We start from the raw sequence: 54768 nt of genomic DNA, 5'->3' as shown, positions 1-54768 counted from the left end.
GGATTTTTTATTAAGCGTTGCTCGCTACTTTATCAAGAAGTCTTGCGGAATCCCGCTTTGCTTTTCTTGTTGAGTGAGCGTAAATGTTCATTGTGGTACTGACATCGGAATGTCCTAACAGTTCCTGTACATCTTTGGGAGCTGCCCCGTTTGAGAGCAGGTTGCTGGTGTAGGTGTGCCGTAACTGGTGAAAGTGAAAATCTTCAAATCTTTCCAGCTTCTTTGACACTGACCTACATACAATGCCGAGTGTACTCGGCAGTTCCAGACTGCCATCCGGTCTGAGGCAGACAAAGGATATTTCTTTATAATCTGCTGGGACTTCCTGCGTTCCGTCAAGGTGATAGTATTCATAATACACCCTGTTTTTTACATGAACTTCTTTGTAGTAGTTGCGGTGGTAAAGTTCTCCGTACTGCATCCGGCTTTTCAGTTGTTCCCGTCTGGCTGTTTTCAATATTTCAGTCAGCGTATCTCCAAAATCAACAATCCTTACTTTTTTTCGCTTGGTTGTTCCAATCACATTTTTATGCTTTGCACCGTCGTAACGGATACTGCGTTTTATGGTCAGACATTGTTCTTCAAGGTTGATGTCCTGCCATGTAAGACCACAGGTTTCCCCGATACGAAGTCCTGCATAGTATGCAATCTGGATTGGAAGGATCGCAGGTGGATTTTTCTTTTCCAGGTACTTGATAAGCCGTTCATAATCTTCATGTGAGATCGGCTGTGTGCCTTCTTCGACTTCATCATCGGAAAAGAGATCAACTTCCTCTGCCTGCCTTTTCAGCTTAATATACTGCATCGGATTGAAACTGATTAACTGTTTTGGAAGGCCTCCTATGATTTATATTTTACCATAGAAGACCTTGCTGTTATTAGCTATTTACAGAAAAAGTTCTACTCAAATAACAAATTATTCTATTTTTCTCATTTAGCAAATCTGTTTTAATAGCGTTGACAAATGTGTAAAATGGAACGCTACATTGAATGCTGTGCAAAAGTCACCTCGAAAATCGTTCCCCCAGTCTTGCCTGATTTGATACAAATACTGCCATCATGTACTCTAACGATTTCACGGACAAAAGCAAGACCTAGCCCTACGCCACCCAGCTCCCGGCTTCTGGATTTATCCACACGGAAGAATGGCTCGAACACTCTCTCCCTAAGCTCCTTTGGTATTCCGCTTCCCGTATCTTCTACAGACAGATAAACATGCTTGTTTCTCTGATATGCGGTTACTGTAACCTGTCCGAGCGGATGATTATATTTGATGGCATTCTCAACCAGATTGTATACAAGCCTGTAAATAAGGATATCACTGCCTATCATAGTGGCATCCTCACATTTTCCAATCAGCTTTATATTCTTTTCCACGGCAAGAGGCTCAAGGTCTGCCAAAACCTCTTCAACAATAGCATCCAATATAATTTTATCATCCCTCCCCACCGTCTGAAGCTCACTCATGTCAAGAAGAGTCTTTACCATCCTGTTTAATTTATCAGTTTGTTCCGTAACCATTTTTATGGTCTGCAAAGTGTCTGCATCATTTCCCGGGTGAGAGGCAGAATTATATAAATCAAGCTGTACCTGCATTAACGCTAATGGAGTACGCAGCTCATGTGCTGCATTTGCAGTAAACTGTCTCTGTATCTCAAATGCTTCCGACAGACGCTCAAGCATCTTATTATAAGAAATACCCAGCTGGTTCAGTTCCTTAACATTGTTTTCCTCTATTCTTGAATCAGACAGATTCTGAGCCTGTACCTCTTCAATTTTATCTGAAAACTCCCTGATTGGTCTGAGTGCATGCCCGCTTATAAAATAAGTGACGACACCTCCCAAAAGCGCCAGCAAAACCGTGATTATCAGACTGTTTCTTTTATAGTCGGCCTTATTATTGTACACCTGAACCGAAAATTTATCCGCAAACTCATCCCACTTATCGTCCGGTATGCTGATATATATTTCATCTGATTTGTTTCCTTTTTCATCCCCCTGTGACTCTACCGCATCCTGCAGAGAATCGATGTAATGCACACCATTTTTATAGACAAACATAGTCAGGCAGCCACATATAATAGCAATACACAATGTAGTAATGCACGTAAGTCTCCACTGTAGCGACATTCTTTTCATCTATCAGACTTCTCCCGTATTTTATAGCCTTCACCTACCTTGTTCTGAATGGGATCATATCCCAGCTTCGCCTTAAGCTTTTTTCTAAGTGAAGACATATGTACCCTGATTGCTCCGCTAAAGCTGTCTGCCGCGGCATCCCACACATGCTCTATCAGCTCCTCCTGACTCACCGGTCTGCCTATATTGATAAGTAAATATTCCAAAATACCATTCTCTTTTCTTGTCAGTGGAACCGGCTCTTCCTTTGCATATGCCTCGCGTTTAATCGTATCAAACTTTATTTCTCCGCATTTAAGACATATATCATTCTGTACAAATTTCCTTCTTGTCAGGCTTCTGATACGTGCCTCAAGCTCCTGCAGATGGAATGGTTTTTCCATGTAATCATTTGCTCCTGCATCCAGTCCCTCTACCTTATCAGCAATTTGACCTCTTGCAGATAATATCAAAACCTTAGTTTCATCATTGTATTTTCTAAGCTCCTTAAGAAGCTCCATGCCATCCATCCCCGGCAGATTCAAATCCAAAACTATCAGATCATAATTCTCCGACAGTATACATTCAAGAGCCTCTTTCCCATCATAACAGGTATCCACCTCATAACCGGCAGCATACAGACTCTTTGCAACCATATCACATATTTGTTTCTCATCCTCAACAATTAATAATCTCAAAATGTTCTCCTGCTTCTTAACAATAATTTTACAACCTATATTGTATAATACCAAAGTCAGCTGGTCAACAATACAACAAAAAGGAGCAACATTATGTTGAAATACCAAAAAACATGTCAAATCATTCTGCTTATCCTTGGTGTATCCATGATAAGCTATGGTGCAGTCAGAGGTGAGGCGGCTACAGTGCTTGGTAAAGCAATAAAACTATGTCTGGAGTGTGTCGGAATTGGATAAGGAAAAGAAATTACTATCAAGAAAACTGGCAAAAATACGTGGCTGGATACAGGCCGCAGCAACGCTGCTGACCAATATTCATATTCCAAATTTATTTAAGGGTAAAATATATCAGGGCAATGCAAAAACAGTATGCGTACCCGGATTAAACTGCTACTCCTGCCCTGCCGCGACAGGAGCCTGTCCAATAGGGGCATTTCAGGCAGTTGTCGGATCATCAAAATTTAAGTTTTCATACTACATAACCGGATTTTTTATTTTACTCGGTGTAACTCTCGGCAGATTTATATGTGGTTTTTTGTGCCCATTTGGATGGTTTCAGGATTTACTTCATAAAATCCCCGGAAAGAAATTATCCACAGCCAAACTAAAGCCTCTTAGGTACCTAAAATATGTCATTCTTATTGTTTTCGTTATACTTCTTCCGATGCTTGTAACGAACTCTATAGGAATGGGAGACCCGTTCTTCTGCAAATATATCTGTCCTCAGGGTGTTTTAGAGGGTGCTATACCGTTATCTATTGGAAATGCTGCTATCCGTTCTGCGCTGGGAAAGCTTTTTTCTTTCAAGTGTATGATTTTAATTGCAGTGATTGTACTAAGTATCTTATTTTACAGGCCCTTCTGTAAATGGATTTGTCCGCTTGGAGCAATCTACTCATTATTTAATAAGGTCAGCCTGCTCAAAATCACCGTTGATAGCAGCAAATGTGTCGGATGCGGTCAATGCTCAAAGGCATGTAAGATGGATGTGGATGTGTGTAAGACACCGGATCACCTCGAGTGCATACGCTGCGGTGCCTGCATAAAGGCCTGTCCGAAGGACGCCATCTGCTACCGGTTTATGGGAAAATCATGTCAAAAAAATGACAACAGATAGCTATTAAACATTTTACGTAACTATTCAGTACCTTCATAGTTACGAGCAAAAATCCATTCCAGATCAGCTTCGCTGATGGGATTTTTGCTTTCTAGCCTATGTGTTCTTACGGTCAGCGCAGCATGTGCGCAGACCTACTGAAAAGTTACCATTTTACTATTATTTTAAAGGAGAAATTACTCATGAAAAACAAATTATCATTTATTTCTATTTTTACACTCTGCATAGCATTATCACTTACAGCATGTGGCATAAAGCAAGCTTCCACAACAGATTCTAAGAACACTCAGACTGAAGCCGGCTCAGAAGCATCTGGCAAATCAGATTCCAGGCTTGATGATTTATATCAGCAGGAAAATCAACTTTTTGCAGATCACGCTGATGTGTGGAACAAGGCATTTGGCATGATGAACAAAAGTGACGCCGATCCAAACGGAAATTATGCTGATTATCTTGTCGGTACCGTAGAATCAAACAAGAATTCATTCACAGACGATGAGCTTAAAACACTTAATGAGGATATTGAAACCATACGAAAAATCGAGGAACAGATAGCAGAGCTTGAAAACAAAAATACATCATCAGACGATAACAAGAAGGACAGCTCTAAAGCCTCATCTGTATTCAGTGATTTTTCCGGTGAGGATTTTGATGGCAATAAGGTTGATGACAGCCTGTTTTCCGGTAATGCAGTAACAGTCGTCAATTTCTGGTTTACCGGCTGCAAACCATGTGTCGCTGAATTATCCAAGCTTAACGAATTAAATGATGCTATCAAATCAATGGGCGGAGAAGTTGTTGGCATCAACACTGAGACCTTCGATGGCAATAAAACAGCTATCAAAGAGGCTGCCTCTGTTCTTGAAAGCCAGGGTGTCAAATATCGTAATCTGTCAATTGACTCCTCTAGTGCTGCCGGTAAATATGCCTCAGAAATCATGGCCTTTCCAACAACTATACTTGTTGACAGAAATGGCAATATTGTAGGCGAACCAATGCTCGGCGGAATTGATAACAAGGACAACTATGATGCCCTTATGAAGCAGCTTCAGTCTGTAATTGATGCAGACAGCACAAATAAATAGAGGTCTACATATAAAAATTTATTTTGGCAAATCATCTTCCGCTTTAAAATTCACATTACTGTCATCGATCGAGATTGTGATCGTGTAGTTATAGATTATACCATCTTCTGTTTCCAGCTTAAATGTTACCGCACCACCTCCGAGATACTGAAAATCAGGTTCGTCAGACATTCTTGCATATGTGCCATACTGTTGAAAGTATCCGTCTGCATCAAAGAACGCAACATTGCTTGTTTGCTCCTTATCGTTCCGGAAGAGTACTGCACCAACACGGTCACTAGCATGATCTGGAATTAAAACACAGTCTATGTATTCCCAATCTGTTTCTTGCACAAGAGAGAACATCGACACAATATCTTGTTCAGACCAGATTTTTCCTCCATTCAGATTACTGATATCTGTATTCTGAACCGGATTGCTGGCAGAATCTGATGTTTCTGGCATGGCGTCTTTGCTGCTGCAGGCGGACATTCCTAATACACAAACCGTCATGAAAATAAAAAGCAATGCTCTCTTCATATGAACACCTCCTCAAATTCCGAATTGTCGTTCCCAGTATACCATGCCTTCTCCCCGCAGAAAAGCATGGCGAAAAACAAAAAATGTCCCCGGAGAGCTTGTGCGTATGTTTTTTCAGCGTTTCCGATCTGAATTTCTCAGAACAGAATATCCTCCGGCTTGAACTTATCTTTTTCGGTAATGGGGCGGATCACCTTGCAGGGCACCCCTGCAGCGATGACACCGGCGGGAATGTCATGGGTGACGACGCTTCCCGCCCCGATAACCGAGCCTGCCCCGATGGTAACGCCGCCGCAGACGGTGGAATTTGCACCGATCCAGACGTTTTCCTCCAGCGTAATAGGTGCTGAGGTGCCAATGCCGTGGCTGCGCTGCTCCGGGTCGATGGCATGACCGGAGCAGGCAAGGCATACGCCGGGGGCAATAAAGGCACCTGCTCCGATGTTTACCGGAGAGGTATCCAGAATGACACAGTTATAGTTGATGACCGCCAAGCCGTGAGTATGGATGTTGAAACCATAGTCACAGTGGAAGTCCGGCTGAATGCCGGTCATGGGAGAGCAGGTGCCCAGCAGGGTCTGCAGGATGCTGCGCCGCTTTTCCTGTTCGTTGGGAGCGGTGCGGTTGTACTCCCAGCACAGTTGCCTTGCACGGTTCTGTTCCTCCGTGGGGGTGTTTTCATAGCCGCTGACGTAGGAGGCAGGGCGTTTCATAATATCCAGAGCGTTCATCGTGTTTGTCCTTTCCATACAGTGTTTTCTCAAGGATTATACCACATTCTCTGTCGGTGTGTAATAGGCTGCTTTTCCCGCCCTCATTTGTTTGTCCGCTTGTAGGACTACCTACTGTTCGCTTTGGTTTTTTCAGTGCTCTGTGCAGCCGGATTGGGGCAAAAAAATACCCCGTTGGTTTCCCAACGAGGCATCAAAGACGATCATCTCAGCAAATCAGACAAGCTGTATTCTCCTTTGGGGATATTTGCTGTTCTGCGATACTCTTTTATGGCTTTCACCAAGAGCTGTGGGTTACTGAAATACTGCTTCACAAAATCATACGACTTCACATCATGCATCCGAAGATTTGTTTTACAAAATTCGCTTGGTTTTTTTCCAGATCGCTTAAATTGATCATATGCTCATCGAATCCTTTCCGTAAGTATCGCTCCTCGAATCGTTTAGCACTTCTGCAACGGATAACACGTTCTTCCAACATTTCTTCTCTGTTGAAAATCAGAAGATCATTATTTTGCTAGGGTTGCTCCATCTTCTTCCCATTCTCACATATTTTTCTTGAGCAGGAAATCTGCCACGGCAAGATCCAAAAGTGCCATGCCAGTAGAATCAAACACCGTGATGTCGGTATCGCTTTTACGACCCGCAGCCTTTCCAAGAATGAGATCACCAAGCTCTCCACAGATTCGATCTTCAGACAATGTGCCCTGCTTCAAGGGAATCTCAATTTCTCCGGCGTTCCTGCAGTGTTCGAGGTCGTCCACAAAAACAATGGCATCCTCAAAAATTTGGGAATCAATTTCTTCTTTGCCCGCCATATCAGCACCAATGCAGGAAAAATGTGTGCCGGGTTTGACCCATTCTTTTTGAATCAGCGGGGTGTGGGAAGGCGTGATTGTGATGATAATGTCGCTGTCGGATACGGCTTCTTTCAAATCAGAAACTCCTTCGAAGGTTACCGGGGCTGCCTCAATTGCAAAGTCGGTTTGCAGCATTGCGCGAATCTTCGACGCAAATGCAGCAGCATGTCCTGCGTTATGCGGATTGGCGATCCGGATCGTTTCCAGCGTGGGAAACACCTTCAGCAACGCAGCAATCTGGAAAGGTGCCTGATTGCCGGTGCCGACGATCAAAGCGTTCTGGGAATTCTTTCTTGCCAGATATTTTGCACCAATAGCTCCTGCCGCACCAGTGCGCATTCCGGTCACAGAGGAACCGTCCACAAGGCCAAGCGGCATACCGGTTTCCGAGCTGAACACGGCAATCAGACCCACAAGATCCGGCAGGCCTTTTTGCACATTTGCTTCCATGAACGCAACCGTCTTGTGGCCGAAAATATGCTGTTCCGGCAGATAACCGGATTTAATATCCATATCTGCATGGCCAGGGTCGAATTCATAGAAAATGGTAGGCCATACAACGGTTTTATCTTGACTTTTCAGCTTATAAACATTCTCTGTGCATTGGATCGCATCTTCCATCGAAAGATTTTTTCGAACTTCTTCTGCGGAAATATAGGGAATATTCATCGGGGTTCTCCTTTCTTTTACCGGGTTTTCATTGCAATATACTCGCTGATGGCCTTGAGGCCATCGATCAGATCCTGCTTTCCGTAGGCATAACCGATGCGCATACTGTGCGGCACTTCAAAGCAGTCACCGGGAGTCACAAACGCGCCGGTCTTCTTGTACATTTCTTCGCAGAATTCGTAGGAAGAAATGTCCAGATCATAATAAACCAATGCCGTAGTGCCGGCTTTCGGCTTTACATAGCTGACGTGCGGTTCGCTGCCGACCCAATCGTCCAGAATCTGCAAATTCTCCCGGACGATCTTTCGGCTGCGTTCCAGCAGCTTATCGCGGTGCTTCAGCGCAGCTGCTGCCAGCATTTCATCGAATACACCGCAGCTCACAAGATTATAATCCCGATGAGAAAGGCAGCTCTTTACAACGCTCATATCGTGCGTTGCAATCCAGCCAAGCCGAAGACCAGCCAGAGAAAAAACCTTTGACATACTGCTCACCGAAATGCCCTTTTCATACAGATCCACAATGGAAGAACACCAGCCATCTTCCTGTGAAAGGTGACGATAGACTTCATCGCACAAAATCCAGGCATCTGCGGAACGCGCAATCTCCACAATCTCCCGGAGCATCTGCTCAGACATCAGCGCACCCGTAGGATTGTTAGGGTTATTGATGCAGATCATTTTTGTTTTAGGTGTCACCAAACGGCGCAGTTTTTCTAAGTCCGGCAAATAATTGTTTTCCTTACTCAGATGAAGGATCTGAACATCTGCTCCATAGGATTCCGGGATGGAATAAAGCTGCTGATATGTCGGCATGATGCTCACTACACGATCACCGGGAGAGATCAGCGAATAGAATACATGATGGTTTGCTCCGGATGCCCCATGGGTCGGCACAATATTTTCAATGTTCAGCGTTTTGTAAAGGCCGCAGACACCTTTACGGAATTCTGGCAAACCCTCAATATCGCCATAGCTCAGACGGCGTGCGCACAAGCGATTCAAAAATTCCGTCTTATCTTCCCCTGTCAGCTCGAATAGCTCGTTCATACTGATGGAGTCCACACATGTTTCAGCGATGTTATACTTTGCACCGACCTCCCAGGCGTTCATCCATTCTTCTACGGCAAACGGCTTGATTTTCATTGCTTTTTCCTCCTTGTAATGGTACATGATAAAAAAGAAAAGGGCACACAGAGCTTTTCCTTATAACATGGTGAACCATGCCGTACCTACGGAAAAACTCTGTGTGCCCTTTGGCCTCCACCCGGTGGTGGAGAGGGTTTCAATATTCAAACACCTTTATAATACTATGCAAGCTGCACATCGTCAAGACGATTTCCCGAACTTTGGTACTAAAAAGTTCCAAGCCAACGCTCTTAGAAAACAGCTTAGAGCAGCTTAATATTCGTTACAAGCTGATCAAGCCCTACACACCAAGGCACAAGACTTCAATGGCTTAAATATTTCGTTTCAGTACATCCGATGCAGAAACAGCAGAAACCTGATATACACCTTCCTCCAGATGCTTACGCAAAAACACATAATATGCCGCTTTATCTCAAATACTCCGTAAAGAATGCGTTGAGCTTTTCAAACGGAATGATGTCCATCTGATCGTAAAGGTCAGTGTGGTTTGCACCGGGTATGATGAGCAATTCCTTGTTATCGCCGGTCAGCTTGCTGTATGCTGTTTCGCTGAAATAGCGGGAGTGCGCCTTTTCCCCGTGTACCAGCAGCACGGCAGAGCGGATTTCGCTGCTGTATTGCAAGATCGGCATATTCAGGAACGACAGCGAGGAAGTCACATTCCAACCGCCGTTGGAGTTTAGGCTGCGGGAGTGATAGCCACGTGGCGTTTTGTAGTAGGCATAATAGTCCTTTACAAACTGCGGTGCGTCCTCCGGCAGCGGATCGACCACACCGCCTGCCAGCGCATAGCTTCCGCTTTTATAATCCTCGATGCGCTGTGCATTCATGGCTTTTTTCTTCTCAAAGCGTGCCTGCTCAGAATCCTCCGCATCAAAATATCCGTTGGCCGTTACACGGGTCATGTCGTACATGGTCATAGCCGCGGTAGCTTTGATGCGGGTGTCAATGGCTGCGGCATTGAGCGCCATGCCGCCCCAGCCGCAGATACCGATGATACCGATGCGCTCCGGGTCAACATTTTCCTGCACGGAAAGGAAGTCTACCGCTGCGCAGAAATCCTCGGTGTTGATGTCCGGCGAAGCGACATAGCGGGGTGTACCGCTGCTCTCGCCGGTGTAGGACGGATCGAAGGCAATCGTCAAGAAGCCAAGCTCTGCCATTTTCTGCGCATACAGACCGGAGGACTGCTCCTTTACCGCACCGAACGGACCGCTGACGGCAATGGCGGGCAGCTTGCCCTCTGCGCCTCTCGGCGTGTACATATCCGCCGCCAGGGTGATGCCGTAGCGGTTATGAAAGGTTACTTTCTTGTGATCCACCTTGTCGCTTTTCGGGAACACCTTGTCCCATTCCTGTGTCAGATTCAGTTTTTCCATATTCAGACCTCCTTGCCTGTTGCCTTAAAATATGCTGTGTTGTCCACGGCTTCCAACCATTCATTGGAGGTTTCATCCCCCGGAACCTCTACCGCCAGATGAGAGAACCAGCTATCCGGCGCAGCACCGTGCCAGTGCTTGACTCCCACAGGGATATTTACTACATCGCCAGGGTGCAGCTCCTGTGCCGGTTTGCCCCATTCCTGATAGTAACCATGCCCGGCTACGCAGACGAGAATCTGTCCGCCGCCGCTTTTGGCGTGATGAATGTGCCAATTGTTACGGCAGCCGGGTTCAAAGGTCACATTGTAAATACCGACCTGCTGCGTAGAAAGAGGTGCGAGATAGCTTTGTCCAATAAAATATTTCGCAAAGTCATCATTGGATGCGCCGATGGGAAAGACCATTTCATTCTGATGCTTGGCTTTTGCGTCGGCAGCATCGTCCTCCGCCCATACCTCCTTTGCCATACGGAAGGCAGCCCATGCCTTGGGCCAGCCTGCATAAAATGCCGCATGAGTCAGGATCTCCGCAATTTCCGTTTTCGTCACGCCGTTATTCTTTGCAGTTGTCAGATGGTACTGAAAGGACGAATCCGTCAGCCCCTGCGCCAGCAGCGCCACCACTGTTACAATGCTGCGGTCCCGCAGGGAAAGCTTGTCTTCCCGGTTCCACACCTGCCCGAACAGCACATCATCATTCAATTCCGCAAATTTGGGAGCGAATTCCCCCAGAGCCTCTCTGCCTGCCGTTTGTTTAACTGCCATGGCTCACACCTCCTTGCCCATCTGATAAGCTTGCTCCAGTGCAGGATGTCCGGCGATCTCACCCGCGCCGTTCACACCGCCTGCAAACACTGTGCCCACCAGCGCACAGCGTGGGAAGCAGTCTACCCAGCCCTGCACGGCTTTCTCTGTGCCCGCAAAAGTCTCCTGTGCGTCCTCTGCCGCTGTTGCCAGCAAGTAGGTTTTCGTAAAGGCGTAGTCCGTATCGAACAATGGGTTGGCACGGTCCAGCATAGTCTTGAGCTGACCGCTGACGCAGTAATAGTAGACGGGCGTTGCGAACACCAGCACATTTGCATCGTGCATTTTGGCGGCAATTTCCACGGCATCGTCCTGGATGACGCAGTGCCCCAACTTCAGACAAGCAAGACAGCCCTTGCAGAAGCCAACCTGCTTTTCTCGCAGATACACAGTTTCTACCTGATGGCCCGCCTCCCGTGCGCCCTTGGCAAACGCTGCCGCCAGCGTTTCGGAGTTGCCGCCCTTACGGGGACTTGAGGAAATGATTAGTACCTTTTTATTCATCGTAGAACACTCCTTGCGTTTTGATATTCTCTGTGGTATTCTCATGGTATCACCTAAACCTAACTTTAGGTCAAGATATTTTTGAAGATTTTTGGAGGGAGATTTATGTATTCAATTGGACAGGTGGCAGAGATGTTCGGATTGCCTATCTCCACGCTGCGCTATTATGATAGGCAGGGGCTGTTTCCGAACATGGAACGAGTATCCGGCATCCGCAAATTCGGTGACACGGAGATTGAAGCACTCCGGGTCATTGAATGTCTGAAAAAGGCCGGCATGGAGATCAAGGACATCCGGCAATTCATGGATTGGTGTGTAGAAGGGCCGTCCACCTACTCGCAACGAAAGGCGATGTTTGAGGCGCAACGGGTGCACATGGAAGCAGAGCTTGAGCAGATGAACCGGACGCTGGATATGCTGAAATTCAAGTGCTGGTATTATGAGCAGGCAATCCAAGACGGCAGCGAGGACAGACTAAAGGCACTGATTCCCGACCACTTGCCGGAGGGAATCCAAAAAGCATATGAAAACGCGCATAGCTAACCCTTCCCGTGCTATGTATCGTCTGATTCAGAGCAAAAAATACCCCGTTGGTTTCCCAACGAGGCATCGAAGACGATTCTATTCTGTTTTCTGTAAACTGGTAGTCAGAAAAACTTAGTCAGTGACCAAGTTAGTGAGCAAGATAAATCGCCGGACATCCCACACGCAGTTTTGAATCCTTGTATGGCTTTTGCAGTGTCTGCATCATAGCCCAGCACCGCGGTCAGCTGCTTTTGAAAGGAACCGGCAAACAGCGCCCACATTCCAAAGGGCATTCCAGCGTATTTCATTGCAGATACCTCCCGGCTTCCGCTTCCAGTGCCTGCCACACCGGGTAGGCTGCGCTGTTCGCATCGAAAAATTTCTTGAGATCCCGGTTCAGCGCACTCATTTCATCGATGGCGTTCATTGCGTGGTCGGAGGCGCAGAGCTTGCCCAGCGAGGTGGCACACATCAGCTTGAAAAAGCGCAGGCAGGTCTTGCGGTATTTCTCCCCTTCAAAGTCTGCATCCTCCTTGGGCAGAATGGTGTGCCCGGCATCTCGGATGGCGCGGTATCCCTCGATGTTGGCATCCAGCACACGGTTCAGGTACGCGGTATCTCCCCTGAGCTTTTTCAGGTCGCCGTCCGTCTTATAGCAGGCGAAGGCCGCCGGCATCACGAACGCAGCATGGCAGAGCAGATAATCCTCCATGTTCGGCTCGTAAACGACCTTATATTTTGTGCCGTGGAAGATGCGCCCGATCGACTGTTTATTGGAGGTTGCACCCGTCAGCTGCCCGATGGTGATCTTCTTCAGGTCGATGGAGACCACCCGGTCAGCCTCCCGATGCCCGGCAGAAAGCGCAAAGGCAAACAGGATGTTCTTTTCCGGCAGCGCCGCCGCCAGCGCCCTCGCCTGCACATTGTTCCCCACAAAAACGATGTTCTTCGTCCGGTTCGCCCACAGCGTGTCCAGAACGGAATCCAGCTGTGTATAGCGCAGGACCACAAAGATCACATCGTACATTGCATCCGGTGCAAGTTCAGTCACCACCGGAATGCGGCTGACCGAAGTGCAAAGCGAAAACTTATCCTTGATCCGCAGGCCGTTCCGCCTGATCTCCGCAGCCCAGTTTCCCCGCGCAAGCAGAGTGACATCCTTTCCGGCGCGCAGCAGATTTCTTGCCAGATTGCACCCCAGAACGCCTGCACCATATACCAGAATTTTCATAGCTTGCCTCCAAATCCGATCTTCACGATCTGCATTTTCATCCCGTTGTCCCCGACCCTTGCAAGAAACCGAAAAAAGCCGCTGACAGAAGGATCTTTCAAATCGTTGTACCCCAGCATATAGCCCCGGCTGGACACTTGCAAACGGCTATCCCATGGGGAAAGCTCGCTTTTCGCATCCGAAATCGCGAAATATGCTCCCACATCCTTGATTTTCGCCGTCCTGAGCCACGTTTTGGCGATCATCTTCACCGCCGTACGGTTGGCAGCATCAAAGACCAGCACTCCGCCGGGGAAAACGTCCGCCATCCCCTGCACCAGTTCCCGAACCTGCTCCGTCAGGAAGTAATAGAACATCCCGGAGGCAAAGAACACCGCCCCGCCGGAGGCATCGATCTTGTCAAACCATGCGGGGTCTTTCAGGTCGCAGGGGATGTTTTGCTCCCGCTCCCCGGCGGGCAGAAGCTGCTGCCGCAAGGCAATCACATCCGGGAAATCCAGATTGTAGATCTTGCATCTGCCATTGTCGCAGGCTCTACCGGTGTTATCCAGCCCGCAGCCCAGATTGACCACTGCCGCGCAGGGGTGGTTTTTCAGGTACGCCTGCACTTCAAAGGCAAGGTCATTCTGCCGCATGGCGACCTCCAGCGCACCGAAACGCTGCATCAGGCTGCGGGAATTTTTCTCTGCCTCTGAAAAGTCGTAGTCGATCTGGTCGATCAGACGCACCGCCGTTTCGTCCCGGTAAAGGTTCGGATACAACTCCGTACACAGCTTCCGTGAATATAGCGGGAGGATCAACGTCTCCTGCACGGTGTTTTTCTCGATTTTGTATTTCATATCGGGTTCTCTCACTTTCTGATAAATGGCAGTTTCGGCATACCGTTATGCTCGGCGATAGATGTCAGCATTTCAGCGAAGCCCCTCGGATCGCGTATCTGATATTGCATATGATTGTATCCCTCAAACACGGGATAATGGCCGCAGGGGTAGGCTTCCATCACTGCCTGACGGTATTTGAAATGATCTTCTATGCTGCCAAACTCAAAATAGATCTGCTTTTGCAGTTCTTCGGGAAGTGACGGAAAGGGTTTATCCTCCAGGCTGTCCGAAAGCTGCCGCCGCAAATTTGTGTAGGTCAGATTTTCCCCTGCGGCTATAAAATACGGCTTTATGGAATCATCATCACACCACAGGATCTTTTTCAGTGTGCCGCCCTTTGACCAATACAGGCTCTTGATGGCCAGATACAAAAACGGTGCCATCACGCGGCGCGTTCCTTTCCCGATTTGCGCAAACTGCCCGCCGTCGAAGAAAACGTATCCAATGGGCAGCTTCGTACTTGTCAAAAACGCCATGGCAAGATCGGCACCGATCGAAGAAGCCACAACCAGTTCAAGGTGTTCCACTCCCTGCGATTTCAGATATGCTTCCACTTGACGAACCTCGTCCGCCTTGCTGACATATTTCTGCCCTTTGCAGTACACGGTGGAGGTAGGCAGAATGCAGAAATACCGATCTTGTAAATATTTCGCAACCGGTTCGCTGCTCTCCCCCGTCACGCCCATTGCATGAAAAAACAAAACAGCAGGATGATTCCTGTCGCCGTATGTTTGAAACAGCATTACCTGTTCCTCCTGTATCCGTTTTCGTCCCGGTATTCGGGATGTTCCTTTAAGTATGGGTCCTGATCGCCGCAGATGGTGTAGTCGCACTTACAGCCATTCGCGCAGGTGGTCGTCCGCACCAGCCTTGCGTGAAGCAACTCCATCGCTGCAAAATCCACATTGCACAGGGCGGGCATGATCTCTGTAAGGCCGTTTCTGATAGCAAATTCCGCTGCGGGACAGGCGGTAAATTCATAATAGATCGGCTTGTTCTTTTCGTAAGGAGCCACCGTCATTTCATAATCGTGCCACTTGTCACAGCCCGCTTTTGCCCGTAGAAACGCCATGTGCATCAGTTTTTTCCAGAACGGCTTATTACAGTTCACGAATTTCAGTTTGCGGAAGGACGGCAGGATCAGATTTTCCTCAATTTTCTCGATCTCACGGAAGGATGTAACCGGTTTGCAGACTACATAGTAGCTCATGATAGCGATGCAGTCATAGGTGCCGCCTGCGCCGTTGTGAAAGTTCCGTTTCCCGCCCAGATTTTTGCGCCAGTCCGAAAGGAAATCTACATACTGCCGCTGCACCTTTTCCCATATCATCTCCCGCTCCGCTTCCGGGTAATGCAGGGCGATTTTCGACTGTATCTCCTTCTTGCAGGTTTTGGAGTATAGCACATGGCAGCTATGGTCAATTTGTAATTCGCTGTCCTTCATCTTCCCACGCCTTTCAGAAAACCGCTCTTTGCATTTTCTTCGGTGTCGTCCGATTCGTCGTAGGCATCATAGGGCGACGATGGGTCGTGTACTCGTTTTTTGAATGGTGAACAGCGCTTGTCTTTGTGGGCAAACGCAAAGGCGAAATTGTCCGTCCATCCCGTGTGACCGGTGATGAAATATGGATGTAGCCCACGTGCGCGCAGTTTCCGCTCCAGCTCCGCCAGTGACTGCACAGCCAGCTTATTGTCCTCCGCCAACGAGGAAATGAAGCTGTAGCCGCCGTCCGCGCCGAACCAGATAGTATCGCCGGTAAAGAGATATCTCCCGTCCACAAGGTATACCATGTGTCCCCATGTATGACCGGGAACGAGAAAGCACTCGATTCTGATCCCGTCGATGTCGATTACCTCATCGTCGTGCAGCAGCACTTTTTCATTGTTGATCGTCACCTGCGGCAGCTTGTAAAGGTGGTAAATGACCCTGCGGCGCACCTCGCCGGTCAGATAGCAGTTCTCGATCTCGCCAATATACAGCGCAGCATCCCGAAACAGTCCCGGACTGTCCGCCTCCACCGCACCTACATGGTCGGTGTCCTGATGAGTGATGAGGATGTGCCGGATGGAATGCGGGTCGATACCGAGCCAGCTCATTTTCTCCGCCAGACGGTCATAGTTGTATCCGGCATCAATCATAATGGTGGTATCGCCCTTGCGGTAGAAGAAGATATTTGCCACCCACTCTCGCACACAAGCGACATTTTCATCGATCCAGCCGGTGTTCAAAGGCTTAAAGATCTCCTTGCCCCGGTACATCCGGCTCATTGCTTTTCTTTGAAATTCCGTTGCTTTTTTCGACATGATCGCACCTCATTTCTGTGCTGTGACGCACAGCCATCCCTTTTTATTTTTGTGACTCTGAACCCTGCCAAAGCCTGTTTGCTCCAGATACACTTTCAGATCAGCATCCGTATAGATGGTCATACCGTTAATGATTCGCGTCCATTTGTCGTCTTTTGCTGTTTCGCCGTTTGCTTCGTTACAAATGAAAAAGATTCCGCCGGGCTTCAGCACTCGATAAACCTCTCTGAAATTCTGCGCAAGTTCCGGCCAGAAGTAGACCGTTTCAAATGCGGTCACTACATCAAACTGCTCCGCTTCAAACGGCAACTCTGCTACACTTGCCTGCTGCACAGTACACTGCCCTGCTGCAATAGCACCTGCATTGACCTTTCGTGCTTTTTCTACACTGACTGCCGAATAGTCGATGCCCTGCACCTTGCCCTTGGGACACAGCTTCAGCAGCTTTTTGATGTTCGCTCCACCGCCGCAGCCGCAGTCCAGCACCATGGCATCCGGGGCAGGCTGCAAAAAATGCAATCCCCACACTGCCATTGCGCTGTGCCCAAAGTTCATCATAGCAACCATGATCTTCCCGCTAAAACCTACGGGCTTGCGGGTGTTTTCAAAGAAGGTCATATCACACCTCCGATTTCACACATTCCGTATAGGTCAGCGGAAAAGAGGCCTTTAGAACAACACTTTTTCGCACTGTCCAATCATTCTGTTGCAGAAATTTTAGGTATTCTTCACTCGTCCACTTGCTGTGGAGAGGAAAGCCTGCCAGATTCATGAAAAAGGCTTTGACCTTGCCGGAAAACGAGTTCCCCGCGTGGGTGAAGGTCGGCGCGATGAGCACGCCATCGTCCTTCAGCACCCGATGAATCTCGGCAAGGGCTTTCTCCGGCTGCGGCACGATGTGCAGCGCGTTGGACACGATCACCACGTCGAAGGACTTGTCTGCATAGGGCAGGCGGAATATATCCTGCACCGAAAAGTGCAGCTTTGTAGATTGATTATCCCGCTTTGCCTCGGCGATCATCTCCACGGAGGCATCCGTCGCCTCGATGTGTGCCGCTGTTTTTACGATGTGCTTGGCGATCAGTCCCGTTCCGGTAGCCACCTCCAGCACTGTTTTGTCTTTCACGACCGGACAGATCAGCTCATACATTTTCTCGTATACTGCCCTGTCTTTTCGCATAAAGCAGTCATACAGACCTGCATTTTTGTCCCAGAAATTCTTGTGTTCTCGCATTGCTGTCTCTCCTTTTTGTGGTTAGATTTATCTAAGCAGCACGCGCGCTTTGACAAGTTAGGTTTGGCTAACTCATGTATTTAGGAAAAGCCGCATTTCTGCGGCCTTTCGGCTTATACAAATAGCTTGCTGCAAGCATCACACATCTGTATTTTCAGCCACTGAGGATAACGCCTCTCGATCTACTTCCTTATGGAAACAGCCAAAATCTATTTTCACACCATTGCGGTGACTTTTGCCTTCTTATCCATATTATATCGTGCTCACTTCTTTTTTGCAATGGGATAGTATCTCTATTTTGTCATTTCCAAACGCAGAGCACGATTAGATTTTCTTCGCAATCGTAGACAGCTCCGAAATAATGCTCAAAAGATCATTTTTGACTTCCTCTTTGCTTGGCTCGCTGCCCATCAGAGGATAATCCGTGCTGACATGGAGGATGCAGGATAGTTCGAGATTGAATTGTGTCGGCGATAAGGGCACCTGACAGTCCTGGGCTTTTGCGAAGCAACCGCATCCTTTGCCCGGATGATTTTAATCTGCATTTCCGCAGATGGTTCCGATACTCTGATATTCCTACTCATGGCCACACCTCCAATGGATCACGATATTCATAATCCTTTTTCCGGTTCAGATAGCCCAGTTGTTCCAATCGGATAGCAGCTGCTGATCTCGAAACATCAAAGACACCACAGAAAGTGTCTATTTTTACCTGATCCTTGTCATAAAAACGCCATCCGTAACATGTCAGAGGCTCCGAGTACCTGCTGAGAAGCAGCGGCACCTATGTCGTAGAAGCTCATGAAAAAGGCGGCGCAAAAGCAGCGAAAGATATTGAAGAACTGGTCAGCGAAGTGACCGGTATGTTCGCTGGCGGCGAATTAAGCGAAGATGTCATCGAAGGAGCTTATAAAGCTCTGACCGATGCCTACTGGATTGCCAAAGAGAACAATAAAAAATACGCCCCGAAAACGAGGCGTAAAAAATCCGATCAGTGATATTTATCGTACACACTTTTCGCCATACTGTAAACTGGAGGTGGTATGATGAATGCGGAACAGCTTTCACGGGTCGGTGAGAAACTGGTAAAACGCTGCGGTTCCAGAGACCCTTTTGAAATTGCAAGGCAGCTTGGTATCAATGTCATGCTTTGCGAAAATTTCGGTTCCCTGAAGGGAATGTACCGGGTGATTAAACGAAATCGCTTTATTTTTCTGAATAACAGTCTGGATGAAAATATGCTGCGCATCGTATGCGCACATGAATTAGGGCATGACCAGCTTCACCGGAATATGGCGAAACCACCCCGATTCATGAGTTCATGCTCTACGATATGAAATCCAAACCGGAATATGAAGCCAACATCGTAGCAGCGGAGATCTTGATGGACAGCGATGAAGTCCTTCGCTACATCTATGAATATGGATACACAGCCGAGCAGATTGCCAGTGCGATGTCCACCGACATCAATCTGGTTGCGCTGAAGGTAGCACACCTGGCCACACTTGGCTATAATCTGCACGCACTGGAACATAAAAGTAACTTTTGGAAATAACGTATCTTCGAGGAGCCTTGACCGGCTCCTCTTTTTTGTTGCAAATTGTGCAGATGCCGTCTGCACAATTATCAGCCTAACATCTGCATGTGATAGAGCTTCACTTTTTCCTCAAACGGCAGTCCAAGATCAGTGCCGACTTCTTACCACATCACACCATACGGTGCGCCGCCATCTGTATATCCTGCGATAAAAGCAAAACGACCATCGCAATCTTCATACAGTTCTACCAGCCGTTCCCTCTCTTTCGCTTCCCGCTCCATTCTCCGCTGCCGGAGTCGCTGTTCTTCAGCCTGTTTAATCTGGTCGAGCTGCTCCTGTGTATAGTTGACCCCCAGCTCCTGCAAATCTTTAGCAGCCGTCACAGCATCCACATGAAAGCGTTCCTGGTAATGCTTGTTCATCTTTTTCGGTGAGCCGGTATAGGTGAGCAGCCACTGCTTACCTTTTCGGAGGCGTGTTTCCTTTCGCTCAACCTTCGTCAGTTTCTTTTTCTTTGCCATTTGCGGAATCTCCCGGATTTTTTGCTGATGATTTTGGGTTGCGCTTTTTCGGTGCTGTCAGCTCATAGCTCAAAGAAAGCAGGTCTTTGATGGCATCATCCAGCTCCGGTTTGCCGAGCTGAATACTGAGCCATTTTTCCTTGTTCATGTGATAGGCCGGAAAATAGCCGTCCTGCCCGCGAAGAGATCCAATCAGCAGCGGATCACTTTTCACATTGAGAACATCAATGATGCCTGCCTCTGGCAGTCCCAACTTATCAGCCGATACCTCCAGAACTACACCATACCATTTATTATTGTCGTTGTGCCGCAGCACAGCATTCCAGTCATGCCAGGGGTATTCCGGCTCTGTGCCGTACTGCTGGCGTATCCATGTAAATAATTCTTGTCGTATCACTCCATCGCTTCCCCGCTGTTTTATGTGTGACCTTGTGCAACAACCTGTTGCACAAAGCTTTGCCTCAGATACCTCTCCGCACTGCATTGATATCAGAAATCATCAAGCGCAGCATCTATCTCTTCCAGCCGATCAATCCAGCCTAGGTCGGATTTCTTCTTGGTTGCTGATCTTTTCTTATCACCACCAACCACTTCAAACCGTTTCTCTTCTGTCCCGAACAGACCTTTCACCTGAATTCTAAAATCCGGCTTGTTGTTGGTCAGTCCTTGCATGAGCTGCACATTCTTGTATCTATGCAGAAGGATTTGACAGATAGCCTGAATGTCTTGCTCCTTAATACACGGTGCCGCCATGAACTTTTTCGTTATGTAAGGCTTTATATCTGCCAGCACCTGTAACATAGAGGCTTGCGCTGCCGGTTTCGCAGCCATGCAGCGTACTGCATTCTGCAAGCAGCTCCGGTCCAGCGGCACGATGAATGCAGCCGTCCACACCGCCGCCGCCCAAAAGAGAAGTATTGGCAGCATTGACGATTGCGTCAACGCTCATTTTTGTAATATCGTTCCTGATAATCTGTAAGGGCATTGCTTATTTCTCCCCCTTCTGCCACCTCGTTAGATATGCTTCTTTTTCAGTTCACGAATCAACATCTCAACCTGTACTCCTGTAAGGAATGGTGTTTTGATTGTCGATGCCCAATAAAAATTCCGCTTCAAAATTGTTTTAATCTCATTCGGAGAAAGAGCAGGCAATGCTTTAACATCTCCATTGAAATTTTCCGGCACAATCATTCTGACACTATGATATTTTTCATCAGCCACTTCCGTTGGCATGTCTGTGATAATCTGTCCGACCGCAATAATTCCTCTTCCTTTGGAATAAAAAAGAGCATAATCCCCTTTGCGGAAGCTGTCGATATACCGTTTTGCATCTCCATATGCCGCTATTTTGTTTCCAAGAATCATCTCGGATTCATTTGTGTCTGAATACGAGATATTCGTATCAAACATGATTCCCTTACACGCAGAGAACTTCAATCGATTATTTTCTATTTCTGTCAGAAACTTCACCCAGTATAAAACATTCTCCGGAATGATATGAGACTTATCCGGATTGATCGCAAATTCATAGATAACCGTTGGATCTGCTGCTTTCACATTTGAATATTTCTGTGCATTCTGAACGTTTCCTTCTGTTGTAAGCAAATACACTTCACCATTCAGGCTGGAATAGTCATCTGTATTGAGATCAACATCACCCTTCTTTACCTGAATGTAAATATGCTTTCGGTTCAGGTCATTTGGGTCAACCAATACACACTCATACTTTGGCGTAGCAATTTTATTTGTCGATGGAATGCAAACGTAGCCTTTCGTATCATACAGCCACAGCGCAAGTAAATCCTCAACATCTTCCGGCTGAAGCAGGCTGTAAAAATGCTTCTCACATAACGAGAGGGCTGGATCGGGATAATTGAATAGATCCAGTGCTGAATCGTGGACACGGTTATACAACATCTGACTGTATTCTTCCACTCCATTTTTCTTAATTCTCTGGATGGTTGAACCCATAATAAATGATGTTGCCACAGCACCAGGAACGGATTCTTCATCTGCCTTATCTGTAGCTGGATACCAGTCTATATTGGTCAACTGATTCGCTGCATCCATCTGTACTGCATCTTCGCGAAACACCCAGGTACTGTTCGCCTTAACTCTCGCAATATAGTATTTCCCTTCATTTTTTGAGCGCATCCATAGGAGGTCTCCTTCTTTCACATCCTCTACCATGCGGCATACACTGTCGAATGATTTATACTGAGTTCTTGCCAGATTACAGTAATCCAAAAACGTATGTATCCCAGAACGTTCTGCCTGGGTTAATTCACGAAGACTCCATCCCATTGCTGCGACATGATTTTTCAAGCAATAGTCGGCAACATTTGTGCCTCCTGTATTCACCTGTAATCTCCATACTGCCATCTTGTCTTCCTCTTTCTTTTTGCATTTAGAACTTTCTCATCATTCGCTTCGATATTATTATATATCTTCCACACATAGAGTGACAGATGCAATGTACATTATTTTGCACATTTCCGATTTGGTCTTGCGGTATTCTGCATAGGAGCTTTTCTTTCGTTCCAGGAGCATCGCAAACTCTGCGTTCAGCTCGCTGATGCGTGGAAGCTTTTTGTCAGAGCCGTTCTCTTTCTTATAAGCATCGAACGCCTTTTTCACTGCGCTGTTGAAAAATGCCATAAATGTGTACCGCGGCAAAGGAAGGCTACCATTGCACAATTGCCTTTGTGATTCAGATGAATGGAATTCATCGGGTGTTTCCAAATGAGGCGACTGTCGGCAAGGAGGATCTGGAAGAGATGGGAACTGCCATGACTCTGGATCTCCTGGAGGACGGTACCGGAACCATGGATTATGACGGGACGGTCTATGATCTGACCTGGGATGACAGCAGTATTACCATGGAGGATGTGGCAGATTTCTATACGCTGGAGGATGGTGTGCTGATGCTGGCAAATGCCGATACAGAGATGGTATTTGAACGGCCAGGAAGCGTAGCAGCTGTGACTGCACCGGATGAAGAAGAGGGTGAGCAAACAGCCTCCAGCACAGCAGCATCGATAGAGGACAGCTGGACAGTCGTTCCGCTGGCGTCTGCTCAGGAGCTGGTGCCTTATAGCTGTACAGAATTCAGTATGAATATTCCGGAAGGCTGGAGCGTGAAATCTTCTGCCATGTACACCGGTATGTTTCATGCAATTCATGTTTTTGATCCGGAGAATCCGGTAAATCAGATTTTCTTTATGCTAAAAATGGAACCATTATTTTCAGATGAAAATTCCCGGGCGATGATGGCGCTTTCCAGTGATTTGTTTGGAAAATGTCCCATTCTTACGAATGTATCGACACAGGGAGTCTTTGAAATATTCCCACAGTTTGCAGACGCAATGAATGCAACTGCTGACTATGCGGATATTCAGACACCGTACATTGCAGATTTTTCTGTGACAGAGAGCTTTGAAAGTACTCAGGGAATGAGCAGCGTTGCTATTTCCCCCTCCATTCTTCGGGCGGATTTTACACAGAATGGCACAACGGGAGAAGGAATGTTCACGGCGGATGTGGTTCCCTTTGCCATGGGCACGGGAATGGGATATTATTCTGTCTATAATCTGACAGTCCTCAGTGCAGAAAAGGGAACATTTCAGGACTGGCAGCCTACTTTGAATAAAGTTCTCAGCAGTCTTAATTATACGCCGGAGTTCCAGAGCTTTGCCATGTCCCAGAGCAATCAGGCGGCCTCTACCTCCCAGTCTCTCAGCCAGTCAGCCAGTGAGATGTCCGACAGCATCATGTCTTCCTGGGAAAACCGGAACCGGAGCCAGGATATCATGAGCCAGAAGCAGAGTGACGCTACCCTGGGTTACGAGCGCATCGTGGACACTGAAACTGGAAATATTTACAAAATTGACAACGGTTTCACCGACTGGTATGACGGCTCCCGTTACAAGTCCATCACTGATGATCAGTATACGGATTCGGTGGAAGCAGTGATTCACTGGAAGTAGGGTCATTGATTTTTTAAGGCATTTGCGGTATCATGGCATGGTATAGTTTGGGATAAATAAAAGGGGTAGAGAGGGATTAAGAAATGGAAAAAAGAAACGCAAAAGCCTTATTGCCTATCGCGGTGTTTGTGATTTTATATCTGGGACTGGGGATTCTGTTTGAATATGGCCTGAATATCGAGATGGGATTTTACAAAATTCCTGTTGTGATTATATTTTTGCTTGCACTGCTTGTTGCATGTCTGCAAAACCGGAAATTAAGCCTGAATGATAAACTGAAAATAATGGGAGTTGGAATCAGCGATCCGAACATTATTACCATGATCATCATATTTATGCTGGCTGGAATTTTTGTGGGTGTTGTTGGAAGAACATCAGCAAACAGTGTGGCATATTTTATTCTGTCACTGATACCGCCTCAGTTCGCGGTTGTGGTGCTTTTTGTAGTAAGTTGTTTTGTATCACTTGCAATGGGGACTTCCGTAGGAACCATTACTTTAATTACCCCGATTGGAATAGCCGTGTCGCGAGCATCGGGGTTTGACCTGCCGCTTTGTATTGCGACAGTCATGGGTGGTGCAATGTTTGGGGATAATCTGTCCTTTATCTCTGATACGACAATTGCCGCATGTAATGGACAGGGTTGTAAGATGACAGATAAATTTAAGGAAAATTTCTTCATTGCACTTCCGGCAGCAATTGTCAGTCTGGTGATTATTTACAGTCTGTCTGTGAAAAATTACAGTGGCGGAGTTGTGCAGGAAGAATATCATCTGATACAGACCATTCCTTATATACTGGTACTGGCGGGAGGCATTCTTGGCTTAAATGTGTTCCTGGTACTGATTACAGGAATCATAAGTGGCTCCATCATCATGATTGCGACAGGGATGATCGTGCCGACGGATTTGCTTGGAAATATGGGAGACGGGGCAGCAGGCATGTTTGAAACCAGCATGGTTGCCATTCTGGTAGCGTCTATCTGTGCACTGATCAAAGAATATGGTGGATTTGCTGCTCTGCTATATTGGATAAAAAAAGTGTTTAAAGGGAGAAAAGGCGGACTCCTTGGCATGGGTCTGTTGGTAGGTCTGATGGATATTGCAACGGCGAATAATACAGTCGCAATTGTTATGGCAAATCCAATTGCAAAAGAAATGTCAGGAAACTACGGAATCAGCAATAAGAAAGCAGCATCTATTCTGGATACATTTTCCTGTATCTTTCAGGGAATTCTTCCTTATGGAGCACAGATGCTGGTTGCCATCTCAGCGGCTTCCGGCCTGGGTGAGACAGTCAGTGCATTTGATATTCTGCCAAGGTTGTTTTACCCGTATATGTTGTTCATCAGTTCCCTTGTCTTTATTTCTTTTGAAAAAAATGCATAACTGGAAAAACAGATAGAAAAAGAAGGCGAAAGCAATGTTCGGAGAATGTCATGCCCATGTAATCATGGACGGAATCAATTATAAAGCAGCAGTGGCACTTCATAAAGATGGTGTCTGCGAGGCAGCAGTCCGCGCCCATCTTAAGGAATGGAAAGACGCTGGAATAACCTTTGTGCGGGATTGAAATGGAGTTAGCAAAGGTCTCCTCCGATGCCGCAAGGTTCAAAAAAGACAGCTGGAAATGAATCGAGCTGTCAAAATAATTGAGGAAATCCACCAACCCTCAAAGATTGCCGTCTTATCTTCGTTTTGGGAAAGCTGATAGTTGATGTCCTGAAACTGGATGGTCTTTGTGTAGTGGCTGTCCGATACGCGGCAGGCTCAGATGGAGGGTTGCTGGTATAGCTATAAGTAATAGAATTTGACGCTACATAGGAATTATGGCTTTCTGTATTACTCGCCCATGTAGATACTCCTTCTGCTTTCGTCTGTAACTTTGATTTTTTGATTTTTATTTGTCCCACTGCCTCCATTGTTACAGTATATTGAGGCTCATCATTGCTATTAATCCCATCATAGTAGTAATTAAAAGTTGCAACGACAGGATCATCAATTCGAGCCTATTTAGCATTGACTTCTTTTACAGAACTATCTGCAGAAATACTTACCGTCCATGTATCCAGCAATATCCGATCATTGTTCGCCATACGAATATCAGCTGTATTTTTGTCATAAACACGAATTGTAGCCGTTTCAGAAGTATCAGCGTCACTTGCGTAACTCGATACACAATTTGCGCCTACCAGCAGACACACGGACATCAATAAACTCACTACTCTTCTTAATTTCATAACATCTTCCTCCTTTTCCTTGGCACACCCTTTTTATTTTTAAGTAACGTGAATATCCGAACAATTCGTGATAACACAAAAATAAGTATAATTATTTGTATAATTAATCCACCAATCAATTCTTTTGCAGACCATTTGTATGCGATAAAAACAGCGGTACTTCCGTTGGCTCCACCTATTATAGTGGGAAGAATAAACTGAGGATAAATGATAACTATTGCTGAATATATGATAAGTGCAGAAATACCAAAAGCAATTATGGAATAAATAGTTAATTTTAAAATGTTTCCTTTTTTAAACTGTACATATTCATGTTCATAATTTGCTTCCAATTCTTCAACCAATTCTTGAGGAGTACCAATAGATGTTAGAACGGAATTTAGCTCCTCTCCATCATCTATCCTGCCGTAAATCTCTGACAATAATTCCGTTGTTATGCGTTTTTTCATTTTATGAGGTAGGTGCAACCCCTTATTAATTTCCTTAATGTAGTGTTTTAATTCATTCTTCATACTCATTATCCTCTAACAAAAAATCTTGTACTTTTGTAGAAAGTAAATTCCAAAACACTATTAGTTCTTTGAGTTCATCTTTTCCTTTCTGCGTTATAGAATAATATTTTTTGACCCTCATTTTATCATGTGGAATTTCCCATTCACTTATTACTAAACCATCTTCTTCTAGCTTATATAGAATCGGATACAATGTTCCTTCTTTAACTTTAAAAAAGCCTTTACTTTTTTGGGACATTTCCACTAATAGTTCGTATCCATACTTTTTTTCTTGTTGTAATAATTTAAGTATGAGAATTTTTAATATCCCTTTTTTTATTTGCTTAACATCGCTTTCTGTCAATTTCTATCTCCATAATATTTAGTATATCTAAATATATACCATAATAAGGCATTTCTGTCAAGGTATATCACATCAAAAGTCATAAATAACTATTCAGATAAATTTTCTACACTTTTTAAAGAAATTTTTATGTTGAAGCATAAAAACTGCTTCCCTTAGATGAATGTGACAATGCCACAGAACCATTTAAATACAGTACTGTGGCATCACAAGAATAAATTTAAACCTTGAATTTTTTTGAATTCTCTAATACTTACTAAATTTATTGTTACATTAAGTTCTTTTTGATGACACCCCAGATACCAAGACCAGCGCCCAGAGCGATAACGAGAGTCTGAAGAACGGTAATTGCCTGTTCAAAAAATGCCATATAGTTTGTTAGCCGGAATCTGATTAAAAAATAGGTTTGTCATGTTTCATAGGCATACAAAAGCCGGAACAATCTGCCGCCCGGTTTCCGGGGGCATGATTCCGGCTGTCCTCCTTTTTCATTATTTTTCTTGCGATTGTCCGCTTTGTACGCCAATGGCCTCAACTGAGGCAGTTGCGGCAAATAGATACGATCACTCCTTTCTCAGCGGAACCGTATTACACGCCCTCCGTGTCTACTTCATATACATCGCAGACCTCATCAGGCTTGAGTTTTAGTCTGGCAGACAAAAATGCTTCAATATCAAAGGTATTTCGCTTGTCTGCATCAGCTATGTATTTGAAATTAAGGTGTCTGGTAATGTCATACTTGTCTGAAAGAAACGGACGCACACCGCGCAACTGCAAGATGCACTTGCCGCCATCCATAACTGCCAGCTCGTCCTGGCTCATCAGCTCTTTTCCCAATTTCTGATAGTTGAGCGAGTGGGAGGTCTCCCGTCCCCGGCTCTCTCCGGTGTTGTAAGTGTCTATGGTCTCCTTTCCCAGAACAGCCGCCAGCTCTTTCAGCGTTGTTGGCTCTTTGCCACCCAGGAAGATGGAAGTATCCATATTGCCGATGATGGTATCGGCATTATCTTTGTAAATTGCCTTGAGCTGGCTCTGTGCCTGCAACACCAGACAGGCAGAGATTTCACGGCTTCGGATGGTGGCCACCAGCTTTTCCAGCTTCGGAATCTGCCCGATGTTAGCACACTCATCAATCAAACAGCGCACATGAACCGGAAGCCTGCCGCCATACACATCATCGGCCTTTTCACAAAGCAGGTTGAATAACTGGGTGTAGCACATGGAAATGAGAAAGTTAAAACTGTCATCCGTATCACTCATAATGAGGAACAGGGCCGTTTTTCTGTCTCCCAGCGTATCCAGTTCCAACTCATCGTAGGATGTAACCTCGAGCAGCTCCGCAATATCAAATACGGCCAGACGCGCACCGCAGGAAATCAAAATCGACTTAGTGGTCTTGCCAGAGACGAAAAGTCAAGGACTTTTTCATCAAATTCAAAAAGAAGTCACATTTTGCGGACTTCCTCACGGAGCAGACGCTTGATTTTGTCCTCCATCGTTTCTTTTGCGGTCTGGCTGAAATGCACACGGACGATATAGGTGGTCTTGCCGATCTGCTTTCTGACAGTCGGGCAAGTGGCGGTGTTGGTTGCGGTATTGTTCATTCAAAATCCTCCTGTAAATGAAAAATACCCGGTGACTGTTCATCATCGGGCGGTGTCGGTATGAGGGAACAAGGCAAGGCGGCAACATTAAGGTATCTATAAAAACCTTGCCGTCTTTGCCATGCTTGCCGTGTTCCTGTTGTCAGTCTCGGAGATAGCAGACCCATACTGTGCCGTCTTTCTCGGTCACAAGTCTGTCCCCGATACGGCTCTTTGCCGTTCTCATGGTGCGTGAGGAAATCCCACGCTCATTGACTGCCTTTTCCAGTTCTGCGCTCGGCATACGCTTTCCGTCCGCAAGCAGTTCCAGAATGAGCATTTGCGCCTGTGCGGTCTTGCTCTCGGTCTTGGCGGTGTCCGTCCCGGCAAGAAGCTCGTCAGCGGTAATGTCATAAGCCCCTATCCACTCAAAGCCTTTCTCGTCTCCCAGAGAAAAGGCAAGGGACTGTCCGGGCGGTGCAAGGGAGCTTTTCTCATGGATAAGCACCCTCGTTGTGGGGCTGTCCTTCAGCTTGCCGATAAAAAGCAGACTGCGGACTGCCGCCGTAATGTCGATAGACCCTAATCCCCGATAGGTGCTTTGCGTTCCTGCGGCTTTGTTCAGGTGTCCGATCAGCACGATAGCGCATCCGGTAGCCTGTGCAATGTCTCCCAGACTACGGAAGATGGGACGGACTTCATTTGCCCGGTTCATGTCCACATCTGCGCCCAGAAACGCCTGCATCGGGTCAATGATAACCAGCCTTGCGTTGTTCTCTCGGATTGCTCTTGCGATGCGCTCATCAGCAAGGGTCAGCGGCGTGTCTCTATCGTCAATAACAAGCACTCGTTCAAGGTCTGCGTCAGCTTCCATCAGCCGGGGCTTAACGGTATCGCCCAGACCGTCCTCGGCGGTCTGATAGATGATATTGAAAGGCTCAAGTGTCTCCATACCGGGTAAGGGCTTTCGGTTGGTGCAAGCCGCCGCAAGACGCATGGCAAAGTAGGTCTTGCCCTCGCCGGGGTTGCCCTGTATGATCGTCAGCTTTCCAAAGGGGATATAGGGAAACCATAGCCATTCCACGCTCGTCAGCTCCACATCTGCCATGCGGAGCATGGGGACAGGCTGGGCGGTAGGCAACTCTCGCAGCGTGATTGTTTCGGCTATGAATTTGTGACTCGGAATGTCCTTTTGCTGACGGAGAACATCGTTCCAGTCTTTCCTTGCCGGGACAAGGCGAATGACGGCGATCTCGCTGGGAATGGACTGTGCCAGTCGGGTACAGGCTTCGCTTCCTGCGGTGTCGCTGTCAAGGCAGAGGAACACTTTTTGGGTGTCCTTGCGCTCAGAAAGAAAACGGTCAAGGGCTTTGCCAGAAACGCCGCCCAGGGCAAGATAGCTTCTTGTCTGCCAGTCCTGCGGATAAAGGCAGATGAATGATAACAGGTCAATCGGTGCTTCAAAGACAAAGAGCTGATTGCCGTTTCCCTCATAGCGGAACGGATAGGACTTGTCAGCCCCGGCAATGTCCTGTCTGAATGGGTCTGCCGTTCCTCGCACATGGGCGTATCTCGGCGTACCACTTCGGTCTCTGCCGACAAACACAACATTGTGCCGCTTTGCGTCCTCGTAAATATCCCCGGAAAGAAGAAAAGTCTCAACAAGCGTTTTGTTGAGACCTCGGCTTTCGCAAAGATATTGAATTGCTCTGTCGGCTGTTCTGTTGTGCAAGGGCAAGTGGAACGCTGTGGGCGGTGCTGTGGTGGCTTCGGTCTGTCCTCGCCGTTTTCGCCTGTCAACATCTGGACAGCTTCGGGAAAGGACTTGCCGTAAAACTCCATGACGAAATCAATGGGATAGCCGCCCTTGCTCTGGCTGTGGCGAAACCACTTGTTTCCCCGGACGGTCAGACTGTCATGTTCTTTCCAGCGGTATTCTCGTCCGCTTTTTATCAGTGTCTCTCCCTGTGTGCGGAGAAAATCTTCCAGACTGACGGCATTTGCCCGGTCAATCTGTGCTTGGGTGTAATTCATCGGGATAGTTCCTCCTTTTTCTGTCGTGTTTGGGGTCGATTTTGGAGCTTTTGTTCCTCTGTACGCTCGTTAAATCGGGCGGCAGTATCTACGCATGACTTGACCTTCCAAAGGCGGTGTAAATCGTCTCTGACAGCCTTAAACTCGCCATAGGTGGTTTCGTGCGCCTGTTCCAGCTCGTCATACTCGTCGGACAGCTTTTTCATATCCACCTTGCCGTCCGGGAACTCCCCGGTCAGCTTTCGTCTGGCGGCGTAGAACTGTATCAGTTCCGCTTCATGCTCTGCCTTGTACTTGGCTCTGGGCTTCTCAAACTTGATTTTCTGCAAGCCGTCATAGACAGGCTTCAAGTTCTGGAAAGCAGCAGAGCTGTCATAGAGCTGCTTGATTTCTTTCATTCGTGCGGTCTGCCCGTCCAGCGTTTTCTTCAAGCTCTCTGTGGTGGAGCTGTGTTCATTGACACGGCTTTCCAAATCTTCAAGGTTGTAAATGCCGTTTGCCCGGAGATAATTGAAAGTCTCGTTCATCTCCTTTAGGTTGCTGATTTTGCCTTTCTGGGAATAAGCCCCGGCTTTGCGCTGGGTGTAGTAGGCGTTCAGCAGAGAAACAAGGTTGGGTGCCTGCGGCTTGGCAAGCTCCGCTTTTGCTTCGGCAATCCAATCAAACAGGAGAGCGATTTTCTTCTTGATGTCCCGGATAACGGCATTGGTTGCTCTGATCCAGCGGTTGAACTCGCCTTTCTCGGTGCGTATGCCTTTCTTCTCCATTGCCCGGACGGTTGCGCCCTCATGGACGGTGGGAAGAAGCTCCACGCCCTGACGCTCATAGCTTCGGTGGTCGATACGAACATCAAGCCCTTTCTCCGCAAACTTGGCGTTGCATAGTTCCGCCCATGTCTGCCGCCAATGTTCCAGCGTTTCGGGACTGCCCCAGTCGGTAGTGGGAACGGCGTTGAACACAAACTTTCCGTCTGCGTCTCGGATACGGTTGCCGTCCTCGTCCAGCTCATACACCCGGCGTTGCTTTAGTCCCCATTTGCCGTTCTGCTCGATGGGGCGGATGGGGCAAAGCACATGAAAATGCGGGTTTGGTATGCCGCCGTCCTCTCTGTCTGGCTGGTGTACGGCGAAGTCAACCACCATGCCACGGCTCACAAAGTTCTCCAACAAAAATTGCCTTGCAAGAGCGATGTTTTCCTCAAGGGAAAATTCATTCTGCAAGGCAATGTCAAAGCTGTATGCAAGCTGGGCGTTCTTTCCACGCTCGGCTTTTTCCACAGCGTTCCATAGGGTCTGGCGGTCTGCGTATTCTGGCGGTGCATGGGACGGCAGGAGAATATCGGAGCAGATCACGCCGCCCTTGCGGGTGTAGTCGCTGTATTCGCCGTAATACTCGCTATACAATCGTTCCCCTGCACGGTAGGCGGCAGAAGCAATAGCGGACTGTCCTGCGCTTCGCTTAGTCTGCGTGACGCTCAGATGAAATAGTGCCATCGGCTTTCAACTCCTTTTCTCTGTTTGCTTGGCTGATGTGGGTAATCGTCATGTGACGGACGGCTCGCTGGACTTCGGACAGAGAAAAGATGTGTTCCATCAGCTCTGTCATTTCGGTGCGTGTGAGATCTTTGACCTCCGGGGCAAGGCTCTCAACCGTGCCGCCCAGATTGCAAAGACGATGGGTGCGCTTGGTGCGTTCGCCTTTCTCCAGATATTTCTTTCTGTTCTCCAAACGCTCCAGCTTGTGCTGTTCCTGTAAAAGCTGCGTCTCGGCTCGCTCCTTTTCGGCTCGAAGCTGTTCAAGGGTTTTCGGTTTTGCCATTGTGCTTGACCTCCTTTTTTGATTTTGGGGATAAAAAAAGACCGCCGACTTTTCGCATAGTGCGACCAGTCAACGGTCTGATTTTCGGTATTCGGTTTTTGTGTTCAGTTAGACAAACTGGAAGTTGTCAAAGAGAATTGTTCCAGTATTCCACAGTATTGCCATTCACATCATAGAATGTAATGGTTCCCGCATTTATAGGCAAAACAATCGCAAAAGGTTTATTGCTGTCAATGTCAAGCGCTTGAATTGTGTTGCCGTCATCTATTTCAAGCTGTGTTACCTGTTGCTGATTCATAGAAATAAATGCTCGCTCATTATATCCTTCTACAGTGTACTCGGCAATTCCTCTTTGAACCCCCGAAAGTTTTCCACCCCCACGGAAAAAGTATCCAAAGGAAAGACCAGGGCGGTTGACATAGACGGAAAAAGAATGGTCACTCAAATCCTGAGGGTAAGAAATATATGCAGCCATCGTGCTGGAAACGCTTCCATCGACCGTCCAATCATCCTTAATCTTCTGCGACGAACGAATATCTGTCTCCAGCTTAGATGAAGTCACGCCGATCTCATTGTTCGTATAAAGAAAACAAACAAATAAAATACAAACAAGAACAACCCCTATCACAATTTTAAGAAATATTTTTTTCATGCTATCAAAACTCCTTGTCAACTACCGATTTTCTTAATTCGACAAACCGGTATTTAACTGTCTTTGCTAAAAAACCCTATAACAGCCATAATAAATCCTACAGGTATTAAAAGAAAAGACGCCCACACAATACCAATGTATATCAGCTCTAAACCTGCAAGAATCATTATTGCAATACCTAAGAGCATTAAACTGTTACCAAACATAATTTTTTTCATAATGCTTTTCCTCCACAACTTCAAATTGTCGCTCGTCTACCTATCCAACTTAAACGGCACAACATTTCCAACAACGCGTCCAACAAAATATACAATCACGCTCCTTTGCAAATCCCGATTTGCTTGTTCCATAAAATTCATTTTATTCGCCTTCAAACTTGCTGGCGGCGAACAGCATTTTATGCTGTTTGCGGACGGCAAGTCCACAAGGGATAGCCGCTTTAGCGGCGCAAGGGGGTGTAGCCACCTTGACGGAACGAAGTGACGCAACATTCTCGGTCAAGCAGTTTTCTTCTGCTGACGGAGAATGAAGCTCCGCAGGACGCACGATACTCCCGATAGGAGAGTATAGAAGTGCGCCCTTAGAGTTCTAAGGGTATTTTTAGATAATTGGGAATGTTTCTTTGTCAAACTGCGTAACATTGAACACGATACGCCACTCGACATCATCACCAACCGGTTCAAAGTGCAGAGCAGAACAAGCAGCATGAAGTTTTTCTTGTGAATTTGTTCCATATATAACTGCTGTCGGACCATCTGCACCACCAATAACACCAACAACAAAACAGGAACTACTGCCAACTGGACGGAACGAATGATCGTCTGGTGTAACTTCTATCGGTCTATCGCCTTCATCACAGTCAAAAACCGAAATGTTCTCCATCGGTTCAGGGGTAAGTGTATAACTCATGGCAATATAATGTGTCGGATAAATCCAGCGATCAGAACCAAAACTATTTTGAGGAACTGTCTGCTGTTCTATTTCCTGCACGGTCAGTGTATGGGTTATTCCGCTAACAGGATGGGAAAACATAAATGAATCTCCGGGTGCGTGAACTTTGAAATGTGAGCCTGGAACTTGTCCTGGTTGCTGCTCCATTGTAAGAAAAAGTTTATTGATTTCAGGGTGATGCTTGGTCCCCCAAGGAAATACGTCTCTGCATATGACCCAGCCATAAGTACTATCCAGCCCATAATGGTCGATTGCCCATTTTGCTTCCAACTCATTGATAACGCCATCTGGCAGACAAGGATTAAAGCTCACAGCGCAGCCATGGGTTGTCTGTAATATTTTCTCGTTTAACTTCAAGCAAGGTTTGAAGTTAAAACAAAGTGGGTTTTCCCATTCCATCTGCATCTGTTGCTCACGGGTAAAATTTTCACATGAGTCATTTTCCCAGTCCAGATTCCATTTTTTCATGAAGTCACGGATGCTTTCTGAATCAACTCGCATACAAAAATCAACGACAAGTCCTTTGCTACATGAATAAGCTGCCGGAATTACCCAATGATATCCAGCCCAATCGAATTGTTTATCCAGCTTGATCTCTTTTCCGGCACGGTCTTTACCTCGATGTCCCCAGAAATCTCCATCAAAGTAGACCTTCCATTCAGGGGCAACCAATTCTGCCTCTGAAGTCATATCATTATCGTAATAATCTTCTGTGTATTTAATCTGACTGTAATCAAAGGAAGATTGCAGGTTTTTGATATATGTCCACGGTTGTTCCATAGGCAACAAATTCATCTTCTCTGAAATTTCCGATAAAGTTTGCTGTTGTTCCTGGGTTGTAGGGTTTTCATTGAGAAAGGCTTCAAACTGTGCTTCGTTCCACATCCACGCTTGTTCCACTGCCGCCACATCACCACAAGCCAGTATAAGCCGCAGAAAGTCGGTAAAATTTTCAGCTACTGGATGAACATAATCAGGAGAAGTATTCATGGGGCTGACAGAGAAAACCATCTCTCCAAATCCACGAATGAAACAGAAGTGGATACCATCTATCCCTGCCCATCCAAAAACCGATGCCCCTTTTGGGGTACAAAAATAATTTGTATTATCCTCACGGAGTTCAACTCCCACAGGACTTAAATCGACACCCCGCTGTAAAAATTTTTTCAAAATTCTATTCATTAAGCATCCCCCCATAAAATTAGTGCTATCACGCTCTTTATTGTAGTAAATTTTATCACAAGAGTGTGAATAAATCTACTGGCGAATGCTGAAACCGCCCGAACAGTTTCTTTCTGCTCAGGCGGCTTTCTTCATCTATTTTTCTTTCTTCTGCTGCACTTGTTCATGGGCTTCCTGCTGAACATCAGCCCAGCGGAAAAGCCATACTTGAAGTGACTTTCACTTTCTTCACATTGGGCGATTGCTGTCTGCGCCCGGAGTTCCTGCACCAGCTCATAGTCCTCTTTGCTGAGCCGCTGGGACAACTGCTCCATGAGCTTTTCACAGGCTATGACTGCCTTTCGGTATTCCGGTGATGTAGGTACAACTGTCTCGCAGGGATAAAACTCCCCATTATACATGGCTTTCAAAATCATAGCTTTACCTCTCTCAACAGTAGATTAGTTCCGTCTTGATGATTTCCTCTGCCCGGCAGCGGATGGAGTTCATTGACTGCACCCATAACATCTGATTTTCCGCTTTCATGGCTTCGGTCACGCCCTCGGCTTTCATCATCTGCCGGATAATCAAGTCCAGCCTGTCTGCCGCCTGCTCGTTCAGATCGGCAACGACGGTGTGGAGCCTGCCGGACAAAATTAGCTCGTTGTAAAGCATGGGACGGTGCAATTTCAGATAGGACTGGTGCAAGCGTCCCCAATGCCCAATAGGTCGGCGTTCCTCCGGCAGCTTCAAGTCCGGCACATAGTAGTCGCCCACCAACACATAGTCCATACCGTTCTCATGGATTCTCGGTTTCAACTCTTTCATAAAATCACGCTCCCTTTCTCGGTCCCAGCTGCGGCAAACTGCTCACCGGGATAAATACCCCTCTGGCAATATCCTCGGTGCGGATTGCCTGTTTTCTGGCTTCAATCTCCGCTTTTTTCTTGGCTTTCGTGCGCTCCTCATACTCTTTCTGTTTACCATTGGCTTTCCGCTTCAAGTAGTTCTGGTGGAGCCTGTCCTTGCGTTCCTCACGCTTGCGGATTTCCTCTAATTCCTCCGGGGTAAGCTCCACTTCGCCAAACGCAGGGGGAACGAAACGACCCACGAAATTGAAGTAAATCTCGACCTCCTGTGTGGTCTGAATACTGCCCTTGCGGTCACGCTCATGCACAAGGATTTTCTCAATAAACTCATTGAGCATGGCAATCGTCAGCTTGTCGAAGTTCTCATACTTGTCAATCAGAGCGATAAAACGGTCAGCGTCCTTTTCGTGCTTCTCGTAGCTCTTGATAGCCTTTTCCAGATCGGAGATTTCAACGGTAAGCTCGGACTGTTCCTTTTCGTATTGAGCGTCCAGAGTGGTGTATCTGCTGTCGGACAGCTTTCCTAAAATGTTGTCCTCATAGATTTTGCAGAGCAGGACTTCCAGCTCGGAAACTCTCTGACTTCAGGCACCATGTCGCTCATAGGCTGTCTCCTTCCTCAAATGTGTAGTCTGCCGGGTTATACTTCGGCTTTTCTCTCTTTGCCCAGCTCCGGATTGTGGCAAGGTGATTTTTGTAGCTCCTGCCGGTGGAAGCCATATACTCAGAGAGCCGTTCCACCCGCATCTGATAATCTCCTGGGAACTCCTGCCGGAGCTTGCCGTATTCCGTGTCAGAGAGAAGGACATTTTCGTATGAGCCATACCGGTGCTGGATTTCCTTCTTCTCTCTTTTATTGATTGTTTCAGTACTTGTTCTATTAGTACTTAATTGCGCGGGATTTTCCGTAACCGGTGTGTCCGTATCCGGATTTACCGTATACGGCTTTTCCGTACACGGTGATTCCGAACACGGCTTTTTCCTTGGCATCTCATAGATCACATACTCCGCTCTGCCCATCCGACCGTTACTCTCACGCTGCTGGTTCCTTTCCAGATATCCAAGACGTTCCAGTTCTTTCAGAGCTGTAAGCACCCCATCTACGCCATCCGGTGTAATCGAAGATAATCCCCGTACCGAATAGTTCCATGTGTCCGGTAAACTAAGCAGCATAGAGAGAAGTCCTTTTCCTTTCAGGCTGAGACCCTGATCCCGCAGGTGGTAATTGCACATCGTTGTGTAATTGCTGTTTTTCTCAACCCTGAATACCGGCATGGTGCTCACCATCCTTTTTCGCAGGCTCCGTTTTTTTCTTCGGACATTTGCGCGAACGATCTTCGCTGTCCTCCCGTCGATGGTATTTGCCGGTATCCTGCATCATGCGTTCAAACGCCTGAAGGCGTCCCTCTGTAAAAAGCGTCATTCGATCACACCCCATTTCTTAAACAACTTGAAGAGATGATTCTTTCCCTTGCAGGTCACTCTCGTCTGCTGCACCAGTTTTCCGCTTCTGCCGTAGCAATCCCGGACAATAAAATAGCCCCTTGCAGATTTGTCTGCAAAAGGCATCAGCCAGCCGCTTGGACTGCGGTACAGATAGCGGTGATCCAGTAAGAGAGCTACTGCCGTCTTCTCTGGGATTCCGATTTCCTTACAGAAATTCCGGATGCAGGTGCAATCTTCCGAATTTACAAAGGTGTCGAAGTAGTCTGCCTTGGGCTGTGCCGCATCCAGCTGTTTGCAGATACCCTCAAGCTGCTCTCTCTCGGCTACAAGCTCCTGTGCCAGTGTGTAGATGACCTCCGGATGCTGAATCACCTGATCCAAAATGGAATCGCTCATATACACACCATGCTTGCGAATGGACGGGAGAACTTCATCAAACACCCAGTGTTCAAATCGTTCTGCCGATGGCAGCTTACTGTGAACGATCAGCCGGTAAACATCGCCTTCTGTGATAAAGGAGATTTCAACGACCTGCTCTCCAGCATCTCCATACTGATTCACCTTCTGAACGACCCCCTCGCGTTTCGTTAGGGGGCCTCTGCAATGGCGTTTCACTGCGGCGTAGGGATTCACATACCCCAAGGCTTTCGCCACATCGCTTGCACAGAAAAAGGTCTTGCCCGCCTCTTGCAACACGCGGATCGAACCAAACTCCTGGTTCTCAAACACCTCCATCATCTGCCTTGACTGTCCGCCATGACTGCCCACATCGGTGTCATGGGTCTTCTGATTGAAATCCGTCATACCTGTTACCTCCTGCTCAAATTTGTCTCGCCGGATTTCGGGCGAAAAAAATAGAACCTCGACCCATTCTCGTTTTCAAAGAATGAGCCAAGGCTCTATGTAACAGGATACCTGATATTAAATTTTTGCAGAATTCGTCAGAACTCGCCAAACGAACCTGACACTGTTTTTCATTCCGTTTCAGCCGGATTTTTGCCGAAAATCTGTCAAGGATATGGGGCTAATTTCCCCTCCAAAATGGCCTTCTGTAAACCCATTTTCCCACCCATTAGGCTCAAAAATAGGCCGTAAACCCATGGTAAACCCATCAAAATGGGTTAATTTGAAGTCAAATTTCCTCAAATTTCACCATCGGAATCAGGCGATTTCAGGCATAGAAAAAGCCCGGAAAATGGCGTATTTCCGGGCTTTTTTAGCATTATTAAGCTGTAGATTATCGCTTGCTGAACTGCGGAGCGCGACGAGCGGCTTTGAGGCCGTACTCACCTGACCTTGATCCAAAAAGACCAGTATTCATGCGGTTTTTCGGGCTTTCCTCTCTCAGTAAACCCATAGGTAAACCCACGAAATCGCGAAATTTTTGGTGCAGTTTAACGCAGCCCGAATGCAGCATTCACAACGCTGCTTAATTCCTCAGGTTTATTATACTTGACTTTCGCATAGATGTCCATAGTCGTTTTGCTGTTCTCATGGCCTGCCAGATACTGCACCGTCTTAGGATCAACACCTTTGTAAATCAGATTGGTGATGTAGGTGTGCCGCAGCATGTGCGGAGTCACCTTGAAGTCCATCGTATACACCAGTTTGGGATTATTCGGCTGATGCTCACCAAGCCTTGGCTTTATTCTATGCTTGATGGACTGTCCATTTACATAAGTGTAATAACAGCGTTCTGCAGTAGAACGGACTGTTATGTACTTCCAGACTCTCACAAACTGTGTTTCCGTCAAAACAGTTCCCTTCGAATTCGAGATCACATATTCCGATTCTGATTTTTCCCTTTCTTCCTTGAGACAGGCTACCAGGCATTTTGGAATCGGAACATCTCGTTTTGCTGCCGGTGTCTTCAATAGCGTGTTGACTACCGGCTCACCGCCTTCCACATGCCATGCACGCCTTACCGAAATGTACGGCGTTTTTTCATCCAGGAATACGCAGTCCCATTTTAATCCAAGGATCTCTTCTCTACGCAATCCCGCGTACAAACCGATCATCACGAAGACATACGGTGGAAGCTCACGAATGCTATCCAGCAAAATGGCAGTCTGTTCATCCGTCAAAGCCTCGCGCCGTTTCGCTGGCTTTCCGCCTCTTGCGCAAATCGTTTTGGATGGATTCTCTTTAATCACCTTGCTCTCTTCTGCTGAATTAAAAATGTTCTTAATCAGCATATTGAGCTGACCATACATTCCGGAAGAACCTTTTGATAACGGAACCATCAGCAGCCGCAGGTCATCTGTGGTCACCTCGTCCATATACATCTGTCCAATCGGACCCACGATGTACCGATTCACCATCCGTGCGTATCCTTCCAACGTATTAGTTCTTACCGTTCCAGACCGCATCAGCAACCATTTTTCACAGTACTCTTCCACGGTCGGATTCTCTCTATGGAAAACCACTTCCGCGATTTTCTTCTGGGCATCTTCCACCCGGTCATACAATTCTTCGCGTGTCAGCCCGTAAATCGCCACTCTCTTTCCGTCTGCATCTGTAATCCGGGTGCGGTAATACTGTACCCCTTTCATCATCACTGTTCCGTATTCCGGAAGTTCAGCAGGACGCTTTTTCCCTTTAGCCATGTGTTCTCCTCCTATCTATCTTCATACATTGCGTGTTGTCACTTTTATTATCATGGCGTACAGCACTTCCTTCAAGGATGTCGAATGTATGTAAAAAGGCAGGGATTTTTGACCATCCCTGCCCTAATTTCTTTCTGATTTACTCTTAATCCCACGATGCAAAAGCATCTTCCAGCACTCCTGCGAGCTGCTCTGGGCGATTATATTTCACCTTGGCGTAAATATCCATGGTGATCTTGCTGCTTTCATGACCGGCAAGATACTGAACCGTCTTCGGATCAACCGAAGCATGAATCAGATTCGTAATGTAGGTGTGCCGCAGCTGATGCGGAGTCACCTCAAAGTCCAGACTGTAAACCACATTTCCATTGTGTGCTGCCTTTTGCCCCAGAACCGGCTTCACCGTATGCTTCACCCTCTTGCCATCTTCATAGCGGTAATAGCAGCGTTCCTTGGTGGTACGGGTTACGATATACTGCCATAATCTCTTGAACTGCGTATAGGACAACGGGTCTCCATCCCGGTTTGCAACCACAAAATCCGATGTCGATGTCTTCTTCGCCTCTTTCAGACATTCCAGAAGATTGTCCGGCAGAGGGACATTCCGATGCGCTGCCTTTGTTTTCAGCTCTGTCAGAATCACCGGACGATTATGCTCCGTATGCCAGGCTCTCCGAACGGTAAGGTACGGAGCCTCGCAATCAAGATACACCGAATCCCATTGAAGTCCGAGGATTTCTTCTCTCCGCAATCCTGCGTACAGCCCCAGCATCACGAACACATACGGCGGTAAGCCGTAAATGGCATCCAGCAGCTTATCCACCTGCTCATCCGTAAGCGGGAGGCGGTCCTTCTGGGGAATCCCGCCCACATTCTTCTTCAGATAGATGGTCGGATTCTCATCAATGATCTTACTCTCCATTGCTGCCGTGAAAATACACTTATATAGAACGTTCACTGATTTGTACACGGATGCCGACTTTTTCGATGCCGCCAACAGTGCCAGGCGAATGTCATCTGCTGTTACATCTCCCATATGCATATCGCCCAATGGCTTGATGATGTAGTTCTTCACTTTCGATGTATAGTCAATCAGCGTTGTCATCCTGATCTGTGCCGACTGCATCAGCAGCCATTTCTCGCAATACTCCTCCACTGTAGGTGTACTGCGGCAATACGTCTTGTTCTCAATCTGCTGGATCGCTTCCTGTTCCTTCTGGTACAGTTCCTCTCTCGTTCTTGCATATAAGGAAACCCGCCGTCCCTGCTGATCTGTTACACGGGTTCGATAATATTGCGTTCCCTTCATACTCACCGTACCATAATCGGGAAGCATCATTCTTCTTGCCGCCATATCATTACCTCCAATCCTGTTGATGCTTTCATTATTGCGGATTCATCGTCCATACTCAACGATGTCGATTTTCACCGCCGAAAGCTTCGAGGTTTGCGATATGTCGCAGCATGTTCCATCGGTTTTGCACGGTGCGTACATTTTGCAATGTACTCCTGAATCCCCACTTCCGTGAAATAAACGCAGCCGTTTTCCACATACTGAACATAGGAGATCAAACCGTCTGTTCTTGCAGCATCCAGTGTTTTTACGCTGATTCCCAGTATACTGGCTGCTTCTTTCCTTGTAATCAGTTTATCCATCGCCTTCTTCGCCATCCTTTCGGCATTTGCCCTGTCTTTTTTTCTCTGCTTGTTCCGGAATGTAATATCCAAGTTGAATCCTTACAGCTTCATCAATCCCACGCATCTGCCCCTTACTTACCCGCCCAAGATAGCGAATCACGCATATCTTGTCGCAGGTGTCGAGCTGTTCTGCCAATACCATAGACGGTTTTGCCAGTCCCTTTGCTTTACGGAGAAAGAAATGCGTTGGCTGTTTTCGCTTCTTCTCAATTTTCGATGTCAGCGGAGCAATCGTGATCGTCGGCGCATAATAATTGCCGACATCATTCTGAAGAACCACAACAGGACGAACACCGCCCTGCTTTGATCCGACCGGAACACCGAGATTGGCGAGATATAAATCACCTCGCCGATAAACCCAGTTTTCTTTCATATGCTGTTGTCTCCAATCTCCATACACTGATATGGATAAAGCCTGCCAGGTATCATGCTGATACAGCACCCGGCAGCGCTTTCTGAAAATATGGTTTCTCTGTACTTTTTCTTATCACCCCAGAGATGTAGGATTTCTCACAGGCGGCAGTGTGCTTCACTGCTCCATTGGAATTTAACCATCCCGCCTTCCTTATGGCCGGACCGCGAATTACGGAAGTATCATTGTCCCTGTCCGGCTTTAACACCGCCGCCGGTTGCAATCCGGCATTTGCTTCTGCGAAACCGCTATCGCCCCGATGGGCTTCATGGCGTGCAGTCGAAGGCTCGACCAAACAGGAATGTACCTGAAGAATGAGTATTCAGTTTTCAAGGGACATCCGGACTTTCGTCCTTACAAAGTAAGTTTAACAAGAATCCTCCGGTTTCGCGTTGGCCTCGTAGGCGCACTTTGGTTGTCCTTGCAGGACTACATACGGTTCGTTTTGACTTTTTCAGTGTTCTATACAGCCGGATTGAGGCAAAAAAATACCCCGTTGGTTTCCCAACGAGGCATCAAAGACGATTCTATTCTGTTTTCTATAAACTGGTACCCGTTTATCTCCTGGTGACCATTTGAGTCACGGCCAATGTATCAAAAAAGCAACGCTCATCTCAGCAAATCAGACAAGCTGTATTCTCCTTTGGGGATATTTGCTGTTCTGCGATACTCTTTTATGGCTTTCACCAAGAGCTGAGGATTACTGAAATACTGCTTCACAAAATCATACGACTTCACATCATGCATCCGAAGATTTATTTTACAAAATTCGCTTGGTTTTTTTCCAGAACGCTTAAACTGATCATATGCTCCTTCCGCATGAATAATCAGCATTTCAATTTCTGGAGCAGTAATGACATTTACCACGTCAATTTTCTGCTCATATGCTTTACTCAATCGAAATTCCTCTCTGCGAGAATCCAAAATCCGTATCACAGAAATCTGCTCATCGAATCCTTTCCGTAAGTATCGCTCCTCGAATCGTTTAGCACTTCTGCAACGGATGACACGTTCTTCCAACATTTCTTCTCTGTTGAAAATCAGAAGATCATTATCAACCAGTATGTCGATAATAGCTTCTTCGGCAGAGCCTTCACATATACACGCCTTGTATTTTGCTAATTCCATTCTGCCGCCTCCTTAATTGATTGAAGCAGCCAGGCTTTTCTTCAAGCGCATATACGCTTCATATGCTGGCGTTGTTCCCTCAAGGAAGCCGCTCTGGTAAGCATCACTCTTTTTAATATCATTACGTTTCAATATATAGCTCAGATTTTCTGCTGTAATGCCATTACGGTTTCTAACGATACAAATTCCGTCATTTCGGTCATATTCGTCCAGCAGTTCCGGATAATGCGTAGTGAAAATAAGCGTTCCGCCATTTTTGTTCAGTCGGCTGTCCATAAAGAAGCGCATTAAGGTCGTTACAATTTCCTTGTTGAAATGATTCTCTATTTCATCTACCAGAAGATAACCACCTGAATGAAGAACTTCCTTTACCATCGAGAATGTAATAATACCTTTAATCGTACCAGAGGACAGATACTGCTCAAGGTCTGCCGCATTATTCAGGATAATCTCTTCTTCATCCTTAAACTTCAAGTGGATAAATGTTTTTCCCTCTGTCTGCTCAAAACACAATTTCTCAATAGTCGGATCGAGAAATGCAATTACCTCCAATGGAATATCTTCGGTAAATGGAAGCACATTCACATTCGTATAGGAAAGCAGGCTGAATATTTCCACTGTATCATTCGCTTTTTTATTATGTGCAATGACAAAGCTGACATCATCAGAAAGGTATGCTTCATCGCTATTGCGCTGCTCTACAGGCTTCATTCCTGTAAAATCTGTCAGATACTTTTTCGACTTAACGGTTGCAATCGGTTTTTCCCAAAGGCTTTCAGACAGAATCGAATACACATATTCCCCTGTTTTCGACTTCTTTGCCGCAATTACAGTTTCCAAGCAGCAGACGTAGCTACGCTTATCATAAAAATATGTGCGGATTGTAACATTCTTCGCTCCGCCAAGAATGCTTTTTGCCTCCACATGATTGATGGGCTCATTTTTCACAATATTTAAGGCCAAGCTAATGACCTTTAATACCGAGGTCTTGCCAGATGCGTTAATTCCAATGAAAGCACAGGCAGAGTGGAGATAGTAGTTATCCGTCAAACGGTAAAGACTATCTTTGTCCTCTTCGCAAACACGTTGCTGCGTATAAAAGCAAATATCCAAGTCTTTTTTGAATAATGGGAGTCCTTGTGCGGTGATGCGGAGTATTTTCATAGGTAGTCCTCCTCTAAAAACAGTTTTTTTGTTTTTATTTTCTTATAATCTTATTATACGCCGCAAATCAGAAAATATCAACGGATTTTCCGTTTTTATTTTCTGATTTGCTTTTGACACTAAAAAGTATCCGTTCAATATGGCAAGCCCTGTGATTGCTGACCCGTTCCACCGCATGAAATACATGGAGCGTCATGGAAGCGGCCTACGCAAAATCGTCAGGGAAACCGAAAAGCCGCCTGGATATACAGCGGCATATAATCCGAAAATTTTCTCAACGGCAACAGATTTCAGAGTCATCTTGAAAAATGTAAATTACCAACTTAGTCAGAAAAACTTAGTCAATGACCAAGTTAGTGAGCAAGATAAATCGCCGGACATCCCACACACAGTTTTGAATCTTTGTATCCACCTTATTGCCCACGGCAGTGAGGGTGCTCAAATCACTCATGTTCACTCTATCATGGGTATAGCCAATGATAAGTCCTATGACGCAACCCATGATAACTTAGAGGATGACACCCATCAAGGTATCCACCAAGATAGCCACCATGATTCTACGCCGTCAGCAGTTATATTGCGCCTAATGCTTTTTAGATTTTCTTCGCAATCGTAGACAGCTCCGAAATAATACTAAGAAGATCATTTTTGACTTCCTCCTTGCTTGGCTCGCTGCCCATCAGAAGATAATCCGTGCTGACATGGAGGATGCAGGACAGTTCAATCAGCAAGTCAATAGAGCAGCTGCGTTCACCGTTCTCCATGCGGCTGACATGCTGCTTGCTTGCCAGGCCCAGGCGAACCGCCAGTTCCTCCTGCGTAATGCCACGGGAAGTGCGAACATCGTGAAGTCTCTTACCAAACTCTTTTGCGTCAAAATACATACGTTTCTCCTTCCGCACAGCCGGTACAGAACCGGATCGACGGAAGGTCAAAAAAAGAGCCGCATGACGGTGAAGAAGAAATCCTGTGCCGATAAAACAGAACATGGGTATCCCATAATTCTGTCTCATGCGGCATTCGGAAGACTTCGCCTGTCAGCGGCTCCACAGCACAGCTATGACTTATAAAATTGTGTTAATAGGGTTATTTATTGTCATCTCAACCATTCAAAGACGAATAGTAGAGCTGCAATCTCCGTAATCTTCTCATCTCCAAAACATTGAAGACGGTCTCGCGTCCGCAGGCCTTACATTTGGTCTGCACATGTCCTCTGGTATCCTCAAAGACGATGATTGAATTGTGTCGGCAATAAGGGCACCTGACAATCCTGGGCTTTTGCGAAGCAATCGCATCCTTTGCCCGGATGATTTTAATCTGCATTTCCGCAGATGGTTCCGATACTCTGATATTCCTGCTCATGGCCACACCTCCAATGGATCACGATATTCATAATCCTTTTTCCGGTTCAGATAGCCCAGTTGTTCCAATCGGATAGCTGCTGCTGATCTCGAAACACCAAAGACACCACAGAAGGTATCTATCTTCACCTGGTCTTTGTCATAAAAATGCCATCCATAACAGGTCAGAGGCTTTCTGCTGTTGATGAACCACATCGCCCGATCCACTTCTGACTGAGGCATCAGAATGGCAGCTCCCAGCGTATTGGCCTGCCATTCGTTCCAATCTTCCTGCGTTCTCAAGACGCGCGAGCCATTTCCTCGCACTTCCGGTCTCTTATGGCAGGCTATCTTTCGGTCATCGGAATCCAGCTGAAACAGTATCTGGTGAGCGCACTCATGTGCCAGCGTAAATCTGCGTTTTCCGCAGAGTTTCCGAATATTCTCCGGTTCAATGAAGCTCTTATCCAGAACCACATCATTGGTTTTCAGGAAGATGCTCCTCTGACTTCCATCAACCTCTATCTGATATTCTGTATCCACATACGCGGTCAGACCATAGATGCTTCCGTCCGAGGACAACTTTTGAAATGACACCTTCAGGTTCAGATAATCGGATGCAAACTGGTCAATGGGTGTCGGAAGTGCGAATCTTGCCGGATCATCTGCTTCGCTGCCGAAAAAGGACTTTTGAAAATCTCTTATCACTGCAACAGCGATTTCTTCTATGTTTTTCTGCGAAAGGATCATAGGCACGGCTCCTTTGCTTCAACGAACCATTTTTCATCTTCGTTGTACAGGAAACTCTCATGCCCACCGATCATGACCGTATAGCGGATTCCGCAGCCACCTACCTTCGTGGAAGCAGCCCGGCACTTATGCTTCAATCGGTCGATCTCATACACCCGTCCGTCAATCCACCGAATCAGACGCGGACGGATATTTCCCTCCGCATCCACATCCAAATTCACAGGTACATATACTTTTCTACATTTCTGTTCCGACATATTCTACGCTCCTCCTCTGTAAACCGGCGAATGTGTTGACTTCTTTTAGCAAAGAACTCACCAGATTCTGCCAGTGCTGTATTAACCAATCATTCCTGTCGGCATAACCAAATCCACTTTTCGCTCTGTCGGCATCTTGCTTTTCTGAAAAAGTACCCCATTTTTAATCGCATCTTTCCCGAATCGTAATCGAATCTGCTCAATCGCTGCGTCCAGCCGTTCCTGGCGATCCAATGATTTCATATCAGTGAATAGGTCGTATTGTATCGGACAATCCTCTTCAAACAGGTTGATTGCCCGAACCGTCACTGAACGAATCGGATGCTCCCATTGATAATTCTTAGCAAACAAAGCAAATGCGGTTTTCGCCAGATAGGTGGGGCTTTGTGTCGGAATGCTAATCCGGCACTGCCACTCCTTCGTGAAAAGCTCATTGTTGCGGATGGAAATTGCAATTCCGCCTGCTTTCTTTTTATGCGTTCGCAGCTTGGTTCCGATCTCCTGCACCAGCTCCAGCATGACACACCAGACTTCGGCGTTATTCTCCAAATCCTGCATGGTCGTTATCCCGTGCCCAATGCTTTTTACCGGAGAGACATAATCGGAACGCATAACCGGTGAATCATCCAGCCCATTGGCATATTTCTTAATCGCCAGTCCATTCTTTCCAAGGCGGCACTTCAAGAAATCATCCGATGTTGCAGCAAGCTCTCCAATCGTATGAATTCCATAACCAGATAGAACTTTCTCGGTCGCTCTGCCGACTCCAAGCAAGTCAGCGGCAGGAAGACACCAAATCTTCTCCCGGAACGAATCTGCTTCAATACAGGTAATCGCATCCGGCTTTTTCATATCCGACCCAAGCTTGGCAAAAATCTTATTGAAGCTCACTCCTGCGGAAATCGTAAGACCCAGTTCAAACTTAACGGTTCTGCGAATCTCATCTGCGATTTCAAATCCGGTTCCCATGCAGCCGCTTCCGGTCACATCCAGCCAGCATTCGTCCATCCCATAAGGCTCGATCTGGTCAGTATAGCGACCATATATCTCACGGGCTAATTTTGAAAACTTCATATATTGCTCATAGTGCGGCTCCACGATCACAAGATCCTGGCACTTCTGTTTTGCCTGCCAGATTGCCTCTCCCGTGGAAACGCCAAACGCCTTTGCTGCATAGTTCTTCGCAAGTACGATACCATGCCGTTCCTCCACAGAACCACACACTGCCACCGGCTTGTTCTTCAGTTCTGGGTTCAGCATACACTCAACAGAGGCATAGAAATTATTCATATCACAGTGAAGAATCACTCTCTTCATCCCGTATTCCTCCTCTCCGTTCGTGAAAGCACGAACAACTTTTCACGAACGCATTGACACACAGCATTTCTTGTGATACTATAATTACACGAATTGTATTTCGTGTTTTCATCGTCATTATAGCAAGCACAGTTTTTCGTGTCAATAGGTTTTTATGAAAAAGTGTTCGTGTTCGTCATCAAAAAAGAAAGAGGTATTTCTATGGTCTTCAAAGAAAGGTTGAAAGAAAAAAGAACAGAAGCCAATTTAACTCAGGTAGAACTTGCAGAGAAGGCCGGTGTAACCGCCCGCACAATTCAGAATTATGAGCTTGGCAGCCGCAAACCATCCAATATGGTTACGATCCAGAAGATTGCAGATGCGCTGAATACTACTACTGAGTACCTGCTGGGAAGCAGCGGCACCTATGTCGTAGAAGCTCATGAAAAAGGCGGCGCAAAAGCAGCGAAAGATATTGAAGAACTGGTCAGCGAAGTGACCGGTATGTTCGCTGGCGGCGAATTAAGCGAAGATGCCATCGAAGGAGCTTATAAAGCTCTGACCGATGCCTACTGGATTGCCAAAGAGAACAATAAAAAATACGCCCCGAAAACGAGGCGTAAAAAATCCGATCAGTGACATTTATCGTACACACTTTTCGCTATACTGTACAATGGAGGTGGTATGATGAATGCGGAACAGCTTTCACGGGTCGGTGAGAAACTGGTAAAACGCTGCGGTTCCAGAGACCCTTTTGAAATTGCAAGGCAGCTTGGTGTACATGTCATGCTTTGCGAAAACCTCGGTTCCCTGAAGGGAATGTACCGGGTAATCAAGCGAAATCGCTTTATTTTCCTGAATAACAGTCTGGATGAAAATATGCTGCGCATCGTGTGCGCACATGAATTAGGGCATGACCAGCTTCACCGGAATATGGCGAAAACCACCCCGATTCATGAGTTCATGCTCTACGACATGAAATCCAAGCCGGAATATGAGGCCAATATCGTAGCAGCAGAAATCCTGATGGACAGCGATGAAGTCCTTCGCTACATCTATGAATATGGATACACAGCCGAGCAGATCGCCAGTGCAATGTCCACTGACATCAATCTGGTTGCGCTGAAGGTAGCACACCTGGCCACACTTGGATATAATCTGCACGCACTGGAACATAAAAGCAACTTTTTGAAATAACGTATCTTCGAGGAGTCTTGACCGGCTCCTCTTTTTGTTGCAAGTTGTGCAGATGCCGTCTGCACAATTATCAGCCTAACATCTGCATGTGATAGAGCTTCACTTTTTCCTCGAACGGCAGTCCCGGATCAATGCCGACTTCTTCCCACATCACACCATACGGTGCGCCGCCATCTGTATATCCGGCGATAAAAGCAAAACGACCATCGCAGTCCTTATACAGTTCTGCCAGCCGCTCCCGTTCCTTCGCTTCCCGCTCCATTCTCCGCTGCCGGAGCCGCTGTTCTTCGGCCCGTTTAATCTGGTCAAGCTGCTCCTGTGTATAATTGACTCCAAGCTCCTGCAAATCTTTAGCGGCAGTCACAGCATCCACATGAAAGCGTTCCCGATAATGCTTGTTCATCTTTTTCGGTGAGCCGGTATAGGTGAGCAGCCACTGCTTGCCTTTTCGGAGGCGGGCTTCCTTTCGCTCAGCCTTCGTCAGTTTCTTTTTCTTTGCCATTTGCGAAATCTCCCGGATTTTTTGCTGATGACTTTGGTTTGCGCTTCTTCGGTGCCGTCAGCTCATAGCTCAAAGAAAGCAGGTCTTTGATGGCATCATCCAGTTCTGGTTTGCCAAGCTGAATACTAAGCCATTTTTCCTTATTCATGTGATAAGCTGGAAAATAGCCGTCTTGCCCACGAAGAGAGCCGATCAGCAGCGGATCACTTTTCACATTAAGGACATCAACGATGCCTACTTCTGGCAATCCCAACTTATCAGCAGATACTTCCAGAACCACACCATACCATTTATTATTGTCGTTGTGCCGCAGCACAGCATTCCAGTCATGCCAGGGGTACTCCGGCTCTGTGCCGTACTGCTGGCGTATCCATGTAAATAATTCTTGTCGTGTCACTCCATCGCTTCCCTGCTGTTTTATGTGTGGTTTTGTACAACAACCTGTTGCACGAATTTTTGCCTCAGATAACTTTCCACACTGCATTGATATCAGAAATCATCCAGCGCAGCATCTATCTCTTCCAGCCGATCAATCCAGCCCAGGTCAGATTTCTTCTTGGTTGCTGATCTTTTCTTATCACCACCAACCACTTCAAACCGTTTCTCTTCTGTCCCGAACAAACCTTTAACCTGAATTCTGAAATCCGGCTTGTTGTTGGTCAGTCCTTGCATGAGCTGCACATTCTTGTATCTGGGCAGGAGGATTTGACAGATAGCCTGAATGTCTTGCTCCTTAATACACGGTGCCGCCATGAACTTCTTCGTTATGTAAGGCTTTATATCTGCCAGCACCTGCGACATAGAGGCTTTCTTTCGAGTATCAGTCATAACAATTCCTCCTTCCTACTAATTATTGTCATTATCCCTTGCTGTATTTAACCAGCAATATATCTAAGAACTTTACCCAGGCAATCTCTGCTGTTATCCGTAGACACCTGTTGATTACTTCCTGGTGCGCTAAGAGGCATCGCTCCCCACATAAAATGCTGATTATAATAATCTAAAAGAATCCTCTCGTATGTACCTGCTGCTGAAGTTGAACTTTCTCCAGAGGAAAGCCATCTCCAATTTCCTATTGCTTGATAAACGAAGCTGTCAATAACGATTCCTGACAAATGGTAGCTTCTAAAATAGTTATCTCGCACATATCGTAGATGCTTGCAAGTGTCAAAAAGCAGTCCATTACTGCTTATATTTTTGTTTTTCATGGCATCCTGTTCTGCTTTTGGATTAGTTGAACGCCAATTCCCACCCATATTTGTATCTGGATATCTGTATGAGCCATCCCAATTTTTGAATGCCGGCAGAATTTCAAAGAACATTCCATCTGAAAAATTGATCTTCACAACCTGTCCATCTGCTCTTACTTCACTTCTTGGATACCGAACAAGAATAGCCTGTCTAACTACTTGCAGAAGACGAGATTGACCATTCCCATAAACAGAGTTGAACTGGTTGTAATATGATTCCGGCAAGGACATCAAAATATCAATATCACTTGTATCTATCGCAGTTCCCCTTCCATAGGAGCCAACATATATGCTATTTTGTCTATCGCTTGTTATATTCCAAAACTCACGGTTCATTGCTGATGTTACAGTGCAATATCTTTTTGAAATAAGAGAACGGCTGTCAGCTGATATTACTTCTTCATTTCTTTGAACATACAAACTCAATGTATTCATCCCCCATTTACTCATTTTTCCTCAAATGCGCCGGAAGCATCTTGTTTAATTCCTCCTGCGTAAAGAATTGCTCTTCATTTGTTTTAAGCGCAGCTTGGGCGGCAGCATAACTTTTCCCATCAGTTAAAGGTGCAGCACAGTAAATTTTCGAACTTTCATCCAACAGTTCATCTCTTTTGCGCACTATTTCTTCAATACTAATTTCGTCAAAGTCTGTCAAAAGTGACAGATATTTTTCTCTTACCTTCCACAGCTTATTTGCAGTCTTAATATGATCGGTTTTTTCAGTGGAAATGTCCTTATCCTTCAGATAGCTTGTTAGGGCAAGAAGTGCTGTTGAACATAGTCCACCAGCCCATAACAGTATCTGTTCATTTGAAATGAGCACTCCCAAAAAGCCGCCTGTTGATATTGCTGATAACCCAATCTGTCCCCATTTTATCCAAAAATTACGCTTACTCAACCGATCAGCCATCTTAAAATGACATGTATAGGTATATACAAGTTTTCCATATTCTTCTTGTATTTGAGAATATAATTTTTCACGGTAATCCAGCGAACTTTTCTCCATTGGCGCATTTCCTCCGTACCTTTAGTATTACTCTACCCCCAACGCCTTAAACACCGCATCTTCCGCGCTGCTGTAGAAAATCAGATTAAAACTACCCACCAGCTCCGGCGGCACGGTGCCAAGGTCTGCTGCACTGGTAATCGGAAGCAGCACTTTCTTTGCTCCGCTATCGAGACACACCTGCAAACTATTGGCAAGCTCGTCCACCTTCAGAATCGTGCCGCTAATACTGATTTCTCCCAGCACGGCAAGTGTACTGACCGTAGGCCGTCCAAGAGCGATGCTGCATAGTGCAATCAATGTAGGCAATGCCAGCTTTCCGGTCATGCCAATGCCCTGTAAATCCTGATAGTTGATGATGTAATCCCGCATCGTGGTGCTGATGCTGCCACTGATACGATTTCCGTTTGCCTTCAGGAAATTGAACGCCGTATTCGTGGATTCCTTGCAGTCGCGGTCGCTGCCAAGGCCCGTGCGTTCAAATTTTCCGTTACCGGGCAGCATCTGGCTCTCAAGGCGGAATACGCCGATCATACCGGACTTGCCCTGACTTACGGTATATACCTGTCCCGGATTGCAGATGCCATCTGGGATGAGCTTTCCACCGCCCTGCTCTGGCACGGAAACAAATTTTTCTTCGAAGGTATCAAGATCAATATAGCTGAAGTTCACATCATAGAATTCCATTCCACCCAGTTTTTTCAGCTGCTCCTTGACGCGACGGCGCATTTCCAGCGCAAATACAAGAATTTCTTCAATCTGTTCCTTCGTGAACTCCCCATCCGGATACAGCAATTTCACATAGCCGCCTACAATCTTGCGGACAGCAATCGTATCGCGCTGGTTCAGGTTCTTTCCAAGGCGGAAATACTTATCCAACGCATCACCATACTGTTCTTTCCGCAGTTCTCGGATAAACTCTGCCAAGTAATCCGTGATAAAGCCGTAGTCGTTTGTAAAATGCTCCGGACGGAACTTCGGAATCTCCCAGCCTGGAATGTAGCAATGCAGACGGTCAAGAAAGGCTGTGTCCGTTCCCATCTCCGGCGGGAACGGGTCAAACAGAGAGGAAGTCTTGAGCAACACATCCACGCTCTGATTGATGTTTCCTACAAAGACCATAGATGCCGATGCTGCCTTTTCCTCTTTGCCACGGGCAAAGGAGCCGGAAGCCATATAGTCTTTCATAATCTGAATGCCGTCTTTGTCCTTAAACTTGATTCCGGCAACCTCATCAAAGGCAACGCAGTCCCATAAGCCTACCAAACCTACGGTTTTGCGCCCCATATTGTAAAACAGATTTGCAACGGTCGTCTGACCACCGGATACCAGGATACTGTTCGGGCTGATTTCTTTATAGATATGGGACTTGCCTGTGCTGCGCGGCCCCAACTCACAGAGATTGAAGTTGTTCTCCACCAACGGCAGCATACGCGCAAGCAGCAGCCACTTTTCCCGATTGTTCAGCTGTTCCGGCTCATATCCGCAGGAACGCAGCATAACATCCATCCACTCTTCCTGTGTGAATGCCTTGCGTCCCTCTCGAACTTCTTCAATGTCGATATGGGGCATCTGGATTGGAGTAAGCTTATGGATGCTGATGGGAGAGATATCCTTCTGCTTTTTCTGTTTAGAGGAAATCGGCTGTCCATCTATATCCGTGACTCCAAAGCTACTGTCTCCCTCAGATTCATATTCCAGCTGCACGATGCACCAGATACCGCCGCAAAGCAGCCGGTCATATTTTTCCGGATAATCATCTGTAATCGGCACATTGGTGAGGCCAAGGTTAGAGAACTCTGCAAAAAAGCAATCCTTTTTGATATCCAGATGCACTGTCACCATATCAATAATGGTATGGCTCCCGTTCTTGCGCAGTTGTGAGAGAATTTTCTGAGCCTCATCCGGGCGGACAAAGTTGTCTGCCAGAATGCGTTTCACATTCTGAACGCCCTGCTCAATGATTGTCTCATCGTCTGAACTACAGTACTGACCCAGCAGGAACTCCAGCACATAGACCGGAACATTTGCTCCTTCTTTTATTTTCTTTGTCAGGTCTTTGCGGACGATCCGACCGTCAAAGTTGCTGCGCAGCTTCCGGCGCAGTTCTTCACGGGTATCGTCTGCCGCCATATCCATCATTTCCATACGGAATTCCTGCCTCCTCTATATCAGAATCCGAATCCAAAGTCATCCGCAAAGGCAATGTCCATGATAACAGGCTGCCTCCACTGCTCCAGACCGCTTTCTTCGTCATAAACCACAAGGTAATATTGCTTGTCCTTGTCGTATTTCTTATTCTTGAATGTGAAACGCATCCGGAAGATACGCTTCTGCGCATTTTCCTCGCGACTGTCCGCCACATAGCTGTTTTCGTTCGAGATTTTCTCATTGTCTTCCGAGAGGAAGAAAATACGGTATTTTGCCGCTTTTACAGTATCACTGACTGCATCCGACTGGATAAAGTCCATGGAAGTGATCAGGTTCGTAATCTTATGGACGATGCTGACCAGAGCAATTTCTGCATTCTTTGTTTCCATGTGACCGCGTTCCATCTTAAACTCCAGCACCGGCACCAGCATTTCCTGCGGTGAGGAACCGCCATGCACATAGTTAGCACCGCCTCCGGCCACCTTAAAGACATTACTGCTGACAGGATAGGACACCATCTTGCTGTCCTCGTTCCCCAGAATGCGTCCCA

65 protein-coding genes and 7 pseudogenes (1 of these 72 running past the window's edge) are annotated in these 54768 nt (G+C 46.6%); 12 read left to right on the top strand and 60 right to left on the bottom strand.

Translation table 11 applies throughout. The annotated features are described in order from the left end of the window. Positions 1-10 precede the first annotated feature (10 nt). The 3 genes and pseudogenes from ACI3EW_RS03750 to ACI3EW_RS03740 all read right to left on the bottom strand — a co-directional run. Positions 11-832 (bottom strand): annotated as a pseudogene (locus ACI3EW_RS03750) (site-specific integrase); the annotation flags it as partial. A gap of 149 nt (positions 833-981) precedes the next feature. After that, complete coding sequence (locus tag ACI3EW_RS03745; protein WP_346011277.1) at positions 982-2061, bottom strand: ATP-binding protein; 1080 nt, start codon at positions 2059-2061, stop codon at positions 982-984. Between the two features lie 74 nt (positions 2062-2135). Next, the gene (locus tag ACI3EW_RS03740; protein WP_182426874.1) at positions 2136-2816 is read right to left on the bottom strand and encodes a response regulator transcription factor; all 681 of its coding nucleotides are present in this window, start codon (positions 2814-2816) and stop codon (positions 2136-2138) included. 93 nt (positions 2817-2909) lie between these two features. Between ACI3EW_RS03740 and ACI3EW_RS03735 the strand changes: the two genes are divergently transcribed. From ACI3EW_RS03735 to ACI3EW_RS03725, 3 genes are all read left to right on the top strand, one after another. Continuing rightward, on the top strand, positions 2910-3053 hold the full coding sequence (locus tag ACI3EW_RS03735; protein ID WP_009263530.1) for a CD1871A family CXXC motif-containing protein: 144 nt from the start codon (positions 2910-2912) through the stop codon (positions 3051-3053). Then, entirely contained in the window at positions 3046-3933 is an 888-nt protein-coding gene (locus ACI3EW_RS03730) for a 4Fe-4S binding protein (RefSeq protein WP_118507524.1), read from the top strand. Before ACI3EW_RS03735 ends, ACI3EW_RS03730 begins: the two co-directional genes overlap by 8 nt. A gap of 182 nt (positions 3934-4115) precedes the next feature. Beyond that, a complete protein-coding gene (locus ACI3EW_RS03725) occupies positions 4116-5018 on the top strand; it encodes a TlpA disulfide reductase family protein (protein ID WP_118533500.1) in 903 nt (300 codons plus the stop codon). Between the two features lie 18 nt (positions 5019-5036). On the opposite strand, the gene ACI3EW_RS03720 is transcribed toward ACI3EW_RS03725, so the two are convergent. From ACI3EW_RS03720 to ACI3EW_RS03690, 7 genes are all read right to left on the bottom strand, one after another. Then, on the bottom strand, positions 5037-5537 hold the full coding sequence (locus ACI3EW_RS03720) for a hypothetical protein (protein WP_002594812.1): 501 nt from the start codon (positions 5535-5537) through the stop codon (positions 5037-5039). A 137-nt stretch (positions 5538-5674) separates the two neighbouring features. Next, positions 5675-6268, bottom strand: a complete 594-nt coding sequence (locus ACI3EW_RS03715; protein WP_118533528.1) for a sugar O-acetyltransferase — start codon at positions 6266-6268, stop codon at positions 5675-5677. A gap of 545 nt (positions 6269-6813) precedes the next feature. Continuing rightward, positions 6814-7797, bottom strand: coding sequence for an ornithine cyclodeaminase family protein (locus ACI3EW_RS03710; protein ID WP_118533498.1), 984 nt, complete (start codon positions 7795-7797; stop codon positions 6814-6816). Between the two features lie 17 nt (positions 7798-7814). Beyond that, on the bottom strand, positions 7815-8942 hold the full coding sequence (locus ACI3EW_RS03705; RefSeq protein ID WP_118533496.1) for an aminotransferase: 1128 nt from the start codon (positions 8940-8942) through the stop codon (positions 7815-7817). Positions 8943-9352: 410 nt separating this feature from the next. Beyond that, positions 9353-10330, bottom strand: a complete 978-nt coding sequence (locus tag ACI3EW_RS03700) for an alpha/beta hydrolase (RefSeq protein WP_485663358.1) — start codon at positions 10328-10330, stop codon at positions 9353-9355. Beyond that, the gene (locus ACI3EW_RS03695; RefSeq protein WP_118533490.1) at positions 10327-11091 is read right to left on the bottom strand and encodes a carboxymuconolactone decarboxylase family protein; all 765 of its coding nucleotides are present in this window, start codon (positions 11089-11091) and stop codon (positions 10327-10329) included. The genes ACI3EW_RS03700 and ACI3EW_RS03695 overlap by 4 nt, the downstream gene beginning before the upstream one ends. Before the next feature lie 3 nt (positions 11092-11094). Next, entirely contained in the window at positions 11095-11634 is a 540-nt protein-coding gene (locus ACI3EW_RS03690; RefSeq protein WP_118533488.1) for a flavodoxin family protein, read from the bottom strand. Between the two features lie 105 nt (positions 11635-11739). Between ACI3EW_RS03690 and ACI3EW_RS03685 the strand changes: the two genes are divergently transcribed. Then, positions 11740-12177, top strand: a complete 438-nt coding sequence (locus ACI3EW_RS03685) for a MerR family transcriptional regulator (RefSeq protein ID WP_118533486.1) — start codon at positions 11740-11742, stop codon at positions 12175-12177. 104 nt (positions 12178-12281) lie between these two features. Here ACI3EW_RS03685 and ACI3EW_RS03680 read toward each other — a convergent pair whose 3' ends face one another. The 8 genes from ACI3EW_RS03680 to ACI3EW_RS03645 are packed head-to-tail and all read right to left on the bottom strand — an operon-like array spanning position 12282 to position 17809. Next, positions 12282-12467: a hypothetical protein gene (locus ACI3EW_RS03680; protein WP_118533484.1), complete on the bottom strand. Its 186-nt coding sequence runs from the start codon at positions 12465-12467 to the stop codon at positions 12282-12284. After that, positions 12464-13390 (bottom strand): ketopantoate reductase family protein, encoded by a 927-nt coding sequence (locus tag ACI3EW_RS03675; protein ID WP_485663289.1) that lies wholly within the window; start codon positions 13388-13390, stop codon positions 12464-12466. Before ACI3EW_RS03675 ends, ACI3EW_RS03680 begins: the two co-directional genes overlap by 4 nt. After that, positions 13387-14229 (bottom strand): class I SAM-dependent methyltransferase, encoded by an 843-nt coding sequence (locus ACI3EW_RS03670; protein WP_118533480.1) that lies wholly within the window; start codon positions 14227-14229, stop codon positions 13387-13389. Before ACI3EW_RS03670 ends, ACI3EW_RS03675 begins: the two co-directional genes overlap by 4 nt. Before the next feature lie 11 nt (positions 14230-14240). After that, complete coding sequence (locus ACI3EW_RS03665; protein ID WP_118533478.1) at positions 14241-15014, bottom strand: alpha/beta fold hydrolase; 774 nt, start codon at positions 15012-15014, stop codon at positions 14241-14243. Continuing rightward, entirely contained in the window at positions 15014-15715 is a 702-nt protein-coding gene (locus ACI3EW_RS03660; protein WP_118533476.1) for an L-2-amino-thiazoline-4-carboxylic acid hydrolase, read from the bottom strand. The genes ACI3EW_RS03665 and ACI3EW_RS03660 overlap by 1 nt, the downstream gene beginning before the upstream one ends. Beyond that, positions 15712-16575, bottom strand: a complete 864-nt coding sequence (locus tag ACI3EW_RS03655) for an MBL fold metallo-hydrolase (protein ID WP_118533474.1) — start codon at positions 16573-16575, stop codon at positions 15712-15714. Before ACI3EW_RS03655 ends, ACI3EW_RS03660 begins: the two co-directional genes overlap by 4 nt. Positions 16576-16584: 9 nt before the next feature. Further along, positions 16585-17193: a class I SAM-dependent methyltransferase gene (locus ACI3EW_RS03650; RefSeq protein ID WP_118533472.1), complete on the bottom strand. Its 609-nt coding sequence runs from the start codon at positions 17191-17193 to the stop codon at positions 16585-16587. Between the two features lies 1 nt (position 17194). Continuing rightward, positions 17195-17809, bottom strand: a complete 615-nt coding sequence (locus ACI3EW_RS03645) for a class I SAM-dependent methyltransferase (protein ID WP_485663288.1) — start codon at positions 17807-17809, stop codon at positions 17195-17197. A 1043-nt stretch (positions 17810-18852) separates the two neighbouring features. On the opposite strand from ACI3EW_RS03645, the gene ACI3EW_RS03640 reads away from it, so the two are divergent. Continuing rightward, positions 18853-19146, top strand: coding sequence for an ImmA/IrrE family metallo-endopeptidase (locus ACI3EW_RS03640; protein ID WP_485663287.1), 294 nt, complete (start codon positions 18853-18855; stop codon positions 19144-19146). Further along, the gene (locus ACI3EW_RS03635; protein WP_485663286.1) at positions 19143-19364 is read left to right on the top strand and encodes an ImmA/IrrE family metallo-endopeptidase; all 222 of its coding nucleotides are present in this window, start codon (positions 19143-19145) and stop codon (positions 19362-19364) included. The genes ACI3EW_RS03640 and ACI3EW_RS03635 overlap by 4 nt, the downstream gene beginning before the upstream one ends. 143 nt (positions 19365-19507) lie before the next feature. Here ACI3EW_RS03635 and ACI3EW_RS03630 read toward each other — a convergent pair whose 3' ends face one another. The 6 genes and pseudogenes from ACI3EW_RS03630 to ACI3EW_RS03605 all read right to left on the bottom strand — a co-directional run bounded on the left by ACI3EW_RS03630 (position 19508) and on the right by ACI3EW_RS03605 (position 22525). Beyond that, positions 19508-19867 (bottom strand): hypothetical protein, encoded by a 360-nt coding sequence (locus tag ACI3EW_RS03630; protein ID WP_485663285.1) that lies wholly within the window; start codon positions 19865-19867, stop codon positions 19508-19510. Next, positions 19836-20264, bottom strand: a complete 429-nt coding sequence (locus tag ACI3EW_RS03625) for an MmcQ/YjbR family DNA-binding protein (protein WP_485663284.1) — start codon at positions 20262-20264, stop codon at positions 19836-19838. The genes ACI3EW_RS03630 and ACI3EW_RS03625 overlap by 32 nt, the downstream gene beginning before the upstream one ends. 92 nt (positions 20265-20356) lie before the next feature. Next, the gene (locus ACI3EW_RS03620; protein ID WP_243022381.1) at positions 20357-20539 is read right to left on the bottom strand and encodes a hypothetical protein; all 183 of its coding nucleotides are present in this window, start codon (positions 20537-20539) and stop codon (positions 20357-20359) included. A gap of 115 nt (positions 20540-20654) precedes the next feature. Continuing rightward, positions 20655-20852 (bottom strand): annotated as a pseudogene (locus tag ACI3EW_RS03615) (macro domain-containing protein); the annotation flags it as partial. Between the two features lie 29 nt (positions 20853-20881). After that, positions 20882-22249: a hypothetical protein gene (locus ACI3EW_RS03610; RefSeq protein ID WP_485663283.1), complete on the bottom strand. Its 1368-nt coding sequence runs from the start codon at positions 22247-22249 to the stop codon at positions 20882-20884. A 57-nt stretch (positions 22250-22306) separates the two neighbouring features. Next, complete coding sequence (locus ACI3EW_RS03605) at positions 22307-22525, bottom strand: hypothetical protein (RefSeq protein WP_485663282.1); 219 nt, start codon at positions 22523-22525, stop codon at positions 22307-22309. Positions 22526-22581: 56 nt separating this feature from the next. Here ACI3EW_RS03605 and ACI3EW_RS03600 point away from each other — a divergent pair, with 56 nt between their 5' ends. The 3 genes from ACI3EW_RS03600 (at position 22582) to ACI3EW_RS03590 (ending at position 25425) form a co-directional block, all read left to right on the top strand. Then, positions 22582-23853 (top strand): hypothetical protein, encoded by a 1272-nt coding sequence (locus tag ACI3EW_RS03600; RefSeq protein WP_485663281.1) that lies wholly within the window; start codon positions 22582-22584, stop codon positions 23851-23853. 83 nt (positions 23854-23936) lie between these two features. Further along, positions 23937-25241 (top strand): Na+/H+ antiporter NhaC family protein, encoded by a 1305-nt coding sequence (locus ACI3EW_RS03595; protein WP_485663280.1) that lies wholly within the window; start codon positions 23937-23939, stop codon positions 25239-25241. Positions 25242-25275: 34 nt separating this feature from the next. Next, positions 25276-25425, top strand: coding sequence for a hypothetical protein (locus ACI3EW_RS03590; RefSeq protein WP_015553394.1), 150 nt, complete (start codon positions 25276-25278; stop codon positions 25423-25425). On the opposite strand, the pseudogene ACI3EW_RS03585 reads toward ACI3EW_RS03590, so the two are convergent. The 25 genes and pseudogenes from ACI3EW_RS03585 to ACI3EW_RS03465 form a co-directional block, all read right to left on the bottom strand. Further along, positions 25408-25619 (bottom strand): annotated as a pseudogene (locus tag ACI3EW_RS03585) (hypothetical protein); the annotation flags it as partial. The gene ACI3EW_RS03590 and the pseudogene ACI3EW_RS03585 overlap by 18 nt on opposite strands. 242 nt (positions 25620-25861) lie before the next feature. Next, positions 25862-26092 (bottom strand): hypothetical protein, encoded by a 231-nt coding sequence (locus tag ACI3EW_RS03580; RefSeq protein ID WP_118533462.1) that lies wholly within the window; start codon positions 26090-26092, stop codon positions 25862-25864. After that, positions 26089-26604, bottom strand: a complete 516-nt coding sequence (locus ACI3EW_RS03575) for a hypothetical protein (protein WP_118533460.1) — start codon at positions 26602-26604, stop codon at positions 26089-26091. The genes ACI3EW_RS03580 and ACI3EW_RS03575 overlap by 4 nt, the downstream gene beginning before the upstream one ends. Next, entirely contained in the window at positions 26594-26947 is a 354-nt protein-coding gene (locus ACI3EW_RS03570; protein WP_117470988.1) for a PadR family transcriptional regulator, read from the bottom strand. Before ACI3EW_RS03570 ends, ACI3EW_RS03575 begins: the two co-directional genes overlap by 11 nt. A gap of 286 nt (positions 26948-27233) precedes the next feature. Next, positions 27234-27317, bottom strand: a pseudogene (locus ACI3EW_RS03565) (Maff2 family mobile element protein); the annotation flags it as partial. Positions 27318-27535: 218 nt separating this feature from the next. Further along, positions 27536-28351 (bottom strand): annotated as a pseudogene (locus ACI3EW_RS03560) (VirD4-like conjugal transfer protein, CD1115 family); the annotation flags it as partial. 41 nt (positions 28352-28392) lie between these two features. Further along, positions 28393-28551: a transposon-encoded TnpW family protein gene (locus tag ACI3EW_RS03555; protein WP_006428300.1), complete on the bottom strand. Its 159-nt coding sequence runs from the start codon at positions 28549-28551 to the stop codon at positions 28393-28395. Positions 28552-28693: 142 nt separating this feature from the next. Continuing rightward, positions 28694-30564: pseudogene (locus ACI3EW_RS03550) on the bottom strand (AAA family ATPase). Continuing rightward, positions 30561-32057, bottom strand: a complete 1497-nt coding sequence (gene mobQ, locus ACI3EW_RS03545; RefSeq protein ID WP_118106549.1) for a MobQ family relaxase — start codon at positions 32055-32057, stop codon at positions 30561-30563. Before mobQ ends, ACI3EW_RS03550 begins: the two are co-directional and overlap by 4 nt. Beyond that, positions 32023-32382 carry a DUF3847 domain-containing protein gene (locus tag ACI3EW_RS03540; protein WP_118533283.1) on the bottom strand — a complete coding sequence of 120 codons (360 nt, stop codon included), beginning with the start codon at positions 32380-32382 and terminating at the stop codon, positions 32023-32025. The genes mobQ and ACI3EW_RS03540 overlap by 35 nt, the downstream gene beginning before the upstream one ends. Before the next feature lie 127 nt (positions 32383-32509). Further along, entirely contained in the window at positions 32510-33034 is a 525-nt protein-coding gene (locus ACI3EW_RS03535; protein WP_112146230.1) for a hypothetical protein, read from the bottom strand. Between the two features lie 53 nt (positions 33035-33087). Then, positions 33088-33252 carry a hypothetical protein gene (locus tag ACI3EW_RS03530; protein ID WP_006060468.1) on the bottom strand — a complete coding sequence of 55 codons (165 nt, stop codon included), beginning with the start codon at positions 33250-33252 and terminating at the stop codon, positions 33088-33090. Positions 33253-33634: 382 nt separating this feature from the next. Then, positions 33635-35167 carry a hypothetical protein gene (locus ACI3EW_RS03525; RefSeq protein ID WP_015573038.1) on the bottom strand — a complete coding sequence of 511 codons (1533 nt, stop codon included), beginning with the start codon at positions 35165-35167 and terminating at the stop codon, positions 33635-33637. 131 nt (positions 35168-35298) lie between these two features. Then, entirely contained in the window at positions 35299-35583 is a 285-nt protein-coding gene (locus ACI3EW_RS03520) for a DUF6809 family protein (protein WP_215701862.1), read from the bottom strand. Positions 35584-35596: 13 nt separating this feature from the next. Next, entirely contained in the window at positions 35597-35974 is a 378-nt protein-coding gene (locus tag ACI3EW_RS03515; RefSeq protein WP_005944774.1) for a TnpV protein, read from the bottom strand. 4 nt (positions 35975-35978) lie between these two features. Further along, a pseudogene (locus ACI3EW_RS03510) lies at positions 35979-36596 on the bottom strand (DUF4368 domain-containing protein); the annotation flags it as partial. Between the two features lie 19 nt (positions 36597-36615). Then, entirely contained in the window at positions 36616-37290 is a 675-nt protein-coding gene (locus ACI3EW_RS03505; protein ID WP_097772875.1) for a helix-turn-helix domain-containing protein, read from the bottom strand. Next, the gene (locus tag ACI3EW_RS03500) at positions 37271-37438 is read right to left on the bottom strand and encodes a hypothetical protein (protein ID WP_171032223.1); all 168 of its coding nucleotides are present in this window, start codon (positions 37436-37438) and stop codon (positions 37271-37273) included. Before ACI3EW_RS03500 ends, ACI3EW_RS03505 begins: the two co-directional genes overlap by 20 nt. Next, positions 37435-38265, bottom strand: a complete 831-nt coding sequence (locus ACI3EW_RS03495; protein ID WP_118533279.1) for a phage antirepressor KilAC domain-containing protein — start codon at positions 38263-38265, stop codon at positions 37435-37437. Before ACI3EW_RS03495 ends, ACI3EW_RS03500 begins: the two co-directional genes overlap by 4 nt. A 590-nt stretch (positions 38266-38855) precedes the next feature. Continuing rightward, complete coding sequence (locus ACI3EW_RS03490) at positions 38856-40067, bottom strand: tyrosine-type recombinase/integrase (RefSeq protein WP_055222189.1); 1212 nt, start codon at positions 40065-40067, stop codon at positions 38856-38858. Between the two features lie 145 nt (positions 40068-40212). Continuing rightward, positions 40213-41421 (bottom strand): tyrosine-type recombinase/integrase, encoded by a 1209-nt coding sequence (locus ACI3EW_RS03485; protein WP_098923435.1) that lies wholly within the window; start codon positions 41419-41421, stop codon positions 40213-40215. Between the two features lie 71 nt (positions 41422-41492). Then, on the bottom strand, positions 41493-41723 hold the full coding sequence (locus tag ACI3EW_RS03480; RefSeq protein ID WP_257321414.1) for a helix-turn-helix domain-containing protein: 231 nt from the start codon (positions 41721-41723) through the stop codon (positions 41493-41495). Continuing rightward, positions 41716-42138 (bottom strand): type II toxin-antitoxin system PemK/MazF family toxin, encoded by a 423-nt coding sequence (locus ACI3EW_RS03475; protein ID WP_002576364.1) that lies wholly within the window; start codon positions 42136-42138, stop codon positions 41716-41718. Before ACI3EW_RS03475 ends, ACI3EW_RS03480 begins: the two co-directional genes overlap by 8 nt. Before the next feature lie 648 nt (positions 42139-42786). Then, positions 42787-43305 (bottom strand): hypothetical protein, encoded by a 519-nt coding sequence (locus ACI3EW_RS03470; RefSeq protein ID WP_002576365.1) that lies wholly within the window; start codon positions 43303-43305, stop codon positions 42787-42789. Between the two features lie 12 nt (positions 43306-43317). After that, entirely contained in the window at positions 43318-44469 is a 1152-nt protein-coding gene (locus ACI3EW_RS03465; RefSeq protein ID WP_257321417.1) for an AAA family ATPase, read from the bottom strand. Positions 44470-44608: 139 nt separating this feature from the next. On the opposite strand from ACI3EW_RS03465, the gene ACI3EW_RS03460 reads away from it, so the two are divergent. Beyond that, on the top strand, positions 44609-45085 hold the full coding sequence (locus ACI3EW_RS03460) for a hypothetical protein (RefSeq protein WP_485663279.1): 477 nt from the start codon (positions 44609-44611) through the stop codon (positions 45083-45085). On the opposite strand, the gene ACI3EW_RS03455 is transcribed toward ACI3EW_RS03460, so the two are convergent. From ACI3EW_RS03455 to ACI3EW_RS03440, 4 genes are all read right to left on the bottom strand, one after another. Further along, the gene (locus ACI3EW_RS03455; RefSeq protein WP_002576367.1) at positions 45063-45353 is read right to left on the bottom strand and encodes a helix-turn-helix domain-containing protein; all 291 of its coding nucleotides are present in this window, start codon (positions 45351-45353) and stop codon (positions 45063-45065) included. The genes ACI3EW_RS03460 and ACI3EW_RS03455 overlap by 23 nt on opposite strands. A 474-nt stretch (positions 45354-45827) precedes the next feature. Beyond that, the gene (locus tag ACI3EW_RS03450; RefSeq protein WP_485663278.1) at positions 45828-46559 is read right to left on the bottom strand and encodes an ImmA/IrrE family metallo-endopeptidase; all 732 of its coding nucleotides are present in this window, start codon (positions 46557-46559) and stop codon (positions 45828-45830) included. Further along, complete coding sequence (locus tag ACI3EW_RS03445; protein WP_013274265.1) at positions 46556-46816, bottom strand: hypothetical protein; 261 nt, start codon at positions 46814-46816, stop codon at positions 46556-46558. Before ACI3EW_RS03445 ends, ACI3EW_RS03450 begins: the two co-directional genes overlap by 4 nt. A gap of 81 nt (positions 46817-46897) precedes the next feature. Continuing rightward, complete coding sequence (locus ACI3EW_RS03440) at positions 46898-48133, bottom strand: DNA polymerase Y family protein (RefSeq protein WP_485663277.1); 1236 nt, start codon at positions 48131-48133, stop codon at positions 46898-46900. A gap of 201 nt (positions 48134-48334) precedes the next feature. On the opposite strand from ACI3EW_RS03440, the gene ACI3EW_RS03435 reads away from it, so the two are divergent. Together ACI3EW_RS03435 and ACI3EW_RS03430 are read left to right on the top strand one after the other, a co-directional pair. Next, positions 48335-48751, top strand: coding sequence for a helix-turn-helix domain-containing protein (locus ACI3EW_RS03435; RefSeq protein WP_002576372.1), 417 nt, complete (start codon positions 48335-48337; stop codon positions 48749-48751). A gap of 45 nt (positions 48752-48796) precedes the next feature. After that, complete coding sequence (locus ACI3EW_RS03430) at positions 48797-49309, top strand: ImmA/IrrE family metallo-endopeptidase (protein WP_437124157.1); 513 nt, start codon at positions 48797-48799, stop codon at positions 49307-49309. A 70-nt stretch (positions 49310-49379) separates the two neighbouring features. Here the strand turns inward: ACI3EW_RS03430 and ACI3EW_RS03425 are convergent, their stop codons facing one another. The 7 genes from ACI3EW_RS03425 to pglZ form a co-directional block, all read right to left on the bottom strand. After that, positions 49380-49811, bottom strand: a complete 432-nt coding sequence (locus tag ACI3EW_RS03425; protein WP_195509694.1) for a hypothetical protein — start codon at positions 49809-49811, stop codon at positions 49380-49382. After that, positions 49780-50208 carry an MmcQ/YjbR family DNA-binding protein gene (locus tag ACI3EW_RS03420; RefSeq protein WP_485663276.1) on the bottom strand — a complete coding sequence of 143 codons (429 nt, stop codon included), beginning with the start codon at positions 50206-50208 and terminating at the stop codon, positions 49780-49782. Before ACI3EW_RS03420 ends, ACI3EW_RS03425 begins: the two co-directional genes overlap by 32 nt. A 92-nt stretch (positions 50209-50300) precedes the next feature. Then, the gene (locus ACI3EW_RS03415; protein ID WP_485663275.1) at positions 50301-50639 is read right to left on the bottom strand and encodes a hypothetical protein; all 339 of its coding nucleotides are present in this window, start codon (positions 50637-50639) and stop codon (positions 50301-50303) included. A 47-nt stretch (positions 50640-50686) separates the two neighbouring features. Beyond that, on the bottom strand, positions 50687-51496 hold the full coding sequence (locus tag ACI3EW_RS03410) for an SMODS domain-containing nucleotidyltransferase (protein ID WP_002576377.1): 810 nt from the start codon (positions 51494-51496) through the stop codon (positions 50687-50689). A gap of 7 nt (positions 51497-51503) precedes the next feature. Further along, positions 51504-52067 (bottom strand): SLATT domain-containing protein, encoded by a 564-nt coding sequence (locus ACI3EW_RS03405; protein ID WP_485663274.1) that lies wholly within the window; start codon positions 52065-52067, stop codon positions 51504-51506. Positions 52068-52094: 27 nt separating this feature from the next. After that, positions 52095-54209 carry a protease Lon-related BREX system protein BrxL gene (gene brxL / locus ACI3EW_RS03400; protein ID WP_485663357.1) on the bottom strand — a complete coding sequence of 705 codons (2115 nt, stop codon included), beginning with the start codon at positions 54207-54209 and terminating at the stop codon, positions 52095-52097. A 29-nt stretch (positions 54210-54238) separates the two neighbouring features. Beyond that, a protein-coding gene (pglZ, locus tag ACI3EW_RS03395) for a BREX-1 system phosphatase PglZ type A (RefSeq protein ID WP_257322285.1) crosses the window boundary here: on the bottom strand, positions 54239-54768 show its 3' portion. Its footprint extends 1993 nt past the window's final position; the window shows 530 of its 2523 coding nt (coding positions 1994-2523); the start codon falls outside the window, past its right edge; the stop codon is at positions 54239-54241.

This window comes from Pilosibacter rotomagensis (assembly GCF_045062245.2).
In the GTDB taxonomy this organism is placed as follows: domain Bacteria; phylum Bacillota; class Clostridia; order Lachnospirales; family Lachnospiraceae; genus Pilosibacter.
This window is presented reverse-complemented; position numbering and strand designations above follow the sequence as displayed.

What these genes read in the sequence shown, in the direction of transcription:
- ACI3EW_RS03745 (WP_346011277.1), bottom strand. Translation starts at nt 2,061, where the DNA reads ATGTTTGTCTATAAAAATGGTGTGCATTACATCGATTCTCTGCAGGAT.
- ACI3EW_RS03735 (WP_009263530.1), top strand. Translation starts at nt 2,910, where the DNA reads ATGTTGAAATACCAAAAAACATGTCAAATCATTCTGCTTATCCTTGGT.
- ACI3EW_RS03725 (WP_118533500.1), top strand. Translation starts at nt 4,116, where the DNA reads ATGAAAAACAAATTATCATTTATTTCTATTTTTACACTCTGCATAGCA.
- ACI3EW_RS03720 (WP_002594812.1), bottom strand. Translation starts at nt 5,537, where the DNA reads ATGAAGAGAGCATTGCTTTTTATTTTCATGACGGTTTGTGTATTAGGA.
- ACI3EW_RS03715 (WP_118533528.1), bottom strand. Translation starts at nt 6,268, where the DNA reads ATGAACGCTCTGGATATTATGAAACGCCCTGCCTCCTACGTCAGCGGC.
- ACI3EW_RS03710 (WP_118533498.1), bottom strand. Translation starts at nt 7,797, where the DNA reads ATGAATATTCCCTATATTTCCGCAGAAGAAGTTCGAAAAAATCTTTCG.
- ACI3EW_RS03705 (WP_118533496.1), bottom strand. Translation starts at nt 8,942, where the DNA reads ATGAAAATCAAGCCGTTTGCCGTAGAAGAATGGATGAACGCCTGGGAG.
- ACI3EW_RS03695 (WP_118533490.1), bottom strand. Translation starts at nt 11,091, where the DNA reads ATGGCAGTTAAACAAACGGCAGGCAGAGAGGCTCTGGGGGAATTCGCT.
- ACI3EW_RS03690 (WP_118533488.1), bottom strand. Translation starts at nt 11,634, where the DNA reads ATGAATAAAAAGGTACTAATCATTTCCTCAAGTCCCCGTAAGGGCGGC.
- ACI3EW_RS03685 (WP_118533486.1), top strand. Translation starts at nt 11,740, where the DNA reads ATGTATTCAATTGGACAGGTGGCAGAGATGTTCGGATTGCCTATCTCC.
- ACI3EW_RS03680 (WP_118533484.1), bottom strand. Translation starts at nt 12,467, where the DNA reads ATGAAATACGCTGGAATGCCCTTTGGAATGTGGGCGCTGTTTGCCGGT.
- ACI3EW_RS03675 (WP_485663289.1), bottom strand. Translation starts at nt 13,390, where the DNA reads ATGAAAATTCTGGTATATGGTGCAGGCGTTCTGGGGTGCAATCTGGCA.
- ACI3EW_RS03670 (WP_118533480.1), bottom strand. Translation starts at nt 14,229, where the DNA reads ATGAAATACAAAATCGAGAAAAACACCGTGCAGGAGACGTTGATCCTC.
- ACI3EW_RS03665 (WP_118533478.1), bottom strand. Translation starts at nt 15,014, where the DNA reads ATGCTGTTTCAAACATACGGCGACAGGAATCATCCTGCTGTTTTGTTT.
- ACI3EW_RS03660 (WP_118533476.1), bottom strand. Translation starts at nt 15,715, where the DNA reads ATGAAGGACAGCGAATTACAAATTGACCATAGCTGCCATGTGCTATAC.
- ACI3EW_RS03655 (WP_118533474.1), bottom strand. Translation starts at nt 16,575, where the DNA reads ATGTCGAAAAAAGCAACGGAATTTCAAAGAAAAGCAATGAGCCGGATG.
- ACI3EW_RS03650 (WP_118533472.1), bottom strand. Translation starts at nt 17,193, where the DNA reads ATGACCTTCTTTGAAAACACCCGCAAGCCCGTAGGTTTTAGCGGGAAG.
- ACI3EW_RS03645 (WP_485663288.1), bottom strand. Translation starts at nt 17,809, where the DNA reads ATGCGAGAACACAAGAATTTCTGGGACAAAAATGCAGGTCTGTATGAC.
- ACI3EW_RS03640 (WP_485663287.1), top strand. Translation starts at nt 18,853, where the DNA reads ATGATGAATGCGGAACAGCTTTCACGGGTCGGTGAGAAACTGGTAAAA.
- ACI3EW_RS03635 (WP_485663286.1), top strand. Translation starts at nt 19,143, where the DNA reads ATGAAATCCAAACCGGAATATGAAGCCAACATCGTAGCAGCGGAGATC.
- ACI3EW_RS03630 (WP_485663285.1), bottom strand. Translation starts at nt 19,867, where the DNA reads ATGGCAAAGAAAAAGAAACTGACGAAGGTTGAGCGAAAGGAAACACGC.
- ACI3EW_RS03620 (WP_243022381.1), bottom strand. Translation starts at nt 20,539, where the DNA reads ATGCAAGGACTGACCAACAACAAGCCGGATTTTAGAATTCAGGTGAAA.
- ACI3EW_RS03610 (WP_485663283.1), bottom strand. Translation starts at nt 22,249, where the DNA reads ATGGCAGTATGGAGATTACAGGTGAATACAGGAGGCACAAATGTTGCC.
- ACI3EW_RS03605 (WP_485663282.1), bottom strand. Translation starts at nt 22,525, where the DNA reads ATGGCATTTTTCAACAGCGCAGTGAAAAAGGCGTTCGATGCTTATAAG.
- ACI3EW_RS03600 (WP_485663281.1), top strand. Translation starts at nt 22,582, where the DNA reads ATGAATGGAATTCATCGGGTGTTTCCAAATGAGGCGACTGTCGGCAAG.
- ACI3EW_RS03595 (WP_485663280.1), top strand. Translation starts at nt 23,937, where the DNA reads ATGGAAAAAAGAAACGCAAAAGCCTTATTGCCTATCGCGGTGTTTGTG.
- ACI3EW_RS03590 (WP_015553394.1), top strand. Translation starts at nt 25,276, where the DNA reads ATGTTCGGAGAATGTCATGCCCATGTAATCATGGACGGAATCAATTAT.
- ACI3EW_RS03580 (WP_118533462.1), bottom strand. Translation starts at nt 26,092, where the DNA reads ATGAAATTAAGAAGAGTAGTGAGTTTATTGATGTCCGTGTGTCTGCTG.
- ACI3EW_RS03575 (WP_118533460.1), bottom strand. Translation starts at nt 26,604, where the DNA reads ATGAAGAATGAATTAAAACACTACATTAAGGAAATTAATAAGGGGTTG.
- ACI3EW_RS03555 (WP_006428300.1), bottom strand. Translation starts at nt 28,551, where the DNA reads ATGAACAATACCGCAACCAACACCGCCACTTGCCCGACTGTCAGAAAG.
- mobQ (WP_118106549.1), bottom strand. Translation starts at nt 32,057, where the DNA reads ATGGCACTATTTCATCTGAGCGTCACGCAGACTAAGCGAAGCGCAGGA.
- ACI3EW_RS03540 (WP_118533283.1), bottom strand. Translation starts at nt 32,382, where the DNA reads ATGGCAAAACCGAAAACCCTTGAACAGCTTCGAGCCGAAAAGGAGCGA.
- ACI3EW_RS03535 (WP_112146230.1), bottom strand. Translation starts at nt 33,034, where the DNA reads ATGAAAAAAATATTTCTTAAAATTGTGATAGGGGTTGTTCTTGTTTGT.
- ACI3EW_RS03530 (WP_006060468.1), bottom strand. Translation starts at nt 33,252, where the DNA reads ATGAAAAAAATTATGTTTGGTAACAGTTTAATGCTCTTAGGTATTGCA.
- ACI3EW_RS03525 (WP_015573038.1), bottom strand. Translation starts at nt 35,167, where the DNA reads ATGAATAGAATTTTGAAAAAATTTTTACAGCGGGGTGTCGATTTAAGT.
- ACI3EW_RS03520 (WP_215701862.1), bottom strand. Translation starts at nt 35,583, where the DNA reads ATGATTTTGAAAGCCATGTATAATGGGGAGTTTTATCCCTGCGAGACA.
- ACI3EW_RS03515 (WP_005944774.1), bottom strand. Translation starts at nt 35,974, where the DNA reads ATGAAAGAGTTGAAACCGAGAATCCATGAGAACGGTATGGACTATGTG.
- ACI3EW_RS03505 (WP_097772875.1), bottom strand. Translation starts at nt 37,290, where the DNA reads ATGCCGGTATTCAGGGTTGAGAAAAACAGCAATTACACAACGATGTGC.
- ACI3EW_RS03500 (WP_171032223.1), bottom strand. Translation starts at nt 37,438, where the DNA reads ATGACGCTTTTTACAGAGGGACGCCTTCAGGCGTTTGAACGCATGATG.
- ACI3EW_RS03495 (WP_118533279.1), bottom strand. Translation starts at nt 38,265, where the DNA reads ATGACGGATTTCAATCAGAAGACCCATGACACCGATGTGGGCAGTCAT.
- ACI3EW_RS03490 (WP_055222189.1), bottom strand. Translation starts at nt 40,067, where the DNA reads ATGGCTAAAGGGAAAAAGCGTCCTGCTGAACTTCCGGAATACGGAACA.
- ACI3EW_RS03485 (WP_098923435.1), bottom strand. Translation starts at nt 41,421, where the DNA reads ATGGCGGCAAGAAGAATGATGCTTCCCGATTATGGTACGGTGAGTATG.
- ACI3EW_RS03480 (WP_257321414.1), bottom strand. Translation starts at nt 41,723, where the DNA reads ATGGATAAACTGATTACAAGGAAAGAAGCAGCCAGTATACTGGGAATC.
- ACI3EW_RS03475 (WP_002576364.1), bottom strand. Translation starts at nt 42,138, where the DNA reads ATGAAAGAAAACTGGGTTTATCGGCGAGGTGATTTATATCTCGCCAAT.
- ACI3EW_RS03470 (WP_002576365.1), bottom strand. Translation starts at nt 43,305, where the DNA reads ATGGAATTAGCAAAATACAAGGCGTGTATATGTGAAGGCTCTGCCGAA.
- ACI3EW_RS03465 (WP_257321417.1), bottom strand. Translation starts at nt 44,469, where the DNA reads ATGAAAATACTCCGCATCACCGCACAAGGACTCCCATTATTCAAAAAA.
- ACI3EW_RS03460 (WP_485663279.1), top strand. Translation starts at nt 44,609, where the DNA reads ATGGCAAGCCCTGTGATTGCTGACCCGTTCCACCGCATGAAATACATG.
- ACI3EW_RS03455 (WP_002576367.1), bottom strand. Translation starts at nt 45,353, where the DNA reads ATGTATTTTGACGCAAAAGAGTTTGGTAAGAGACTTCACGATGTTCGC.
- ACI3EW_RS03450 (WP_485663278.1), bottom strand. Translation starts at nt 46,559, where the DNA reads ATGATCCTTTCGCAGAAAAACATAGAAGAAATCGCTGTTGCAGTGATA.
- ACI3EW_RS03445 (WP_013274265.1), bottom strand. Translation starts at nt 46,816, where the DNA reads ATGTCGGAACAGAAATGTAGAAAAGTATATGTACCTGTGAATTTGGAT.
- ACI3EW_RS03440 (WP_485663277.1), bottom strand. Translation starts at nt 48,133, where the DNA reads ATGAAGAGAGTGATTCTTCACTGTGATATGAATAATTTCTATGCCTCT.
- ACI3EW_RS03435 (WP_002576372.1), top strand. Translation starts at nt 48,335, where the DNA reads ATGGTCTTCAAAGAAAGGTTGAAAGAAAAAAGAACAGAAGCCAATTTA.
- ACI3EW_RS03430 (WP_437124157.1), top strand. Translation starts at nt 48,797, where the DNA reads ATGATGAATGCGGAACAGCTTTCACGGGTCGGTGAGAAACTGGTAAAA.
- ACI3EW_RS03425 (WP_195509694.1), bottom strand. Translation starts at nt 49,811, where the DNA reads ATGGCAAAGAAAAAGAAACTGACGAAGGCTGAGCGAAAGGAAGCCCGC.
- ACI3EW_RS03415 (WP_485663275.1), bottom strand. Translation starts at nt 50,639, where the DNA reads ATGACTGATACTCGAAAGAAAGCCTCTATGTCGCAGGTGCTGGCAGAT.
- ACI3EW_RS03410 (WP_002576377.1), bottom strand. Translation starts at nt 51,496, where the DNA reads ATGAATACATTGAGTTTGTATGTTCAAAGAAATGAAGAAGTAATATCA.
- ACI3EW_RS03405 (WP_485663274.1), bottom strand. Translation starts at nt 52,067, where the DNA reads ATGGAGAAAAGTTCGCTGGATTACCGTGAAAAATTATATTCTCAAATA.
- brxL (WP_485663357.1), bottom strand. Translation starts at nt 54,209, where the DNA reads ATGATGGATATGGCGGCAGACGATACCCGTGAAGAACTGCGCCGGAAG.